We start from the raw sequence: 57,498 nt of genomic DNA, 5'->3' as shown, positions 1-57,498 counted from the left end.
GCCGAAGCCGTCCGCGCGGCCACCGGCGGCCCGGTCGCGCAGGGCAACGTCGGAGCCGGGACCGGCGCGGTCAGCGCGGAGATGAAGGGCGGGGTCGGGACCGCGAGCGCGGTGCTGCCCGACGGCACGGTCGTCGCCGCCCTGGCCGTGCTGAACTCCCACCACCCCGCGGTGGACCCCCTGACCGGGCTGCCCTACGGATACTCGCTGGGCGCGACGGCCCGCCAGGAGTTCACCCTGCCCGCCCCGGACGAAGCCGCCCGCGCCGCCGCGCGGGAGCGGCTCGCGGCGTCCACCCACGATCGCCACACGCGGACACCGCTCAACACGGTGATCGGCGTGGTCGCGACGAGCGCCTCGCTCGACCCCGGAACAGCGTACCGCCTGGCGGGCGCGGGCCAGGACGGCCTGGCGGTGGCGGTCCGCCCGGCCCACGGCGTCGCCGACGGCGACACGGTGTTCGCGGTCGCCACCGGCACGAGCCCCACGGGCGCGACCCCGGAGCTGTTCGCGGCCGCGTCGAACGCCTTCGCCCGCGCGATCGTCCACGCGGTCCTGGCGGCGGAGTCCGTGACGACGGGTTGGGGGCACATCGCTGCCTACCGCGAGCTGTACGGCCTGCTCGGGTGACGTCCGCCGTCCTGGTCGTGCTCGGCGGCCTGCCGGGCACGGGCAAATCCACGGTGGCCAGGCCACTGGCTCGCGCGCTCGGGGCGGCCTACCTGCGGATCGACACGATCGAGCAGGCTCTCGCGGACTCCGGGGAGCTCACCGCACCACCGCGGGCAGCGGGGTACATCGCCGGTTACGCCCTGGCCCGTGACCAGCTCGCCAACGGCATCGACGTGGTGGCCGAGTGCGTGAATCCGCTGAAGATCACCAGAGACGCGTGGCGCGCGGCCGGCTCCCGGGTCCTCGAAGTCGAACTCGTCTGTTCCGATCCGCGCGAGCACCGTGCTCGCGTGGAGGGGCGGGTGACCGACGTCCCGGGACTTCGGCTGCCGACGTGGCGGGACGTGGCCGAGCGGGAGTACGAGCCGTGGGACCGGGACCACCTGGTCGTCGACACCGCCGCGGTGACCGCGGCCGGGTGCGTCGAGCTGATCCTCCGGCACGTCACCCGGCCTTGACGGCGTGGACCGCTTCGGCGACCGCGAGCAGCGTCGCGAGGGGGTCGTCGCCGAGGGGGGAGACGCCGATGTGGTCGGCGCCGGCGTCGCGGTGGGCCAGCAGCCGGGTCGCGACGGTGGCCGGGTCGCCGTGGGCGACGAGTGCGTCGATGAGCCGGTCGCTGCCGGTGAGGTCGTCGTCGGTGTAGCCGAGCCGCCGGAGGTTGTTCGCGTAGTTGGCGACGCCCAGCGCGGTCCCCGGCGGTGCGGACCGGGCGACCGTGCGGGCCCGGTCGGCGTCGGGTTCGACGAGGGCGAAGTGGCCGGGCAGCAGGAGCTTGCCCGCGCCGAGGATGGCGCGTGCCCGCCGGGTGTGTTCGGGCGTGACCAGGCACGGGATGGTTCCGGCGGTGCGGTCGCGGGCCAGGCGCAGCATTTTCGGCCCGAGTGCGGCGATCACCGTGCGCCCGGCCGGAACGCCGGCCTGCGCGAGACGGTCCAAATAGGACACCAAGGTATCGTACGGCGAGGCGTACTCGGCGTGGACCTCGCGGTGCCCGATGCCGACGCCGAGCACGAACCGGCCGGGGTGGCGGGCCTCGATCCGGTGGTAGGAGGCGGCGACGGTGCCCGCGTCGGCGGTCCAGACGTTCACCACGCTGGTGCCGACGGTCAACCGGGTGGTGGCGTCGAGCAGCTGCTCCACGAGGGCGAGGTCGGCCGGTGGCGAGGCGTCCAGCCAGAGCGTGCCGTAGCCGGCTCGCTCGACTTCCGCCGCGCTGTCCGAGGTCAGTTCGTGCTCGCGCAGGTGGGCGCCGAGGAGGCCGAGTTCGATGGTCATGCCCCGACTCCAGCACGGCGGCCCGCCGCGAACCAGGACCAGGGCCGACGCGCAGCGATAACCTGACGGCATCGTCGCAGGGGAGGACCGGTGGAACTACGGGCGTTGCGGTATTTCGTCACGGTCGCCGACGAGCTGCACTTCGGCCGCGCGGCCGAGCGGCTGCACATCGCCCAGCCGGCGGTCAGCAGGCAGATCGCGCGGCTGGAACGCGAGCTCGGCGTCCGGCTGTTCGACCGATCGCCGCGCCGGGTCCGGCTCACCGCGGCGGGGCACCGGGTGCTCGACGTGGCCCGGGAAGCGCTCGCGGCCGCCGACCGGGTCCGGGTCGTGGCGCGGGCGCAGGCGGGTGTCATGCGCATCGGGACGGGCACGGGGCAGTTCACCGCCCGCCTGGAACGCGGGATCGACGCGCTGCGCGAGCGATCCCCGGCGTTCGATGTCGTGCTGGTCGACCTGCCGCTTCCCGCGCGCCTGAACGCGCTGCGGCAGGGGGAGATCGACCTCGCGTTGGCGCGGGGAGTGCGTTCGGCGCCCGGGTTGCGCGTGCTGCCGACGTGGACCGAGTCCCTGTTCGCGGTCGTGTCCGCGCGGCACCCCGCCGCCGGCCGCGCGGTGGTCGGGGTGGCCGAGCTGGCCGCCGGGCCGCTGCGGACGTCCCGGGACCACGACCTGCCGGCCGAAGTCCTGCGGGTGACCGTGCCCCAGGTCCGGGCGGGCACGGTCGCCGACACGATCGTCGAGGTCGGCTCCGATCCACGCAGCTGGACGGTGCTGCCCGCCGACCAGGTGGCCGAGATCCGGTCGGCCCGGGTGCGCGCGATCCCGCTCGAACCGCACACGACGGTCACCGGCAGCGTCGTCGTCCCGGACGACCTGCCGTCCCCCTGCGTGGCGGCCCACCGGGCGGCCTTCGGTGACTGACGCCGTGCCCCACCTGATCGCCCCGGCCGCGCGCCTGCATGCCGCCTGGCTCGACGCGCACGCGGAGTGGGGGCCGGGCCGGCACGAAGACGGCTTCGGTCTGCTGGCCTCCGACGAGGTCCGGTCGCCGGGCGGGTTCTCGGCGTGGGTCGCCCGGCTCGTGGCCGACGCGTCCTGCCGGTACCGGTGGATCGTCGAGGCCGACGTGGTGCTCGGCGGGATCGCACTGCGGCACGGATCCGGTGAGTTCGTGCGGCGAGCCGGCCACATCGGCTACGGCATCCGGCCGGCCGCGCGGGGACGCGGGCTGGGCACCTGGGCGCTGGGGGAGATGCTGGCCGAGGCCGCCCGGCTCGGCATGGACCACGTGGTGCTCGTCTGCGCGGCCACCAACACCGCTTCGGCCAAGACGATCGAACGGCAGGGCGGAATCCTCGAAGGCGTGGGCGGAACCCCACGCGGTGCGGTCCGGCGCTACCGCGTCAGCTTTGCCGTGGAAGCTTGAGCGGGCGTGGGACACAGCCCGCGCGCGTGCTCGCCGGCCGCCGTTCGAGCCGGGCCTGGCCGTGCCGGTACCGCGGCCCGGGGCCGACGTTCTGCTGGTGCCCCTTTCCCGGGAGGAACGGGAGACTTTCCGGCGGATCGTTCCGGGCTGAGCGGTCAGCCTCGGGAGAGCGGGGAGTCCCAGGTGTCGAGGTAGGTGATGTCCTCGATGTCCGGGCGGGCGGCGGCCCGGAAGTCGCGCTGGGTTGTGCAGGCGACGGCGAGCAGGCTGATCTGCATGACATCGTCGGGGATGCCGAGAAGCTTGGCCACGTCGGCTTCGTGGTCCTGGAGGTGGTAGCCGCAGATGGAACTGCCGAGGCCACGGTCGCGCAGGGCGAGCTGGAAGCTCCAGATGGCGGGGTAGGCGGAGCCGAAGTAGGCGGACTGCGAGAAGGCGTCGGCCGGTGGGCGGCCGATCATGCAAGGGATGGCCAGGACGGGCACGCGTTCGAGGTTGCGGACGAGGTGCTGGGCGGACGTCAGGGCACGTTCTTCGACCAGGTGGCCGTACTGGGCCCAGGCTGCCTCGGCGGTTTCGCGGTTGTAGGCGGCGATCTTGGCCTTCAGCTCCGCGTCGCGGACGAGCAGCCAGCGGAACTGGGCGGCCATGCTGCCCGCGGCCGGGGCCTGCTGCGCGATTCTCAGGCAATCGTCCAGCACTTCCTGCGGTACTTCGCGGTCGAAGTCGAGCTTCCGGCGGACCGATCGGGTGGTGGTGAGCACGGTCTGAGCGTCCATACTTACAGTGTATGCATACACTGTAAGTATGGCACTGACCCGCGAGAAAGTTCTCGAAGTCGCCTTGCGGCTGGCCGACGAGGAGGGGCTGGCAGCGTTGTCGATGCGCAAGGTCGCCGCCGCGGCCGGTGTCGAGGCGATGTCGCTGTACAACCACGTCGAGAACAAGGGTGACCTGTTGGACGGGCTCACCGCCCGGGTCTTCGAGGATGTGTCCCTGCCGGATCCCGCGTTGCCGTGGGACGGGCGGCTCAGAGAGCTGGCCGGAGGGTTGCACGCGAGCTTCACGCGGCACCCGGTCGTCGTGCGGGCGCTGGCGGCGCAGGATGCGAACCCGCGCTCGGCCGGGGCGTTGCGAGTGATCGACGCGCTCCTTCGCGCTCTGCTCGACGCGGGCCTGGACGAGCGGGCTGTGGCGCGTGCTTACCGGTCGTTGCTGGGGATGCTGTTCGGCTCGGTGCTCACCGGCACCGCCGCGACCGGCAGCCCGGCTGTCCGGGCCGAACCCGTGGTGGCGTATTTCCGCCGGATGGTGACCGCGGAGGAGCTGCCGAGCCTGTGTCGCGTGCTGCCCGCGTTGGAGACGGGCGACTGCGTGCAGGACTTCGAATACCAGCTCGACCTGCTGATCGGCGGGCTGCGACCAGTGTGAGGGAGTCAGACGGCGGCGAGCCGGCGGAAGCGGCTTCCGTGGAAGACCAGTGGTGGGGTCTCGGCGGTACGCAGGCGGTGGATTTCCAGGAGCGCGATCAGGTGGTCGCCGGCCGGGAGCTCGGTGTGCAATGAACACTCGAGCCAGGCGCTCGATCCGCTGATGAAGACGCTGTCGTGCGGGCCGGGCTCCCACTCGACGTCGCGGAAGCGGTCGCCTTGCCGGGCGGACAGGTTGAGGCAGGCGTCGTCCTGGCCTTCGGCGAGGACGCTGAGGCCCAGCCGGGGCCGGTCCCGCAGGAGCGGCCAGGTCGACGACGTCCGCTGGATGCAGAGCGACACCAGCGGCGGCGACAGCGAGACCGATGTGAACGAGCTGGCGGCCATCCCGCGGGGAACGCCGTCGACGAGGGCGCACACCGCGGTGACGCCGGAGGGGAAGCAACCGAAGGCTTCGCGCAGGTGGCTCTCGGACGTCACGGACTGGAGGGCGATCATCAGCGTCCTTTCCGAAGCGGGGAATGCAGGGCCCGCACGCGCGGGACCGGGCCGGGGAAGCGTTCGACGTCGACGGCCGCGTGCTGGCCGGCGCAGCCCTGCGACAGCCGGGACGACGGGATGTCGGCGGTCAGGACGTTCGGGTTGCCGTGGGCGCACAGCGGGCCGGTGGGGTGGTCCTCGACCGGGTCGAACCAGGCACCGGTCGGGAGCTGGACCACGCCGGGGCGGAGGGCGTCGTCCAGGACCGCGCCCGCCAAGCAGGCGCCGCGCGTGTTGAACACCCGGACGACGTCGCCGGTCGTGATCCCGCGGGCCGCCGCGTCGGCCGGGTTGAGGCGGATCCGCTCGCGGCCGGCCACCTTGCCCGCGCTGCTGACGTCGCCGGCGTCGAGCTGGCTGTGCAGGCGGGTGTGCGGCTGGTTGGCGATCAGCCACAGCGGGCCGGACTCGGTCGGCGGAAGCCAGACGGGGTGACCGGGGCAGTCCGGGTAGCCGAAACCCGCGATGGTCGCCGAGGTGATCTCGATGCGGCCGCTCGGGGTGCGCAAGGGATGCGCGGCCGGGTCCGCGCGGAAGTCGGCGAACAGTGTGTGGTGCTCGCGGCCGGGTGGCAGCCGCAGCTCGCCGTCGGCCCAGAACCGCTCGAACGCCGGTTCGTCGCGCCAACCGCGGTAGAGGTGTTCCAGCCACTGCCGGGCGGTCCGGCCTTCGGTGAACGCCTCGGAAACGCCCAGGCGTGCAGCCAGTGCGGCGAAGATCGCGTAGTCGTCGCGCGCCTCTCCGGCAGGAGAAGTGATCCGGTGCATGGCGATCAGGTGGGTGTCCCGGCGCCCGGAGCCGAGGTCCTCGCGTTCCAGCGCCGTCGTCGCGGGCAGGACGATGTCGGCGTGCCGGGCCGTCGCCGTCCAGTGCGGCTCGTGGACGACGACGGTGTCCGGGCGGGTGAACGCGCGGCGCAGCCGGTTGAGGTCCTGGTGGTGGTGGAACGGGTTGCCGCCCGCCCAATAGACGAGCCGGGTGTCCGGGTAGCGGCGGACCTCGCCGTTGTAGTCGTACGTCGAACCCGGGTGCAGCAACAGGTCGGCGACCCGCGCCACCGGGATGAACTCGCCCACCGGGTTCACGCCCTGCGGCAGGTACGGGATCCGCAGCTCGGGGCCGGTGTCGCCGACGTCGCCCATCGAGCCGTAGCCGTGCCCGAACCCGCCGCCGGGCAGGCCGATCTGACCCAGCATGGCGGCCAGCGCGAGGCCCGCCCACACCGGCTGTTCGCCGTGTTCGGTGCGCTGCAACGACCACGTGACCGTGATCAGCGTCCGCTTCGCGGCCATCTCCCTGGCGAGCGCGACGATGTCGGCGGCCGGGATGCCGGTGATCCCGGCCGCCCACCCGGGGTCCTTGCCGAGCAGGGAGCGCTCGAACTCCGGGTAGCCGACGCAGTAGCGGTCCAGGAACTCCCGGTCATGCAAGCCTTCGGCGACGAGCGTGTGGGCCAGCGCGAGCATGAGCGCGGTGTCGGTGGCGGGCCGGATCGGGTACCAGCGTGCGTCCACTGTGGACGGCAGGTCGTCGCGCAGCGGGCTGACGAGCGCGACGCGGGCCCGCAGCCGCGCGAGGTGCCCCGGTGTTCCGTGGACGGTGACGCCGCCCGGCGTGACGAACACGTTCTTCTCCGGCACCCCGCCGAACGCGACGATCAGCTCGGTGTGCTCGGCGATGGTCGGCCAGGTCGACGCCTGGCGCAGCACCGCGTGCGTGTCACCGACGACGTGCGGCAGCAGCACCGACGAAGTCCCGTTGCTGTAGGAGTTCCGCGACGCCGTGAAGCCGCCGATCGTGTTCAGGAACCGGTGCAGCTGGCTCTGGGCGTGGTGGAACCGCCCGGCGCTCGCCCAGCCGTACGAGCCGCCGAAGATCGCCTGGTTGCCGTGCTCGGTCCGGACCCGGTCCAGTTCGGCGGCCAGCCGGTCGAGGACCTCGTCCCAGGGCACCTCGACGAACTCGTCGCGGCCGCGGCGGTCGTCCGGGCCGGGGCCGTGCTCGAGCCAGCCGCGGCGGACCGCCGGCCGGGCCACCCGGCTCGGGTGGTCCAGCGCGGCGGCCAGGTTGCCGAGCAGCGGCGACGGCGCCGGATCGGCCGGGTGCGGCTCGACGCGCAGCCGGCCTTCGGAATCGACCTCGGCGGAGAAGGCGCCCCAGTGCGACGTGCTCGGTTTCATGCGCCGACGGTAACGGCGTCCGCGCGCTCCCGGACCAGCCTGACGAGCGTGCCGTAGTCGCGGGCGTCGGCCAGCGGCGAGAACCCGCGGATCAGCAGCGTGCCGACGCCGAGCCGGACGTAGTCCAGCAGTGAGTCCGCGACCTGCTCGTAGCTGCCGACCAGCGCGGTCGAGTTCCCGGCGGCGCCGGTCGTCTTGGCCACCGCCGTCCACAGCCGCTCGTCCACCACCTCGCCGGTCGCCGCCGCTTCCAGAAGCCGCCGTGAGCCGACGGCCTCGTTCGAATCGCGGCGGCCCTTGAACTCGCCGACGCGCTCCTGGGTCAGCCGCAGGATGTCCCGCGCGCGTTCCCACGCCTCGGCTTCGGTCGCCGCGGGGATGGGCCGCAGGCTGACGCTGAACGCGATGTCCCGGCGGGCCGCGGCCCGCACTTGGCCGATGCGCTCGGCGATCCCGGCCAGGGGTTCGCCCCAGAACGCGTAGACGTCGGCGTGCTTCGCCCCGACCCGGATCGCATCGGCCGACGCGCCGCCGAAGTACACCGGGATCCCGGCGGCCGGACGGACGTCGGAGAGTGCGCCCCGGACCCGGTAGAACTCGCCTTCGTGGTCGAACGGCTCGGCCGACTCCCACGTCCGGCGGACCACCGAGAGGAAGTCGCCGGTGCGGCGGTAGCGGGTGGGCTTGTCGGTGAAGTCGCCGTCGCGGGCCTGGTCGGCGTCGTCGCCGCCGGTGATCACGTGCAGCGCGATCCGGCCGGGGTGGAACGCGTCGAGGGTGGCGAACTTGCGGGCCAGCTGGGTGGGCGCGACGAAGCCGGGCCGGTGGGCGAGCAGCACGCCGAGCCGGTCGGTGGCGGCGAGGACCTGGCCGGCCAGCACGAACCCGTCCGGGCTGCTCGCCGACTGGGCGATCAGCACCCGGTCGAACCCGGCCTCCTCGTGCGTGCGGGCGACTTCGCGCAGGTAGCCGGGCTGGATGATCGGGCCTTCGGGGGCGACGATCTCGCTGGCCTGGCGGCCGGCGGCGTAACCGATGAACTCGAGCGTCACGGGGTCTCCTGTCCCAGGGCGCGGGCGGCGGCGAAGATGTCGCTCATCCGCCAGCTTTCGTTGGCGTGGGTGCGGCGCGCCCGGCCCCAGCCGGAGTCGCGCCGGTATTGCGCGGGCCAGTCCGAAGCCCGGACGGCGGTTTCGTCGACGGCGACGGGCGTGCGGCAGTCGGGGTCGACGAACAGGGCGTCGACCGGGCAATAGAGCTCGCAGAGGAAGCACGTCTGGCAGTCGCTCTGCCGGGCGATGACCGGCGGGGCGTCCGGGACGGCGTCGAAGACGTCGCTGGGACACACCCGGACACACTTGTCGCAAGCGATGCAGCGGTCGGCCAGGACGAGTTCGATCACGCGGCGGCCTCCTGGCTGTCCGTGCGCCAGTGCATGCCGAGGCTTTCCCGGCGCCGGAGCGCGGCCTCCTTGACCCAGCGGCCCATGGCGACCAGGGACGCGGTCTCGCGCGCGGTCACGGCGTCGCGGCCTTCCCCGGTGAGCACGGATTCGACCTCCGTCCACAATGCATCCAATGTGGACAAAGAAGCACGGAGACCCGGCTCGTCGCGGAACATGTTCTTGTCATAGGCGTTCAGCTCCTCCCGGACCACATCCACGACGGCCGCGGTGTCCACCACGGCCCGGCGGCCGCTCGGCCGGATCCCCGCCCGACCCGCCGGATGCAGGGGGGCCGGGCCGGCACCGCGTGCGTGCCGGACCGCGGCGCGCCCGGCCCAGGTGCCCGACGACACCGCCCACGCCGAGTTGGGAGAGCCGCCGCCGGAGATCGCGCCGACCACCGGGACCCGGCTCGCGACGTCGCCCGCCGCGAACAGGCCGGGCACACTGGTGGCGCAGTCCGGCCCGGTGACGAGCCCGCCGACGCCGCGGACCGTCCCTTCGCCGAGCAGCGTGACCTCGAACGGCTGGGTGTACGGGTCGATCCCGCGGCGGGTGAACGGCAGCAGGAAGTTCGGCTGCACCAGCGGCATCTTGCGGCGCACCCAGTCCGGCGCGCGATCGAGCGTGGTGAACACCGGCCCGCGCAGCATCGCCGCGCCGAGGACGCGGTTGCGGTCCGGGCCGGACGGCAGCTCGATGACGCGCCCGTCGGCGTCGGTGTAGGTGCCGAACAGGTACGTCATCGACCGCGCCATGGTCGAATACGCCGGCGCCAGGGTGTAGTAATTCGAGAACTCCATGCCGGCCAGCCGCGCCCCGGCCTCGACCGCCATCAGGTGGCCGTCGCCGGTGTTGCCGCGCGAGCCGAGCAGGTGGGAACGGAACGCCGTGCCGCCGGTGGCCAGCACGACCGCGCCCGCGCGGACCCGCCAGTTCCCGCCCGCCTGCCGCCGGACCCCGGCCGCGCCGCCCACCGAGCCGTCCGGGCGCAGCAGCAGTTCCAGGGCCGGGTGGTGGTCGAGGATCCGGACGCCGGCGCGGTGGACCAGCCCGCGCATGGCCCGCAGGTACTCCGGCCCGCGCACGTTGTTCGTCCGATCGGGTTTCCCGTCCCGCACCGGGAACGGGTAGTACCGGTCCAGCGTCGGCAGCCGCTCCCACGTCGTGCGCAGCACGCGCAGCGCCTGCTCGGTGTCCGCGAGCCCACCCGCGTGCGCGTGCCGCTCGGCCACCGCGCGCTCGTGGTCCCCGGGTTCGACGAACCAGTGCGTGACCCCGGCCGTGGCGGTGACGCCGCTGGTGCCGCAGTAGCCCTTGTCGACCAGCACGACGTCCCCGCCGGCTTGGGCCGCGGCCAGGGCGGTCCAGGTCGCGGCCAGACCGCCGCCGATGACGAGCACGTCGGCCTTCACCGGGACTCCGCCAGCTCGGCGACCCCCAGCTCGGCCAGCAGCCGGTGCCGCAGCTGTTCGAACTCCGGGTTGCGGCGGCTGCGTTCGCCGTCGAAGGCGACGCGGTGTTCGGCGGCGAGGCGGCCGGACCGCATCGCGACCACGCGGTCGGCGAGGAGGATGGCCTCGTCGACGTCGTGGGTGACCAGCAGGACCGCCGGGCGGTGCGCGTCGACGAGGTCCCGGACCAGGGCGTGCATCTTGATCCGGGTGAGCGCGTCGAGGGCGGCGAACGGCTCGTCGAGCAGCAGCAGCCGGGGTTCGCGCACCAGCGCCCGGGCGAGGGCGACGCGCTGGGCCTCGCCGCCCGACAACGTGACCGGCCAGGCGTCGAGGTGCCCGGCCAGGCCGACTTCGGTCAGCGCGCGGGCCGCGGCCTCGCGGGGCAGGCCGACGGCGACGTTCTGCCACACCCGCCGCCACGGCAGCAGCCGGTGCTCCTGGAACACGACCATCCGCTCGGCCGGCGCGGCCAGCTCGCCGTCGTCGGGTGCGTCGAGCCCGGCGAGCAGCCGCAGCAACGTCGTCTTGCCGCAGCCGCTTTCGCCGATGAGCGCGACGAACTCGCCGGGCGCGATGTCGAGGTCGAGTCCATCCAGGATGGTCCGCGGTCCGAAGCTCTTGGTCAGCGCGCGCACGCGCACGGCGGTGCTCACAGCTTCACGGCGTGGTCGGCGATGGTGATCGGACCGCTGAGCACCTTCCGCTGGGTGAGCCAGTCGGCGCCGCGCTGCAGCTGCGCGATCCCGTCGTCGTTGATCAGCGCCAGCTTGGTCTGGACGTTCTTGGCGGCCATCTTGTCCAGCACGGCCTGCGGATAGTGCGAGACGGCGTTGCCGATGTCCAGTGACTCCTTGTAGTGCTGGTTCTGCCAGTCGTAGTCGGCCTGGAACGCGGCGATCACCTTGCGGATCGTGTCGGCGTTCTGCTCGGCGTAGTCGCGGCGGACGAGGTAGCTGGTGAAGTCGATCTGGAAGTCCAGCTCGTCGCCGTCGACGAAGATGGGCTTGGCGCCGTACTGGACCTCGGCGATCTCGCGGAAGCCCTGCCAGATGGCCCAGGCGTCGATCTTCCCGGCTCCGAACGCGGCCGACGCCTCGGGCGGGTTGAGGTAGGTGACCTTCACCGACTCGCGCGGCACCTGGTACTTCTCCAGAGCGGCGACCAGCAGGAACTCACCGAGCCCTGCCTTGTTGACCGCGACGGTCTTGCCCGCCAGGTCGGTGACCTTTTCGATGCCGGTGTGCGCGCCGGCGACGATCGCCGTGGTCCGCGGCGTGGACGCCGCCCAGGCGACGTAGACGAGGTCGGCACCCGAGAGGATCGCCTGGTCGGCCGGGGTGGTGCTGCCGCCGAAGCTGAAGTCGGCGGTGCCGCCGACGACGGCCTGCAGCGTCGGTGCGTGGTTGGGGAACGGGCCGACCCACTCGACGGCGATGCCCTGGTCCTTGAGCGTCTTCTCCAGCACGCCACGGGCCTTCGGGACGGAGATGGTGCTGTAGGTCAGCCGGACTTTGCCCTGGGTGGCGCCGCCGGCCGAACCGGTGGCGCACGCGGCGAGCGGGGCGGCGAGGGCGGTGAGCCCGGCTGCGGTCAGGAACGTGCGTCGGGAGAGTGTCATGGCTGTCCTCAGGCGGTCAGGCGGGCGTAGGTGGGGTGCCAGCGCAGCAGGCGGCGTTCGAGGAGACGGGTGACGAGATCGCAGAGGATCCCGATCACGGCGTAGATGAGCACGACGAGCACGATGACGTCGGTCTGCAGGAACTCGCGGGCGTTGGTGGCCATGAACCCGAGTCCCGCGTCGGCGCCGAGGGTTTCGGCGATGACGAGCGCGAGCCAGGCCGCGGTGAGCGAGAGCCGCAGCCCGCCGAGGATCGAGGGCAGCGCGCCCGGCAGGACGACCCAGCGGATCCGGGCGGCGCGGCCGAGGCCGACGACGTCGGTCATTTCGAGGAGCTTCGGGTCGATCTGGCGGATGCCGAGCACGGTCGTCAGGTAGAGCGGAACCGCGGTGCCGAGGGAGATCAAGAAGATCTTCCCGGCCTCGCCGATCCCGAACCAGACGATGACGAGCGGCAGGATGGCCAGGAACGGGACCGCGCGGATCATCTGGATGCTGCGGTCGAGGACCGCTTCGGCCACTTTGGACAGTCCGACGAGCAGGCCGAGCCGAGGCCCAGGCTCGCCCCGATCGCGAACCCGGTCGCCGAGCGTTGCAGACTGGCCAGCAGGTTCGACGGCAGCTCGCCGTCGGCGATCAGGTCACCCGCCTTGGCCACCACGCTGCTCGGCGCCGGCAGCACCTGCCGGGGCAGGATCCCGGCCTGGGCAAGCAGTTCCCAAAGAGCGAGCACGGCCACCGGCGTCAGCCACGACACCGCGCGGTACGGGAAGCGGATGATCACGGGCCGGGCGACGGCGCGGGTCATCGCGGATCGAGCCCGGAGTCGACGTACTCGCTCAGCTTCTTGCCACCGGGGAACAGGCCCTGCTGCACCCAGGTGTCGTAGGTCTTCTGCAGCTGGGCGGCGAGGGCGGCGTCGACCGGGATGCGCTGGTAGGTCGTCTCGTCCGGGCGGACCTGCTTCGCGATTTCGATCGGCTGGTGCGCGAAGCCGGCGTACCACTTGTCGAAGGCGTCGGGGTTGTCCTTCGACCACGCGTAGCTCTTGTCCACACGGCTCGCGAAGTCCTGGATCGCGGTGCGTTTGCGCGGGTCGCCGAGGGCCTTGTCGGTCGCGGACAGGACGTTGAGGCCGGAGTTGATGCCCGCGCCGTCGGACAGGACGCGGGCGCCGAGTTCGCCGCGGGCTCGGGCGGCGTAGACGCTCCACGTGGCCCACGCGTCGATGTTGCCGGTCGAGAACGCGCCGTTCGCCTCGGAGGGAGCGAGGAAGTTGAGCGTGACGTCCTTGTCCGACAACCCGGCCTGCTTGAGCGCGCCGATGACCAGGAAGTGGGCGACGCTGCCGCGGGTGGTGGGGGAAACCCGCTTTCCCTTGAGGTCGGCGACCGTGTGCGCGGGGCTGTCCTTCGGCACCAGGAGGTAGGTGCCCTTGCCGCCGTTGCTCCAGGCCGCGGCGACCTTGATCTTGGAGCCGCCGGCGATCGCGGTCACCGTGGGGGAGTCGTTGGCGCCGCCGATGTCGATCGCGTCCGCGCGCAGGGCCTCGTGCAGGTTGACCGCCGCGGCGAACTGCGACCACTCGATCTTGTACGGCAGGTTGTCGAGCAGCCCGGCCGCCTTGAGCCGGGACTGCGTGGCGCCGGTCTGGTCGCCGACCCGCAGCACCACCGGACCTGATGCGTCCGATGTGGACGATCCGCACGCGGTCAGGGTGGTGAGACCGAGCAGGGTGGCCACGAGCAGGGCGAGCCGGGGTTTCGAGGGCATGCGGAACTCCCCAATGCGGTGTCGGCCGCGGAGATTCGGTTGCGGCGCCGAGCTAAATGGGCACCGGCGTGTGTCTATTTTCCCCCGCGGCCGGGGAGAGTCAACGCTCTCGGGCGGGTTCCCACGAACCGGGAAGAACTCCACTGTGGACCGTCGCGGCCCGCGCGGCGTCGAGGTATTCGCCCAGCGGACGCCAGCCGGGCACGACGAACCGGCCGCCGGGGCCGGTGAAGGTCAGCGTCGGCAGGGCGTAGCGGACGTGGTGTTCGAGATGCTTCGCCCGGCCGCTGTGGGGCCCGGGTGCGGCGATGTCGAGGACTTCCGGGCACGGGTTCCGCGTCTCACGCCAGTCATCGCGCACGGCCTGACGGACCTCGTCGCTCGTCATGGCCGCGCGCAATGCCGCGAGGTCGAGGCCGGGCACGTCGTCGAGTGCGGCGAGCACGCGATCGGTGTCGTCGGCCGGGGTGCCGTGCCGGAAGGTCGTCTCGCGCAGCCGCGTCAGGACCAGGTCGGCAACGGTTTCCCCCTGCGCCTCCGCGGCTTTCGCGGCCAGCGAAGCCGGCCAGCTCGTGCGGGCCACCCAGGCCAGGTGCGGTGGTTTCGGGGCGCCGGTGTGCTCGGTGACGCCGTCGATGAACTTCGCGTACCAGGCGGCTTCCGCGGCCGGGTCCGGTGCCAGGTCCTCGTCGTCGTCGAAGAGGATGCCGAACACCCGGCGCCACCGGACGTCCGGCAGCTTCGCCCGCAGCAGGCGGAACTTCGGCTCCGATCCCCACGCCCACGGACAGGCCGGGTCGGTGTACTCGACGACTTCGAGCGGCACGCCTCAGTCCTCGGGCACGTCGACCGGGGACCAGAGACTCGGCAGGTTGACCACGATGCCGTCCTGGCTGCTGCGCGCGATGATCACGACCGCCTCTTCATCGGTCGGGTTCTCTTCGCGGTGCGGCACGTACGGCGGCACGAAGATGTAGTCGCCCGGGCCGGTTTCGATCCGGACCTCCTCCTCGCCGTCGGCGAAGACGAACACCGGGTGGCCGGACTTGACGTAGATGGCCGTCTCGGCTTCACCGTGGTGGTGGTCGCCCGAGTTGGTCACCGGCGCGACGTGCGTCTCGCCCATCCAGACCTTCGACGACCCGACGGTCTTGCCGGAGATCGCCTCCAGCCGCCTCATGCCACTCGTCTGGTTCGTGTCGCCGGTGAGGTCGGCGCCGCGGATGTGTCGCAGGGGCTGGTGCCAGAGGTCGCTCACGCGAGTCCTTTCAGGTGGCGACGCGTGCGGGCGCCGCGTCGTCGAGCAGGTCGGCGATGGTCGTGGCGCGCAGCAGCGCGTCGAGCCCGGCTTCGAGGCCGGACCAGAACGGCGTGAGCCCGGCGGCTGTCCCGTGGTAGGCCAGCGCCGGGCGCGGTTCGCCGCGGACGGACAGGAACTCGCCGTCGACCGCCACGACGGCGTCCCGCACGGTCACTTCGCCGGCCGCCCGGGCCAGCCAGTAGCCGCCTTCGCAGCCGCGCTGGCTGCGGACCAGCCCGGCCTGGCGCAGGTCCCGCATGACCGCCTTGATGAACCGGGCGGGGATGTCCTGGGCGGAGGCGACGGCTTCGCAGGTGATCGGCCGCGAGGTGTCCGCCGCGAGCTCCAGCAGCACCCTGATCGCGTAGTCCGCCCTGGCCGAGATGCGCATGCCCGCCATCATCCCCGGACCAGGACCGGTCCGCGCGTCCCGGCGCGCAGCCACTCCAGGAACTGGACGATCTCGGCGGCCACGCTCCGGTGGGTGACGTCGTTGAGGACGTCGTGCCGGCCGCCCTCGACCAGCACGAAGCGGCCGGCCGGGAGCATCTCGGCGAACGCGCGCGCGGCCTTCGGGCCCGCGACCCGGTCCGCGCCGCCGTGCAGGACGAGCACGGGGGTGCGGGGGAGCACTGCCGGGAAGTCGGCGGGCTCCGAGAGCAGGGCGCCACGCCGGAGGCGGTCGTCGGTGCCGAGCAGCTCACGGTGCACCGGGCAGGCCGTCCGCACGTCGAGCTCGGCTTCCCACGAGCGGTCTTCGGTGTGCTCGGCCGAGAGCGGCAGGCCGGTCGCGACGACCGCGTGCACCGGCAGCTCGGCGGCGAGGGCGAGGGCGGCGAGACCGCCGGTGTCACTGCCGAGCAGCACCACCGGCACCGGGTTCCCGCGCAGTTCGCCCGCGACGTCGTCCGGGGAGGCGACGGCGACGACCCGGTAACCGTCGAAGGCCAGCCGGGTGCCCAGCCGGGCGTAGAGCCCTGGGTGCTCGCCCCGGCCGGGCAGGAGCACGACCGTGCCGCGCACGGTCACGCCGTCCGCCGGGGCCCAGCGGGCGGGGGCGCGGGTCATACGGCGGCCGCCGTGGCCGGCTGCCGCTCGCGCCGGGCCAGCTCGGACCGCACCAGGGGGAGCAGGTGCCTGCCGTAGTCGATCGCGTCGTCGAGCGGGTCGTAGCCGCGGATCAGCAGGGTGGTGACGCCGATGTCGACGTAGTCCAGCAAGGCCTTGGCGACTGTTTCGGGGGTGCCGACCAGCGCGGTGGAGTTGCCCGCGGCACCGGTGGCCGTGGCCAGCGGTGTCCACAGTGCACGGTCGTGGCGGTCGGCCTTCGCGGCCGCGGCCAGCAGCCGGACGCTGCCGACGTTGGTGGGCGCGCCGCCGTCGCGCCATTCGCGAGCCGCCTTGGCCGCGCCGGACGCGGTGATCTTGTCGAGGATCCGCTCGGCCCGTTCCCACGCGAGTTCTTCGGTGGGGCCCAGGATCGGCCGGAACGACACGCTGATCCGCGGCGGGGTCAGCCGTCCGGCCGCCTTCGCCGCCGCCCGGACGGACGCGATCTGTTCCGCCGTCTCCCGCAACGGCTCACCCCAGAGGGCGAACACGTCGGCGTGCTTGCCGCCGACCCGGTAGGCCGCTTCCGAGGAACCGCCGAAGTACAGCGGGATCCGCGGGTTCTGCAGCGGCCGGACCTGCGGGGTGAACTCGTCGAGCCGGTAGTGCTTGCCGTGGTGGGAGAACGCGGACCCGGACGTCCAGGCACGCTTGAGGATTTCCAGGTACTCGTCGGTGCGGTCGTAGCGCTCGTCCTTCGGCAGGTAGTCGCCGTCACGGGCCTGCTCGACGTCGCTGCCGCCGGTGATGGTGTGCACCGCGACGCGGCCACCGCTGAAGTGGTCGAGGGTGGCGAACGCGCGCGCCGCCAGCGTCGGCGCGACGAACCCGGGGCGATGGGCCACGAGCAGGCCGAGGCGCTCGGTGTGGGCGGCCGCGTAGGCGGCGACCTGCTGGCCTTCCGGCCAGCCGGCGCCATAGCCGATGAGCACGCGATCGAAGCCGCCGTCCTCGTGCGCCCGGGCGAACCTGCGGACGTAGGTGGGGTCGATCACCGGTCCTCTGGCCGGCCGGGTCTCGCTCGCGTCCTGGGTGCCGATCATGCCGACGAACTCGACGGGCATCTGCTTTCCTTTCGCCGCAAGAAGAACGCCCTGCCAGGGAACGGCACGCGAGACCGCGGTGTCAATTGGGCATCTGCAGGTGTCCATTTGGTGGACGTGGCTGGCCGCCGCCCGTCCGGGCGGCTTATCGTCGGCCCGCTCGCCGACCTCTCCTGGAGGACTTCGTGACCACGACCGTCGCCACCGTCCCGCAGCCGGACCTGTCCGCGTTGCCGTCGATCGTCGCCGGGCTGGCCGCGCGCGCCGGCGAACACGACCGGGAAGCGACGTTCCCGCACGAGGGCGTCGAGCGCGTGCACGCCGCCGGCCTGCTGACCACGACCGTGCACCCGCGTTACGGCGGTCCGGGGGCCGGTGTCCTCGACACCGCGCGGCTGCTTTCCGAGCTGGGCCGAGGCGATCCGTCGGTCGCCCTGGTCACCGCGATGACGCTGTTCGTCCACGCCGCGCAGGGCGCCGAGCCGACGTGGCCGGAGGAGAGCTACCGGGCGGTGCTGGCGGAGTCCGCCGAGCGGCCGGTGCTGATCAACGCGTTGCGCGTGGAGCCCGAGCTCGGCTCGCCGACCCGCGGTGGCTTGCCCGCGACGGTCGCCCGCCGGACCGCCGACGGCTGGCGCTTGTCCGGCCGCAAGATCTACTCGACCGGTTCGGTCGGCCTGCGGTGGATGGTCGTCTGGGCCCGCACCGACGAGCACGAGCCGCGCGTCGGCGGGTTCCTGGTCCGTGCCGACGCACCGGGCATCGAGATCGAACCGACTTGGGACCACCTCGGATTGCGGGCGAGCGCGAGCCACGACGTCGTGTTCACCGACGTCCCGGCGGTGGCTCCACCGGGATTGTCCACACCGGACACTCAGCGTCCGCCGGTGCTGACCTTCCCGCTGGCGCTGCCCGCGATCTACCTCGGTGTCGCGCGCAACGCGCTCGACTGGCTCACCGGGTTCCTCCGGGACCGCGTCCCGAGTGGCCTCGGCAAGCCACTGGCCACCCTGCCGAGGTTCCAGAGCGGAGCCGGGGAGATCGCCGCGCGGATCACCGGCGCGGAGGAGATCTTGTTCGGGCTCGCCCGCCGGGCCGACGAAGGCGACCCGGACGCGGCGGCGCACGCGGGTGTGGCGAAGGTGCTCGCGACGCGGTTGCTCATCGAGGCGGTGGAACAGGCCGTGGCGCTGACCGGAAATCCCGGCCTGACGCGGGCCAACCCCCTGCAGCGGCACTACCGCGACGTGCTGTGCAGCCGGGTGCACACTCCGCAGGACGACGCCGTGCTGGCCGGGCTGGGCCGGTCCATCCTCGCTTGAACTCGGCCCTCGGAGGAATCCGTGTCGCTTTTCGGCACTGATCCGGGCTCTCCCGCTGGGGCACGCTGGGGACGTGACCACGGGCGCACGGGATCGGGCGGCCGCGGCCGATCTGGCCACTCCTGTGGCGCTGCGCGTCGCCGCCACCTTGTCGAGGAGCCGACTCGGGCTTTCGCCGTTGGGCGCAGACGCTGGCCGAGCTCCCGGGCTGACCGGCGGGCAGCGATCCCGCGAGACCGGCCTCGAGCTGGGGGTTCCTATCTGGTGGAACGCGGTGTCACATGGTGGGCAGCCGATCTAGAGTCCGGGGCATGTCGCCGAGAACCCTGCTGCGGTCCGTCGTGGCCGTGTCCGCCGCCGTCGTGCTGGCGGGCTGCAACGCCGCCGCGAACAAGCCCGCGGCCGGGGCCGCCCCCGCGGGCCCCGCGCTGGTGCTGGTCACGCCCAACCCGGTCGGGGTCAACGACTTCCTCAAGCTCGCCGTGCAGGGCATCGAAGACGCCGCGAAGAAGCACAACGGCACGCAGAAGGTCTACCAGAGCACCGACCCCGCCTCCATCCAGCAGAACCTCTCGGCCGCCGTGCGGGAGAAGCCCGCCGTCGTCGTCGCGGTCGGGTTCAACTTCGCCGACGCCCTCGCGAGCGAAGCCGAACGGAACCCGGAGCAGAAGTTCTTGTTCGTCGACTCGTGCACGCCGAAGCCGTACCCGAACGTGACGTGCGCGGTCTTCCGCGAGCACGAGGGCACCTACCTGGCCGGTGCGGAAGCCGGGCTGCTGAGCAAGAGTGGCAAGGTCGGCGCGGTGGTCGTGCTCGACACGCCGCAGTTCCGCCGCTATTCGGTGCCGTTCGGTCAGGGCGCGGCCAAGGCCAAGCCGGGCACCACCTTCAGCCCGCTGTTCATCGGCGGCGCGAACCCCTTCAACGACCCCGCCCGCGCCAAAGCGCTCGCCGCGACGCTGGGCGGGCAAGGCGTCGACTACGTGATGGGCGCCGCGTCCGCCGCCGGGAACCTCGGGGTCTTCGAGGCCGCGAAGGCCGGTGGGTTCTTCGCCTTCGGTGTCGACGCCAACCAGTGCCCGGCCAGTCCCGGGCAGGTCGCCGACAACGTCATCAAGCGCACCAACGTCGTCATCGGCGATGGCGTCGACGCCATCCTCGGCGGCCAGGGCGGCGGCACGAAATCCTACGGTGTCAAGGAAAACGGCATCTCCCTGACCGGGCTGCAGCCGGACGCCGGGACGTCGCAGTGCACCGTGGCCGCGCACCCGGACGTGCTGGCGAAGGTCGGCGAGCTGCGCGACCAGATCGTCTCCGGCGCGCTCACCGTCGATGACCCCGCCCAGTCCTGACGCCGCCGTCTCGCTGCGGGGCATCGTCAAGCGGTTCCCCGGCGTGCTGGCCGACGACCGGGTCGACCTCGACGTCGCCCCGGGCGAGATCCACGCGCTGATGGGCGAGAACGGCGCCGGGAAGTCCACCCTGATGTCGGTGCTGTACGGGCTGCACCGGCCGGACGCGGGCACGATCCGGCTGCACGGAAGAGAGGTCTCCTTCCGCTCACCCGCGCAGGCGATCGACGCCGGGATCGGCATGGTGCAGCAGGGGTTCGCGCTCTTCGGCGAGCTCACGGTGACCGAGAACGTCGTCTACGGCAGCGAGCCGACCCGGCGTGGCCTGCTCGACCGGCGCGCCGCGACCGCCCGCGTCGCCGAGCTGGCCGAGCGGCACCGGCTGGACGTGCGCCCCGGCGCGCGCGTGCGCGACCTGCCGGTCGGCGTGCGCCAGCGCGTGGAGCTGCTCAAGCTGCTGCACCGCGGGGCGGACGTGCTGATCCTCGACGAGCCCACCGCGGTCCTGACCCCGGCCGAAACCGAGCGGCTCTTCGCGACCTTGCGCGACCTCGCCGCCGACGGCCGCACCGTGCTGTTCGTGTCCCACAAGATCCAGGAAGTGCTCTCGGTCAGCGACAACGTCACCGTGCTGCGCGACGGCCGGGTGAGCGCGCGCGGCCGTACGGCGGAGTTCGCCGCCGCCGGCCTCGCCGCCGCGATGACCGGCCGCGACGTCGACCTGGACCGCGTTCACGCGCCGGGCAGGCCCGGCGAACCCGTGCTCGACGTGGCGCTCGACGACGTCGCCTGCACCGTCCGGGCCGGGGAGATCGTCGGCATCGCCGGGGTCGCGGGCAACGGGCAGACCGAACTGGTGGAGGCCATCACCGGGGCCCGGACGGCGCAGGGCGCGATCCGGCTGCGCGGACGGGACCTGCGCGGCCTGAACGTGGGCGAACGGCGCCGCGCCGGGCTCGCCCACGTGCCGGAAGACCGCGCCGAAACCGGCTCCGCGCCCACGGCACCGGTCCGGGACAACCTGCTCACCGGGTTCCAGCGCCGGCTCAGCCACCGCGGCTTCCTGCGGCCGCGGGCGGTCGCCGGGCACGCGCGGGAGATCCTCGAACGGTTCGACGTCCGCGCGGCGCACCCGGGTGTCCCGATGGGCACGCTCTCGGGCGGCAACCAGCAGAAGGCGATCGTCGGCCGCGAGCTGACCCACGACGCGCCGCTGCTGATCGCCGAGCAGCCGACCCGGGGCGTCGACGTCGGGGCCATCGAGAACATCCACACGCGGCTCGTGGAGTACCGCGACGCCGGGCACGCGATCCTGCTGATCTCCGCCGAGCTGAGCGAGATCCTGGCGCTGTCCGACCGGGTGCTCGTCTTCTACGAAGGCCGCATCGCCGCGGAATTCGCCCGCGGTGAGGCGAACCAGGACAACGTCGGGCTCGCGATGGCAGGTGGCGCGTGAAACCGCTCCTCGCCCGGCTCGTCCCGGCCGCTGCGGCGCTGGTGCTCGGCGCCGTGCTGCTGCTGGCCACCGGCGCGAACCCGCTGACCGCCTACGCCGCCATCGTCACCGGCGCCTTCGGCCCGGACGGGATCACCGACACGCTCGCCTACGCGGTCCCGGTCGCCGGCATGGCGGTCGCGCTGGCGGTCCCGTTGCGCGCGGGCATGGTGAACCTCGGCGGCGAAGGCCAGCTCGTGCTGGGCGCGATCAGCGCGCTCGCGACCGGGCTGCACGTCCCGGGGCCCGGGCCGCTGCGCGTCGTCCTCGCGCTGGCCGCGGGAACGGTCGCCGGCGCCGCCTACGCCGCCCTGGCGGCGGTCTGTGAGAACCGCTTCCGCGTGCCGCTGCTGATCAGCACGCTCCTGCTGAGCTACCCCGCGATGTCCTTCGCCGGCTACCTGGTGCGGTTCCCGATGAAGGACGCCGGGTCCAGCCTGCCGCAGAGCGGTCAGCTGCCACCGGGCGCCCGGCTGCCCGAGTTCGGCGCGGGTGGCGTGACGTCCGGGATCCTGCTCGTCGCGGCGGTGGCCGTGGCGTACGCGGTGATCGACGCGCGCACCCCCGCCGGCTTCGAGTCGCGCGTGACGGGCTGGGGGCCGCGCTTCGCCGCCTACGCCGGGATCGACCGGCCCCGGCTGACCCTGCGGCTGCTCGCCGTGTCCGGCGGGATCGCCGGGCTGGTCGGCGCGATCGTCGTGCTCGGCTTCCCGTACCGGTTCATCGACGGCGCGCTCGTCACCCCGCAGTACACCTGGATCGGCCTGCTGGCCGCGTTGCTCGCCGGCGCGAGTCCGCTGGGCACGCTGGTCGCGGCGGTGTTCTTCGCCGCGCTCACCAGCGGCGGCTTCGCGATGGAGCGGGCCACCCAGGTGCCGCGCGAGCTGACCGCCGTCCTGCAGGCCGTGCTGATCCTGTTCCTGGCCGCGACGACCGGCGTGCTGCGGAAGCGGGGCCGGGCATGATCTTCGACGCCGGGCTCCTCTCCTCGGCCCTCACCGCGCTGACGCCGATCCTGTTCGCCGCCCTCGCCGGTGCGCTCTGCCAGCGCGCCGGGGTGTTCAACATCGCGCTGGAAGGCACGATGCTCGTCGGCTGCTTCGCCGCCGTGGCGGGCAGCTGGTACACCGGCAGTGCCTGGCTCGGCGTCCTCGCCGCCGTCGTGGCCGCGACGGCGTACTCGCTGGTCCTCGCGGTCGGGACAGTCACCTTCGGCGGCGATCCCATCGTCCTCGGCGTCGCGAGCAACCTCCTGGCCGTCGGGCTGACCAGCTTCCTGATCCGGACGGTCTTCGGGACGCAGGGTTCGTTCAGCGACCCGTCGCTGGCCGGGCTGGGCGAGTTGTTCGGCGGCCAGTCCGGACTGGTGTACCTGTCCTGGCTGGCCGTGCCCGGGCTGGCGGTGCTGCTCTACCGGCACCCGTGGGGCCTGCGGCTGCGAGGACTGGGGGAGCGCCCGGACTCGGCGCTCGCCCTCGGCGTCCCCGTCGCCCGCTACCGCTACGGCGTGATCCTGGCGGGCGGTGCGCTCTGCGGCCTCGGCGGCGCGCAGCTCTCGCTCGGCTCGGTGACGCTCTTCGCCGAGAACATGACCGCCGGCCGCGGCTGGATCGCCGTCGTCGCGGTGCTGCTCGGCCGCGCACACCCGCTGGGCGTGCTGCTGTCCGCGCTGTTGTTCGGAGTGGCCGAGGCGCTGGGCTTCCGGCTGCAGGGCCTCGGGCTGCCCCAGCAGGCCACCGATGCCGCGCCCTACGTCGTGACGTTGCTGGCGCTGTTCCTGTCCAGCGCCCGGAAGGAGAAGGTCGCGTGACGCTGCCGATCACCAAGATCCCCCGCACCGGCCTGCCCCCGCTGGCCCTGGTCGTCGGCGACCCCGACCGCGCCACGGCGGTTTCGAAGCTGCTGGAAGACGCCGTGCTCGCCGGAGAGAACCGCGAGTACCGCACGTTCACCGGCCGGTGGCGCGGCACCGGAGTGGTGGTGTCGTCGCACGGCGTCGGCGGGCCGGGCGCGCTCTGCCAGTTCGGCGAGCTGGCCGAGGCGGGCGTGCACACGTTCCTGCGGCTGGGCACCGCCGGCGCGCTGCGGGACGGCATCGCCGACGGCGACCTGGTGATCGCCGAGGCCGCCGTCCGCGACGACGGCGTCACCCAGCAGCTGATCCACCCCGAGTACCCGGCGTTCGCGACCCCGGAAGCGGTCCTCGCACTCGGCCGGGCGGCACCCGAAGCCCACCGCGGCGTCGTCTGGACGCGCGCGGCGTTCAGCCCGATGGTGCTGAAGCCGCCGATGCGCGAGTACCTCGCCGCCGGGGTGAGCGCCATCGAGATGGAACTGGCGACGCTGCTGGTGTTCGCTTCACTGCGCGGCCTGCGCGCGGGCGGCCTCCTCGTGATCGACGGTGACGCCCGTCCCGACCACCCCGATCCCACGGCGTACGCGCCACACCGGGAGATCGTGGCCGCCGGGGTCGCCCGCGGGGCTCGGGTGGCCCTTGATGCCCTGGTCGAGCTGGGAGGTGCCGGATGAGCTGGCGGGAAGCCGCCGAGAAGACCGCGACGGCATTGCGGTCCGACGCCGCCGAACGCGACCGCGCCGGGCGACCGCCGGTCGCCGAAGTCGGGCTGCTGCGGTTCTCGGGGCTGCTCGGCGTCCTCGACGCCGACGGCTGGGCGGCGGCGAACACGGCCGCGCGGATCGTCTCCGCCGCCGACGCCAACGTCGGGCACCTGCTCGGCTACCACTACCTTCAGCGCTGGCGGACCGGCCTGTTCGGGCCACGCGCGGACACCGAGCCGGGCTGGTTCTGGGCCGGCGTCAGCAATCCGCTCGACGCGGCCCTGCGGCTCACGCCGGCCGACAGCGGGTTCGTGGTCGACGGCGCCAAAACCTTCGCCACCGGTGCCGCGGTCGCCGACCGGCTCGTGGTGAGCGCGACCCGGACCGACACCGGGGAGAAGCTCACGTTCGTCGTCGACGCGCGCGCCCCGGGGATCACCCACGCCGACGACTGGGACAACATCGGCCAGCGGCTCACCGCCAGCGGTGGCGTCCGGTTCACCGCGGTCCGCGTCACCGACGTCCTGGGAGTTCAGCCGGAGCGCGAGACAGACCCGCGGGTGCCGCGGCTTTCCCTGGCGGCGCTCGGGTTCCAGCTGATGCTCGCGCAGGTCTACGTCGGACTCGCGCTCGGCGCCCTGCGGGAAGCGGCCGGCTACACCCGGGACCGGGCGCGGCCGTGGTTCCAATCCGGCGTCGGCACCGCCGCCGACGACCCCTACACGCTGACCGGCTACGGCGAGCTGGTCGCCTTCGCGGACGCCGCCGGGCACGCCGTCGACGCCGCCGTCACCGCGCTCGGCCAGGCCGACGAGCGCGGCCCGTCGCTGACCCACGCCGAACGCGCCGAAGCGGCGATCGCGGTGTCCTCGGCCAAGATCGTCGCGAGCCGAGCTGCGGTGGAGACGACATCGAAGGTCTTCGAGTTCACCGGTGCCCGGTCGACGGCGGGCCGCTACGCCTTCGACCGGTTCTGGCGCAACGCCCGGACGCTGACCCTGCACGACCCGGTCGTCTATAAGGCCCGCGAGGTCGGCGCCCACTTCCTGCGCGGCACCCCGCCCGAGCTCACGGGGTACAGCTGATGAGCACGCCGGTACTGGCGGACAGCGTGCGCATCAAACCGGACGGGGTGCACATCCTCGACCGGCGGGTATTCCCGTTCCGCCGTGAATGGGTGCGCTGCGAGACCTCCGAAGACGTCGCCGTGGCCATCGAAACCATGGTGACGCAGTCGTCCGGGCCGTACTTCGCGGCGCTCGGCGGGATGGTGCTCGCCGCGCGGGAAGCGGCCGCCCTGCCGCGCGCAGAAGCGCGCGCGTACCTGGAGCGCACCGGCGAACGGCTGATCATGACCCGGCCGACCAACAATCACCTCCGCAAGGCAGTCCGGTTTGTACTGTCCGAAGTGGACGCGGGCGGTGATCTCGTCGAGGCGGCCGAAGCCGGAGCGCGAATCGGGGACGAGCGGTACCGGGCGCGCAGCCGGGCGCTCGGGACGTACGCCGCCGAGCTGCTGCCGTCGACCGGAACGGTGCTCACGCACTGCTGGGCCGACCTCTACCTGGTGGAGCTGGTGCGCGCGGCGGGGCGGCTCGGCAAGGAACCCGCCTTCGTCTGCACCGAGACCCGCCCGTACCTGCAGGGCGCGCGGCTGACCGCGGCGACGCTCGCCGAGATGGGCGTCGACACCACGCTGATCACCGACGGCGCGGGTGCCGCCGAGCTGGCGTCCGGGCGGATCGGCGCGCTGGTCACCGCGGCCGACCGGGTGACCATGGACGGCCACGTCGTCAACAAGATCGGCACGCTCGGCCTCGCGATCGCCGCGCACGCGTTCGGCGTGCCGTTCCACGCCCTGGTGCAGGCGCCGGACCAGCTCGCACCGACCGGCGCCGACGTCCCGATCGAACACCGGCCGGGGGATGAGGTGCTCAGCGTGCTCGGGCGGCGGACCACCGTCGAGGGCGTCCGCGGGCGGTACCCGGCCTTCGACGTCACACCGCCGCGGTTCGTCACCACGGTGGTGACCGATCGCGGCCCGTTCGCTCCGGACGAGCTGGGCGGCTACTACGAGGAAGGGGAGGAGAACCAGTGACCACGAAGATCGTCGCGCGCTGGGTGGTGCTCGACATCGAGGGCACGCTCACCGCCACCAGCCAGGTGCACGTGGTGCTCTACGACTACGCCCGGCCGCGGCTGGGCCCGTGGATCGACGCGCATCCGGACGAGCCCGCGATCGCGGCCGCGAAGGAGCTGGGCGGGCTGCCGGCGGACGCGTCCACCGCGGACGTCGTCGCGGTGCTGCACCGCTGGATGGACGAGGACCGCAAGGCCGCGCCGCTCAAGACGCTGCAGGGCCTGATCTGGCAGCGCGGCTACGCCGACGGTGACCTCACGACCGAGTTCTTCCCCGATGTCGCGCCGGCGCTGCGGGCGTGGCACGAGTCGGGGCTGCGGCTCGCGGTGTTCTCGTCGGGCTCGGTCGCGGGCCAGGTGGCATCGTTCTCGCGGACGACCGACGGCGACGTCACCGCGTTGTTCGAGCGGCACTTCGACACGGTCAACGCCGGGCCGAAGCGGGAGGCGCCGTCGTACCGGTCGATCGCGACGGCGCTGGGCGCCGAGCCGGGGGACATCGTGTTCTTCTCCGACGTCCCGGCGGAGCTGGACGCCGCGGCGGAAGACGGCTGGCAGACCGGCGGCCTCGCGCGCGCCGGCGAGCCGTTCGAGCACGCCGGCTTCGGTGCCCACCCGCGGCTGCGGTCGTTCGCCGACGTCGAGGTGGTGGCGAAGTGACGACACTGGCGGAGGCCGGCCGGGCCTTGGCGCTGGAGTCCGCCCGGTACGCGGCACTGGGGTGGATGCGCGGGACGGCGGGCAACCTGTCGGTGGTGCTGGAGCACGACCCGCTGCGGCTCGCGGTCACGGTCAGCGGCCGCGACAAGGGCGAGCTGACCGACGACGACGTCGTGGTGGTCGACGCGACCGGGGCCACCACCGACCCGGTGAAGGTGCCGTCGGCGGAAGCGGGGCTGCACGGCCGGATCGCCTCGGTCTCCGGCGCCGGGGCGGTGGTCCACGTGCACGCGTTTGCGCCCGTGGTCGCGGCCGAGTACTGGCCGGGCGGCGTCGAACTGCGGGACCTGGAGATGCTCAAGGGCTTCGGCCGGGCCGCGCACGACGACCTCGTCACCATCCCGGTGATCCCGAACGGGCAGGACATGCGCGTGCTCGGTGACGCCTTCGAAGCGGGCTACCGCTCGGACACGCCGGCGTTGCTCGTGGCGCGGCACGGGATCTACGTTTGGGGAGAGGACCTGCGGCAGGCGCGGCACCGGCTCGAGTGCCTGGAGTGGTTGCTGCGGTTCGCGGTCGAGACGAAAAGGGGTGTGGCATGACGCTGCTGACGGTGTGGCCGGACGACCGGCCCGACGAGGTGACGCTGCGCAGCGAGGACGCCGCGGAGATCGCGGACGTGCTGAAGCCGCTCGATGTGCGGTTCGAACGCTGGGACGTCGCCGCGGACTTGCCGGAAGCGGCGACGCAGGAGGAGATCCTGGCCGCCTACCGCCCGCAGATCGACCGGATCGCCGCGAGCGAGGGCTACCAGGTGGTCGACGCGGTCCGGATGACGCCGTCGGACGACCCGGAGTGGGTGGCGGAAGCGGCGGCGGCCCGGCAGAAGTTCCTGGCCGAGCACACCCACGACGACGACGAGGACCGCTTCTTCGCCCGTGGCGCGGGGGTGTTCTACCTGCACGTGGGCGCAAGCGTGTACGCGGTGCTGTGCGAGGCGGGCGACCTGCTGAGCGTCCCGGCGAACACGACGCACTGGTTCGACATGGGCACCCGCCCCGACTACGTCTCGATCCGCTTCTTCCACGACGACGGCGGCTGGGTCGGCAACTTCACCGGCGCGACGCTGTCATCGGACTTCCCGGACTTCGACACCCTGGCCGCCGGCCGCTGATCACCGATCCAGGTTGAGCAGTTCGAGGTAGGAGTCGACCCGCAGGCTCCGGCCCTTGATCCGCGACGTCCGTTCCGCGCCCAGCACACCGACCGCGGGGTTGTCGGAGGCGCCTCCCCCCGCGTGCCCAGGAGCAGCGCGATGCCGGGCGCGGGGGTGCAGGTCGCCGCCACCCTCGATCAGGGCCCGGATGTTCGCGGCTTGCTGCCCGGCTGCCTTCGCCGGCTTGGCTTCCGGGACGGCCGTGACGTCACCGATGGCGAAGACGTCACCGGGGTCACGCCGTGGCAGCGGACCCAGATGTCGGCAGTGATCTTCCGTCCGGACCGCGTGGTCACGGTGGACTCGCCGGGGCTACCTCCGGTGCAGGCAAAAAGCGTCCTCCGGGTAGCGGCGGGTGGGCAGCTTGTCCGGGTTGAGGGCCTGGCACGGGCGGTGACACCGCCGTCCCGGTGAAGATCGGGCAGATCCCGAGGGACAGCCGGGCAGTCGTATCGCGGTGCCCGGCCCGGCCTGCCCGGCATGACGGATATCATCGTGGATTCATCGGGATCACGCGGAGGGGGAGCGTCATCAGCAATCCGTTGGTCGCGCCGACACAGGACTCGACGAAGGCGTATTCGGGTGTTTCGCTGCTGGAGTCGGCGAACGATCTGAAGTCGGCGATCGAGAGCGGGGACTGGGCGTCGGTGGCGCTCGGGGCTGTCGGGACGGCGTTGGATGCGTTGTCGATGGCGATGGATCCGTTCGGGGCGATTCTCGCGGCCGGGGTGGGGTGGCTGATCGAGCACGTCGGGCCGTTGAAGGAGGCTCTGAACGGTCTCACCGGTAATGCCGATGAGATCGCGGCGCAGTCGGAGACGTGGAAGAACATCGCCACCGAGCTGGGCAGCGTCGGTGAGGATTTGACCGGGATGGTCAAGGCGGACACGGTGTCGTGGACCGGCGCTGCCGCGGACACCTACCGGCAGCGGGCGCAGGACACGGTGACGTTGCTGGAGACGGCGCAGAAGGGCTGCGAAGGCGCCTCCAGTGGGGTGAAGACCGCTGGTGAGGTCGTCGCGGCGGTGCGCGCCCTGGTGCGGGACATCATCGCGGAGCTGGTCGGGCATCTGATCAGCTGGGCGTTGCAGGTGCTGTTCACTTTGGGTATCGGGATGACCTGGGTGGTGCCGCAGGTGATCACTGCGGTGGCGAAGACGGCGTCGAAGATCGCGGATCTGGTGAAGCGGTTGGTGACGGCGTTGAAGGCGCTGGTTCCGCTGCTCAAGCGGGCGGGTGATCTGTTTTCGGATGCGGCGAAGGCGTTGCGGAAGATCAAGCCGGGTAAGTCGGCGCCGCCGCCGAAGCACAATGACATCAAGAGCGGTCCGAAGGACATCGGCGGCCCGAACGGCAAGGGCGGCCCGGACGGACCGCCGCCCAAGACCGATCCGCCCCCGAAAGGCGACTCCACGACACCTTCGGGCGCGAAGGGCGACGACACCACGCCCTCCGGCGCGAAAGGTCCCGACAATCCGCCTAAATCCGACCCGCCGCCGGCATCGAAGGGCCCGGACGACTCCCCGAAGAGCCCGGACACCACCCCGGACGGCGGTTCGACCACGCCGTCGGGCGCGCCGAAGAGTCCGCCCAAAGACGGCGGCGGCACCCCCAGGGGCGGTCCGGACCCGGCCAAGAACAAGGGACCCGACGAAAAGGTCTGCGAGTTCGACCCGATCGACGTCGCGACCGGCGACGTCCTGCTCACCGAGGTCGACCTCGTCGTCCCCGGTGAGCTCGGCGAGCTGATCACCCGCAACCACGTCTCCTCCTACCGCGACGGCCGGTGGTTCGGCCGCTCGTGGGCGTCGCTGCTGGACGAGCGGCTGATCCTGACCGGCGGTGAACTCCGGTACCACTCGGCCGACGCGATGGTGCTGACCTTCGCCGTCCCGCTGCCGGGCACGGCGGTGACGGCGCAGCACGGGCCGCCGCGCCGGCTGCACACGGACGGGGACGACTACGTGGTCACCGACCCCGGCCGCGGGCTCGCCCGGCGATTCGTTCCCGCTCCCGGCGTCCGCGACGAGTGGCTGCTGCGTGAGGTCCGCGCAGACGACGGCGAGTTCGTCCAAGTCCAGCACGACCTCACGGGCGCGCCCTCGGGGCTCACGCACTCCGCCGGCGCCCGCATCGCGTTCGAGACCGCCGCGGGCCGGGTGCGGGCCGTCCGCGCGGTCGCGCCCGCGGGCGACGTCCTGGTCGCCCGCTACGACTACGACACCGAGGGCCACCTCGCGCGCCGCGCGAACTCCACGCCGCGCCCGGCGCTGTACGACCACGACGCCGACGGCCGGATCACCGCCTGGACCGATCACAACGGCGCCTGGTACCGCTACGTCTACGACGACGCGGGCCGCTGCGTGCGCACCGTCGGCGACCAGGGTTACCTCGACGGTTCGCTGAGCTACGCCGACGGCCGCACGACAACCACCGATTCCCTCGGGCACCAGAAGGTCTTCGAGTTCGATGCGGCCGGCAACGTCTTCGCCGAGACGGACAAGCTGGGCGGTGTCACCCACAGCGAATGGGGCCCGCACAACCTCCTGCTGGCCCGCACCGACCCGCTGGGCCGGCGCACCGAGTTCGAACACGACACCGAGGGGATCCTCCGCGCGGTGACCCGCCCGGACGGCACGCGAGCCGTGCTGACCGAGCGCACCGAATCCACGCTCGAGATCGAGGTGACCGACGGCGGCCGCACGTTCCGGCGCCGGTACGCCGCGCCCGCCCTGCCGGACCCCTACACCGATCCGCTCGGAGTCGCCGACGACGAAGACGCGCCCGCCGAAGACACCCCGGACGCGTCGGCGGCGGATCCGGACCTGTTCGGCCGGCCGCGGACGATCCGGAAGCCGGGCAGCCGGACCACCGTCAGCTGGACGGTCGAAGGCGACCTGCAGGCAGCCGTCGCCGCCGACGGTGCCCGGCAGCGGTGGACCTACGACGGCGAGGGCGGGGAGACGTCGCACACCGACGCGATCAACCGCGTCACCGGGACCGAGCGGGGGCCGTTCGGGATCGTCACTGCCGTGACCGATCCCGCGGGCGCCCGCACCACCCGCCGCTCGAACCCCGAACTGCGGCCGGTCGCCGTCACCAACCCGGCCGGGCAGACGTGGACCTTCGGCTACGACGCCGAGGGCAGGTTACTGACGCAGACCGACTTCGCCGGCCGGGTCACTCAGTGCGGGTATGACGCGGCCGGGCAGCTGATCCGCCTGGTGAACGCGGCGGGGGAGACGGTCGAGTACCACCACGACCTGCTCGGCAACGTGATCGAGCGCGTCAGCGCGGCGGGGACCGACCGGTACCGCTACGACCCGGTGGGCCGCTTGATCGCCGCCACCGGGCCGGACACGGCGATCGAACTCGAGCGTGACGCCGACGGCCGGGTCGTCCGGCAGACCACCGCCGGGCGCACCACGACCTTCGCCTACCCGGACGGGTCGTCCGCCGGCCGGCGCACCCCGTCCGGGCTGGACGTGCGCTGGAGCCGCACCGAGGATCGGGCGGACATCCTCGCCGCCGCCGGGGCCACGCTGATCCTGCACCGTGACGACGCGGGCCGCCCGGTCGCGATCGACGCCGGGTCCAACCGGCTGCTGAGGCAGGAGTTCGACAGTGTCGGGCGCCTCGCCGTGCAACACATCCCCGGTGGCGTGCGGCGCTACCACCGGCGTCCGGACGGCAGCGTGGCGGCTCGCGAAGACCCGGTCGGCGGCGTGCGCTACGACTACGACGCGGTCGGCAGGGTCACCGCTGCGGTCACGCCGACGCTGGCCGAACGGTACGCCTACGACGTTCTCGGCAATCTCGTCGATTCCTCCCCCGGAACCGGCCTCGAAGCCGGGCCGCGGCGCTACGCCGACACCGGCCTGGCCGCGGCCGGTCGGGTCCGCTACGTCCACGACGCGCAGGGCCGGCTGGTCCGGCGGACCGTCGCCGAACCCGGCAGCCCCGAGCTGACCTGGACGTTCACCTGGAACGCGCACGACCACCTGACCGGCGTGCGCACGCCGGACGGGACGTCGTGGCGCTACCGTTACGACGCACTCGACCGCCGCGTCGCCAAGCAGCGCCTGGACGCGGCCGGTGGCGTCGCCGAGCAGGTCGAGTTCGTCTGGGATGGGAACACGCTGATCGAGGCCCTGCACACCGTCGGCGGTGTTGCGGTCGAGACGCTGACCTGGATCCACCACCCCGACGGCGGTCGCCCGGTCGCGCAGGCCGTCACCAGCCCGGACGGCACGACGCGGCTGTCGGCCTTCGTCACCGACGACGTCGGCACGCCGCTCGAGCTGGTCGGTGTCGACGACGGTGTGGTGCAGCCGGTCCGCCTCAGCCTGTGGGGCCTGACGCCGCCCGGCGGAACGGCGACGCCGCTGCGGTTCCCCGGCCAATACCACGACCGGGAAACCGGCCTGTACTACAACGTCTTCCGCTACTACGACCCGGCGAACGCGCGCTACATCTCGCCGGATCCGCTCGGCTTGGAACCCGCGCCGAACCCCATGACCTACGTGGGCGACCCGCTGCTGCAGGCCGACCCGCTCGGCCTCACCGCCGGTGGCGGGTTCGGGGACGACCCCGGCGACCAGCGCCGGTTCTCCGGCCGCAAGCTCGCCGGCAAGTGCAAGGCGGCCCTGCAGTCGGCCGTCAAGCCGTTTTCGCCGTACCCGAAGACGAAACCCAAGAAGGGCACGGCTTCCGGGAACACGTCGTCGAGTACGCCGAGTTCGTCGGCGCCGCCCCGCGGTCCGAAGGACCCGGCCAGCGGGCGGACCACATCACAGGGCGGCGGCACGACCTCGGGCCCGCAGACCCTGGACGGCAGCCCGCGGCCGGGTGGTTCGAAGCCGCAGCCGGGTGAGCTCACCGACGTCAAGAACCTCGAGGACACTCCGCACGCCAATTACAGCAACGAGCTCAAGAACGAGCTCGCCAACGTCAAGGGCTACGACCCCAACGGCAGCAACCGGTGGATCCGCGGGCACCTGCAGAACGACAACCTCGGTGGCCCGGGCGTTTCGGAGAACATGACGCCGCTGACGTCGACGGCGAACAAGAACATGTCGGGCACCTTCGAAGGACCGTTGAAGAACGCCAACGTGCGTCTCGAGCAGCTCAAGGCCAACATGCCGAACGACGCGGCGCTCAACCGCGCCGGTTTCGACCCGAGCCAGTACAACAAGGTGCGGCAGGACATCCAGAACCTGCACGTCGAGTACTCGGTGGACGCGAGCCCGAACGTCAAGTTCCCCAACTCGCCCAACCCGTTCGAACGGTCCATCCGCGACCATGTCGTGCTCAACGCCGAGTACAAGGGGCTGACCCCGGAACTGCAGCAGTACATCGGCTTCGCGAAGGAGAAGAACTTCCTGCCGAGGTTCCCGCCGGTGGGCACGAAGATGGACACGCTGACGGGGGCCATGAGCTGAGCCGGTGTCAGTAGTCGTGCGTGACGGTGCTCCGGCGGGGCCAACCGGGTTGGTCCCGCCGGGCGGTCAGGGCGTGGCGGCGTCGCGGACGAGTGCGGTGTCGGTGAACTGTTCGAACCGGACGATCAGCCCGCCGCGCACCGTGAAGTGGTGGGCCACCCGGACGTCCAGCGTCTTGCCGGTCACTTTGTGGGTCGCGGTGTAGCGGGCGAGGACGACCACGTTTTCGCCATCGGCGACGTAGGTGTCGTCGTGGGCGGTCCAGTTTTCCCAGTCCTGCCCCAGCTTCTCCATGACTCCGCTCGTCACGCCGTCGGGCGTGCGGTACGTGCCGGCGAGTGGGAATCCGGCCATTTCGGTCCACTCGACGTCCGGGGCGAGCGTCTCGCGCAGGGCGGCGAGATCGCCCGCCGCCGAGGCGAGGTATTGCCGCCGGACGACGGCGGCGGGCGTGTCTTCGGTCAGCCCCACGTCAGTTCTCCCTTCGCGACCTTGGTGCCGAGCGAGGCGGCGATCTTCAGCCCGGCGTCCGGGTAGGCAGCGAGCAGCCGCTCCTCGGCCGCGGCGGCATCGGCGGACTCGGTGATGGTCTTTTCGAAGAACCGCAGGTATTCGGCGGTGTGCCGGATCGCCGTCGAGTCGGTCGGCGCGCCGGCGACGCGGTGGCCGGCGACGACGAACGCCGGTTCGAGTGCTTCGAGGTCGTCGAGGACGCGAAGCCATTCGGTGCGCTGTTCAGTGGTGGCGCTGTCGGCGGTCCAGACGTGCAGGCCCTCGAACAGCAGCACCCCGCCGAGCAGGGCGCGTCCGGCCGGTTCGAAGACGTACCAGGCGCGGTCGCCCAGCGCGGTGCTGCCGCGGCGGACTTCGAGCGCGACACCGTCCACAGTGACCGAAGCGGCGGTCAGCGGCGTGATGTCCACCAGCCGGGTGGGCAGGTTGGCGCCCAGGTGCGCCCACGCGGTCAGCTTCTTCTCGTAGGTCTCGTGGATGTGCTCGATGACGTCGGCCGGCGCCAGGAAGACAGCCTCGGGGAAGGCGTCGGCGAGGACCTCGGCGCCGAAGTAGAAGTCGGGGTCGCCGGCGGTGATCAGCACCGTGGTGAGCCGCTTGCCGGCGTCGAGGACCTCGGCGGCGATCCGGTGCCCGTCGGCCCGGGTGAAGGCCGCGTCGACGACGACGGCTTCCGTCGTGCCGGTCACCAGCACGCTGGTCTTGTTCAGCGAGGAGTCGGCGGCGTCGATGATCTTGTACTCGAGGGTGCTCATGGGGTTTTCCTCTCGGGATCAGGCGGAAACGGAAGCGAGGTGGTGGTCGAGGGCGTCGGTCAGCTGGGCGGCGGTCGAGGTGGGGCCGCCGAGGCGCACCACGCCGGTGCCGGTGTGCAGCAGCAGCGTGGGGTAGGAGGTGACGCCCAGCCGGGCGGCGCGGGTGAAGTCCTGCGTCGCCGCGGTGGCGGCGGCCAGTCCGGTCAGGACGGTGTCGGCGTCCAGGCCGAGCTGTCCGGCGAGGTGCCGGTAGGTGTCGGCTTCGGACAGGCTGAGCCCGTCGACGTAGAACGCGCGTTGCATCGCTTCGGCGGCTTCGAGGGCCCGCTCGGGAGCGAGGGTCCGCAGGGCGGCGAAGCCGGTAGCTGCGGCTGTGGAGTCCATCCGGAACCGGCCGTCGGCGACCAGGGCGAGGTAGCCGGGGCCGAACTCGGCGCCGGTCAGCTCGGCGATGCGGGCGTTGGCGCCGGCGACGTACGGCATGGTGCCGATCGGGGCGACCCGGGCCCCGGTGAACAGGCCGCCGCTGACGACGTCCAGCTCGATCCGGCCGGCGTTGGCGGCGGTGAACCCGGTGACGGCCGGGCCGAAGCCGTGGCACCAGCCGCAGTAAGCGTCGAACACATAGGTCAATTTCGCTTTCATGACCATAGGCTATGAAGCCGAGCTGGGCTTTTCACGGTGCTCAGAGGACGTATCATGGTGAAAATGGGACAGAGCATCCGGCCCGTCCGGTATGAGCCGCCGCCCGGGGTGGCCGGCGAGATCGAGCTCACGTCGCTGGCGCGCATGCGTGACCGAGGTGGGCCGCAGGAGTTCGTCGAGCCTCAGCGCCTCGGCTTCGACCTGCTGATCGAGATCGAGTCCGGCCGTGCGGTGCACACGGTGGACTTCACCGGCTATTCGCTCGGCCCGGGCGACCTGCTCTGGGTGCGGGCGGGCCAGGTGCAGCAGTGGGGTGCCATCGGGGACATCGAGGGCCCGGTGTTCCTCTTCACTCCCTCGGCGATCGACGCCGGCACCTGGGAGCTGATCCGGTCCGCGGGGGTGGCCATGCCCAACCACTGGGCTGCCGCGACGGTCGCGGGCACACCGGCCGAGGCGGCACTGGCCGCAGCGCGCGTCACGGCCGCGGCACCGGACTTGGCCCTCCGGGACGCCGCGCTGGCCCGGACTCTGGCCGCGGCGCTGCTCCTGCTGGTGATGGCCGTCCCGGAAGGCAGCGGCCGCCGCCCGCCCACACGCGAGGCGTTCGTGTGGTTCCGCGAGGAAGTGGAGAAGAGCTTCCGCACGCGACACAAGGTCGCCGACTACGCCACCCGGCTGGGCTACTCGGCCCGCACGCTCAACCGGCTCGCCCGCGAGAACACCGGCCTGTCCGCGAAACAGCTCGTCGACGAGCGCATCGTGCTCGAAGCCAGGCGTCTGCTGGCCCACGGGCGCGACCCGGTGGCCCGTATCGCCGCGGACCTCGGCTTCGACGACCCGTCCAACTTCTCCAAGTACTTCCAGCAGCGCACCGGTACGACCCCGGCCGCCTTCCGAGACCGCGTGCGGCCGCACGCCGGGCAGCGCTGACCGGAACAGCCCGGCCAAATCACTGATCGAGCCGGGCGCGGGCCCGTCGCCGAGTTCGTCGAGACGATTCCCCAGGGCGGCGACCCCGGCTGCCTGACCTACCGGTACTCCACCTGAGCGGTCACGAGTAGGTCCAGTGGCCGAGCCAGGACTCGCGCCACGCCACCGTCAGCTCGCCCACACCGTCCAGCTCGGACTGGTCGACGTGCGCCTTCCACGCCTCTTCCAGTGACGAGCACAACTTCGCCGCGGGCTGTTCGATGCCGCCCGAGGAGAACTGCTGCAGGACCGCCTTGGGCACGGCCAGCTTTGCTTTGCCCCGGACCACCGACTGCTCGGTGGCGCGGCAGATGAGGTATTCGACCGTGGCCAGGTCGGCCGCCGACGCCGTGGTGTCCGCCACGGGCACCTCGGGCGCGATCTGCGCCAGGGCCCGGTACAGGCAGTCCAGCGGCGCCGCGAGACCCCGGTGCTGGCGGGCGACCTCCCACGACACCCACACGGCCATGCAGTCGGGCATCTGGAAGGGGCGGTACGGGAACGCGGGGCCGGCGAACGTCTGGTAGTCGCTGGTCGGGTCCGGCGCGGCCGAGCTCGGCCCGTCGGGGTCGGGCGGCAGGCCGAGCCGCTTGAACAGCTCGCGCAGCAGCTTGTGCGGCCGGGCCGGCGTCGAGGACTCGCCGAGCAGCTTGCCCAGGATGCGGTTCAGCCGGTCCGCGGCCACGCCGTGGACCGACAGCTGCAGGTGGACGAACGCGACGTCCGACAGCGTCGTGCCCGCGCAGCCGACCACCCCCACCTGGGTGTAGCGCTGCAGGAAGGAGGCGATCGCGTGGGTGGAGCCGATGCGCGCCGGGCCGACGAAGGTCAGCGGCAGGATCGTGCCGATACGCTGGCGGGATCGGAGCTCTCCCCGGTACAGCGGCGAAAACTGGCCGTCGGCGTGGGAGACCTCGAACCAGTTCCCCTGGCGGTGGCCGGGCCGCGTGTCGGCGAGCCACAGGCTGTAGCCGTGCTTCTCGCACAGCTCGCGGAACCGGTCGGCCAGTTCGAACCGGGCGGCGGCGGACACGTCCCGCAGCGCGATCGCGAACCGGACCGCCAGCGACGCGCACGGTGGCGCGACCTCCTTGCGGGTGCGCAGGTCGTGGTTGCGGGTCTTGACGACCGTCGGCAGCTGCGCCGGGCACTGCAGCGACAACAGGGGCGCGTCGATGAGCGACGACGCGGCGTCGGAGATCTCCTTGACCAGGTCGCGGACGGCCAGGCCGTGCCACTCGAAGACTTCGCGTGCGCCCGGGTCGACCGCGATCAGGCCCTCGAAGGTCTGCGCCGACTCGTAGATGAACGTCGGGTTGGGCGAGGTCGTCTGCTGGAAGACCCAGCTGCCCACGTTCTTCTGGGGGCGCTCCGCCGGCTGCTGGCCGTCGACGCGCTCGACCACCTCGGTGCCGTCGAGGGGCTTGCGGGTGCGGGTGCCGATCACGACTCCGGCGCCGTTCGTGGCCGAACACAGCGTTTCCAGGAAGACCGCGCTGTCGGTGCCCGCGGACACGAGCTCGCGCAGGTAGCCGGGGCGGGCCGCCGCGTGGTGCACCTCGAAGTCCACTTTGGTCACCGGCTGCCGCGCGATTTCGAAGCCGGCCCGGGCCAGGTCGGCGACGTTTCGCACGGAGATCCGCTGGCTGCCCATCATCACCACCCGCCGGAAGAGTCGAACCGCACGTCGGCGTCCAGCGGCTCGCGGCGGTCCCAGGCGCCGGCGCCCGCCCAGCGCGGCGCCCCGATGCGCGACAGCGGGATCGCCGATTCGCGCCACGACGCCTGGCTCACCAGCACGAGCGCGGCCAGCACCGGCAGTGCCACCGCGATGGTGAGCGTGACCTGCACGATCTCGCCCCGGCTCTGCGTCGCGACAGCCGCGGCGAACCCGGCGACGCCCGCGATGCTCAGCAGGACCAGCGCCTGCGGAAGCGTGCCGAGGTAGCCGAGCACGGTCCGGCGTGGCGGCAGCGACAGACGGCTGTAGAGGAAGCCGGGCAACAGCAGCAGCATGGTGATCACGGACTGGCCGTCGCCGATGTGGCCGAGGGCTTCGGTGGCTTCCCGGCCGTACGGCCACGGACGGCCCACCAGCAGCCACCCGAGCACGAACGAGACCGTCGCGACGGCCAGCGCGTAGAACGTCACGTTGAGCGGGCCGGCCTTCGTGGAGTCCTTGAGCACGAGCGTCGCGCGCACCCGGATGTGGTCGCCGCGCGGGTCGGGACCGCCGGACCGGCGCCAGTACGCCCGCGCCTCGTCTTCGGCGATGCCGTTGACCAGGACGAGGTCCTGCCCGAACTCCCGGTCGGTCAGCTCGCGGGCGGCCTCGCGCAGGTTCGCGGCCGTGAACTGCGGGTGCCGCCGCAGGGAGTTGTCCAGCTCGCCCGAGTCCGTCCGCACGGCCTCGCCCGTCGTGGCCGCGGCGGTGAGCAGGTGGCAGGCCGGCAGGCTCCGCGGGGACAGCTCCACCCCGGACTGGCCGGCCTCCCAATTGCGTCGGCGCACCAGGTCCGCCAGCCGGCGCAGCACGGTCTGCGCCTGCAGTTCGAGGATCTTGTGCCGGGCGCCGTCGGCCTCCTGCACCGGGGCGGCGTCCTGCCGTTCGGCCAGCGACAGCAGGTCTTCGGCCAGGCCGTCCACCTGGTGCTGGTCGGCGTCGGTGGACAGGTACATCCGGGAGATCTCGGCCTCCGGCGCGGTCCGCGCCACCAGGTGGTAGGACTTCAGCGTGGCCGGGATCATGGTCTCGTAGGTCACGACATAGCCGCGGCGGCTGGCGGCCAGCCGCCGCCACTGCTCCTTCGCGACGGACCGGCGCGCGTCGACGTGCAGCGGGGTTTCGTAGCTGAGCCGGTGTTCCTCGACCGAGTCGTCCAGCGCCACCACGAGCATGTAGTCGCGGACGGCGACATTCAGCAGGTACGCGTATTCGACGAGCAGGTCGGAACAGCCGGAGAGCACGTCCAGAGCCAGCTCCCGGCACTGCCGGCCGTAGCCGGGCACCGTGCCGTCGGCCGGCGCCAGCCTGAACCTCTCTTCCGGGTGGTTCCGCTCGGTGAGCAGCGTCAGCAGCGCCTGCTGGATCAGCCAGCGCGGCTCGTGCACCTGGAAGAGGAAGGTGTTCAGCTCGTGCTTGGCGGTCTGCGCGTTCTCGTCGCCGGCGAGGATCCCCCGCAGCAGCCGGTAGAGCCCCGCGGCGACCAGCCGGGACGCCTCGTGCTGGGTGAGCCGCGGCAGTTTCTGGCCTGAGCTGTCGAAGACGTCGACGGGGGAGACGTCGCGGCGCGGCAGCCGGGCCAGCGGCACCCAGAGGGACCGGTGCCGCGCCGGCCGCGACGCGGCCCGCTCACCGTGTTCCCGCCCGATGAGGTCCTGCAGCTGCGCGGTGGCCTGACGCTGTCCCTCGTCGAGCAGCTTGAGACTGACGTCGACCTCGGTGCTGCGGCGCGCGGTCCCGTGCTCGACCACGGTCAGCCGCTCGGTCAGCCGGCGCACGTGGTTGAGCCGCAGCGAGGTGTCCAGCAGTGCCAGCCCGACCGCCGCGCCCTGCCGCGACAGCCGGGGCGGGGCGCCGGGAATGGGGATCGTCTCGATGGCGTGCCGGAGACTCTCGATGCCGTCCACCCGACCGAGCGTAGGAGGTCACGCGCCCGGAGTCAGGAAAACGCCGACATGCGCGGGAAAAACGGCGGCTGCGGGCCGGAATTGGGCCGAACGAGTGTACCGATCGGCCGGCGCCTGCTGTTCCGGCCAGGGGCAGCCGGTGCGACGTGCCTACCCGCTGCCGGCGGGGCGAGGGGCGACGAGGCGCGGTTCGTGCCATCCCGACGCGCCCCGTTCCCACCAACCATCCTCGTGTTCGACGTCGCACCGGTCGTCCGGGACATCGAACTGGCCGGCGGCGAGATCATCGAGGGGGCCGTCGGCCGGGCCCAACGGGGAACGGCTGGTGGCCAGGCATCCGGACGGTTCCGTCTTCGAATACATCGCCGTCCCGAACGCCTGAGGGCTTGGGGGTGGGGGAGAAACGCCCGAGGGCGGCACTTTCACGAGAAAGTGCCGCCCTCGGGGCCGATCAGATGGTGAGCGTCCAGGAGGTCAGGTAGCCGATGTCGATGGCGGCCACGTCCTTGATCTGGAGTTTCCACGCGCCGTTGGGGGCCTCGGCCGAGGCGTCGACGGTGTAGGTGGTGTCGATGTCGTCGGCCGAGTCGCTGTTGTTGCTCTTCAGCCGGTAGGAGGTGCCGTCCGGGGCGATCAGGTCGAGGACCAGGTCGCCGCGGTAGGTGTGGACGATGTGCACCTCGACCTTGGTCGCGGCCGAAGCGTTGCGCGCGCAGCCGTCGATGGTGTTGGTGCTGCTCACCGCGGCACCCGGGTAGTCCGGGATGTCGAGCCGCGTCGAATTGGTCACCGGCGGGCAGGCGGAGCTGTCGACGGTCAGCGCGTACTGCGCCGTGTGGTCGGTGGCGGTCCCGTCGGCGGTGATGGTGATCGGGCCGGTGCCTTCCGGGGTCGACGACGACGTCGCGATCGTCAGCGTCGAGCTGCCGCCCGCCTGGACGGTCGCCGGGCTGAACGTCGCGGTGGCGCCGTCGGGCAGGCCGGACGCGGACAGGGTGATCGCCTGGACCGTGCCCGAGGTGAGCTCGGTGTTCACCGTGACGGTGGTCGAGCCGCCCGGCCGGACGGTCCCGGCCGGCTGGCTCAGCGTGACCGCGTAGTCCGGGTCGCCGCCGCAGACCGGCTCGCCGGTGGCGGCGGTGACGGAGATGGCGTTCCACGCGGCCTTGGTCGCGTTGTACTCGACGCAGCTGCCCGGGAAGAGCGCGACCGCGGCTTCGAGAGTCGCCTTGCGGGCGGCCTTGTGATTCCACGACGAGGTCTTCTTCAGCAGGCCGTTGTAGAAGATCTGGCCGGCCTTCTGGACGCCGACACCGGTGACGGTCGAGCTGTTGCAGGTCGGGCTGGCCGGCTTGCCGCCGCCCGGGTTCGAGCCCTCGGCCAGCAGGTAGAACCAGTGGTTCTGCGGGCCGGCCGCCGCGTGCACCTCGGTGCTCGGGATCGACGAGGAGTAGCAGTTCGGGTCACCCGCCTTCGACGGGTCGTACATGTAGCGGATCGGGCCGTCGCCGACCAGGTTGACGCCCTCGCCGACCTCGTAGTCCGGCGTGTCCTTGGCGTTGTTCGCATACGCCTCGGTCAGCGCGCCGAAGATGTCACCGGTCGACTCGTTCATGCCGCCGTTCTCGTTGCCGGAACCGGCACCGCCCGGGGTGAACTGGAAGATGCCGTGCCCGAACTCGTGCCCGACGACATCCATCGAGGTGGCCTGGCGCTGGTTGTCCTGCGAATGCCCGAAGTGCGTCGACGAGCCGTTCCAGTACGCGTTGACGTCGGACAGGCCCACCGAAGCCGGGTAGCCGGTCCCGCTGCCGTTGATGCCGTTGCGGCCGAGCCACTCGGCGAGCATCTTCCACTCGGTCTGGACGCCGTACAGCGTGTCGACGCAGGCGGTTTCGAGGTCGGTACCGGAGCCGTTGCCCCAGGCATTGTCCGGTCCACTGTAGACGGAACCGCCCTCGCGGCCGCAGCTGATGCCCGTGCGGCCCGGGTCACGCAGGCTGTAGGTGGTGCCGGACTGCGTCGTGTCGATGGAGACGTTCCCGACGTAATAGCTGTTGCCGGCGCCGGCGAGGTTCGCCGTGGCGGGCTGCGCCTGGCCCTTCGCCCCGGAGGCGAAGACCTTGACGTCGTCCCGCTTGTCGAGGATCGCGCCGGTCGCCGCGTCGACGAACACGTGCAGGTTGCTCGGTGCCGTGGCGGTGCGCCCGGCGACGACGACCTCGTAGGCCAGCTTCGGGTTCGCCCCGGCCAGCACCACCTTTTCCGGCGTGCTCACACTGTCCACAGTGGGCAGTTGAGCGCGCGCGGTGGCCGCGGCCTTGGCCGCGTCGAGGGACGCCTGGGTCCCGACGGTGATGGCTGCGGTCTCGGCGGAGCTGGTGCCGCGCACGCGCCCGGCGCCGTCGGCGACGACGACCGCGTCCCCGCCCACGACTCGCAGGCCTTGGTAGGTGCGTTGGTAGGCGCCGTAGAAGAGGCCGGCGCCGCCGGCGGTCAGGCCGATGCGCTGGAACGATTCGGCCGGGCCGCGGCGCAGGGCGTCGAGACCGCTGGCGGCCGCCTGGTCGGCGGCGCGGGCGGCCACCGCTTCCGGGGCGGCGGGCTGTGCTGGGGACGCTGCGCTCGCCGGGGTCACCGGTAACGCGAGCGTCATGGCGAACCCGGCGGCGGCCGCCAAGCCCGTGCTGAACCCACGATGGGTCATCGAGGTCTTCCTTCCATGAAGGCAGAATCGAGGTCCGGTAAGAGGAAGAGGGAGACGTGTCCGGGGGTCGACGGGAGGTATGCGTCCGGACGCATCCGAGTAAAGGATCAGTGGATCAAGGCGTCAAGGCGCCGAACGGACCAACGGTACGTTAAGGATTATCGAATCAATTCGTGCATACCCCTTCACAGCAGGGGCTTTCCGCCGTACCCCCGGCCGGACCGACTTTCGTAGGTATTGTCGGCGACACCATCCGAACGCCGGACGATCTCGGCTTCCTCGCCCTGGCCGACGTGCTGATCAGACCTGCTGCCGGCACTCAGTCCGACAGCGGTCGCGAACAAGGACGTGTTCATCGTGATCTACGGCTGCACCACCGCGTCCGCGGCGGCGCCGGTTCTGAGCCACGAGCCAGCCGGGTCGCCGAGTTCGCCGAGCACGAAGTGCCTGGGCTGCGGATGCCCGGGCCCTCTTGGCGCGGCGGGCGGCGGAAGGGTGTAGCTCCGCGTGCCGTCTGACAACCTGATTGTCTGCCTTTTGCTTGCCGCACAACCCTGAATCGGCCGTATTTTTAGGCGGCGGGCGCCGGAGGGGCGGTCCAGTGGTGGTCGGGATTGTCGGGGTCGCGTACGCCGACCCGCAGGGGCGGTTTGCTGGTGAAGGTCATCCGGGTGTGCCTTGCGTTCGGTGTGACTTCGGCCTGCTGGCCGCGGTGTTCACGCGTGACTCGGAAGGTGCGCTGCGCGTGAGCCGGGCCCTCGGCGGGTGAGCTCGGCGTCGTAGCCGTAGATCCAGCTGTTGCGCACCCACGGCGCCGCAACACCTTCTCGTGTCGAACGTCCACTCGGGACGGTGAGACCGCGTTCGCTGCCGGCGGGACCATTTCCCGGTGGGCGCGGGCTTCCCGGGGGTGGGATCGACGGTCAGCGGAAGAGGCGGAAGAACCCGCGCACCTGTTCGACCAGCGAGTCCGGCTGCTCCAGCGCGGCGAAGTGGCCCCCTCGTGGCAGTTCCTCGAACCAGCGCAGGTCGGTGAACCGCAGCTCGGCCTCCCGGCGCGACGGGCGGGTGATGTCGCGCGGGTAGACCGACAGTCCGGACGGCGCGGTGACCTTGTCCCGGAAGTGGGCGAAACTCTCCCAGTACAGGCGCGCCGACGACGTGGCCGAGGCGGTGAACCAGTAGACCGAGATCTCGTCGAGGATCTTCTGCCGCGACACCGCGTCCTCAGGGTGGCCGTTGTGGTCCGTCCAGGCCCAGAACTTCTCGGCGATCCAGGCGGCCTGGGCCGCCGGGGAGTCGGTGAGGCCGTAGCCGAGCGTCTGCGGCCGGGTCGCCTGCTGCGCCGAGTACCCCCGGCCGGTGCGCTGGAACTCCTTTTCGGCTTCGAGGTTCGCCAGCTCCGCGAGTGTCGGGTCGTCGAACGTGCCCGCCGCCACGGACCCCAGGTTCAGGTGCACGGCGGCGACCCGCTCGGGCGCCACCTCGCCCAGCGCGCCGGACACCGCCGAACCCCAGTCACCACCCTGCGCGCCGTACCGGGGGTAACCCAGCGAAACCAGCAGCGTGTCCCAGGCGCGCGCGATGCGGGTGACGCCCCACCCGGTCGTGGACGGCTTGTCACTCCAGCCGTAGCCGGGCAGCGACGGCGCGACCACGTGGAACGCGTCCGCCGGGTCCCCGCCGTGCGCGCGCGGGTCGGTCAGCGGGCCGAGGACGTCCAGGAACTCGAGCACCGAACCCGGCCACCCGTGCGTGAGCACCAGCGGGAAAGCGGCCGGTTCCGGCGAGCGGACGTGCAGGAAGTGGATGCCGAGCCCGTCGACGGTGTCGCGGTACTGCGGGAACACGTTCAGCCGTTCGGCGAACCCGAAGTCGTAGTCCTCGGCCCAGCTGCGGCAGAGCTCCTGCGTGTAAGCGAGCGGGATTCCCTGTGACCAGTCGTCCACCGGCTCGGGCTCGGGCCACCGCGTCCGGCGCAACCGGTCACGCAGATCCGCGATCTCGGCTTCGGTGACGCTGACCTCGAACGGCTCGGCGGCCATGGCTTCCTTTCTCGGTGACGTTTTTGCCGGATCAGGTGCCGGGGCGCCGGGCAGGCTGACGATGAGCGCGCCCAGGGGGAGTGCTGCGAGCACGGCGAGGGCCACCGGCACCGGCACGATGCCGGACAGGCCCGCGGCCGGGCCGATCCGCCACCCAGGGCGTTCATGAAGTTGAGCAGGCTCTGTGCGGTGTCGCAGCGTCGGGGCGAATCCCGCCAGGGCGGAGCCCGCGGCCCTGCCGCGGACGAACGTCGGATCTGTCCGTCAGGTCGCGTTTCACGCTTGATCAGCACCTCCGGGTGATGTTCTTCCACGGTGGGCAGGCTGCGCCGCGATGCACCTCCGGGACTGCGTAGCCCTCGAGCAGTAGTTGAATCGTTTCATGGGGACGTAGTGACCAGACGATATGCGCTACGGGTGCGAGCGTCCAGGGCTCGAGCCGAATATCTGCCCCGCTCCTTCGCGGGAAAGAACGCCCTCCTGACGTGACTTCGGGCATCGCTCCTACCGCTTTGCTCCCCGGCGCCGCCTGGTCGACTTGCCCGGCAAGCCCAGGACGACCTCGCGGATCTCGATCGCGCCATCGGGCGCGTGCGTGCCGACGTTAACGAAACTGCAAATGCTGCGGGCCGATCGCGGAAGATCGGCCCGTCGCCCTTCCAGCGACGCGGATCTGCATCGGCTGTGTGAACGAGGTCATGCGCTGAGCTGATCGAGTGTCCTGTCCGGAGCCGGCTGGACAGGATCGACGCCGTTCCTTGTTTCCTCGCGACGGAGGTTGTACAAAGTCCCTCGGCTGATTGAAACGTTTTATGAAGTCAGGAGACGTTCATGCGCCGGTCGGGAACCTCGATGAAGAGGCGAACCGTTGTTGTCGCGCTCGCGCTCGCCGCGGCGTTCACGCCTTCAACCGCGACAGCGGAGCCCGCGCACGGCGGTCCGCTGCCGCCAACGGCGCTGCGAGCGGACGGCCAGGTGTCGAACGTCCTGGCCGCCAGTCCACGGCCGGCGTTCGCGTGGACGGTCAACGACACCGGGCGCGCGGAAACCCAGACGGCGTACGAGATCCGCGTCGACGGACCGCGGTCCCACTGGGACTCCGGGCGCGTGCCGTCGGGGAACTCGGTCGACGTCACCTACACCGGACCGGCATTGGACAGCGACCGCACCTACCAGTGGTCGGTGCGGACCTGGAACAGCCTGGGCCGGCCGTCGCCGTGGTCGGCGCCCGCGAAGTTCGACACCGGCCTGCTGCAGCCGGCCGACTGGTCTGCCTGGTGGCTGCAGGCCGACGACGGCGCGCTGGTCCGTGGCAGCTTCGACGTCACCAAGCCGGTCGCCCGCGCCCGGCTGTACCTCGGCGCGCAAGGCGTCGCCGAGCCGCACCTCAACGGCGCCCGCGTCCAGCCCGACCGGGTGCTCGACTCCGCGGTGACCGATTACGCCGCCCGGGTGCTCTACCGCGACCTCGACGTCACGAACCTGGTCAAGCCCGGCCGCAACGCGCTCGCGTTCATGGCCGGAAAGGGCCAGTACACCGGCCGCCCGGCGCTCGTCGCCCAGCTGAACGTCACCTACACCGACGGCTCGACCGCGCGCTTCGGCACCGGCCCCGACTGGAAGACCCACGCCGGCCCGGTCACCGGCGACGACTTCTACTACGGCGAGACCTACGACGCCCGCAGGGAGATCGCGGGCTGGGACACGGCCGGGTTCGACGCCGGCGCCTGGCCCGCCGCGCTCGCCGTGGCCCCGGCGTCGCACCGCCAGAGCCTGGCGCAGGGCAAGCCGGTCACCGCACTCGACACGACGACCTGCTGTGGCTGGTCCCCGGCGGCCGCGACCGACGGGATCGACGGCTCGAGTGACGCGTCGGAGGGCTACCACTCCGTCATCGAATCCCAATCCGACACTGTGAAGTGGGCGCAGGTCGACCTCGGCTCGGCGCAGCACCTCGGCTCGGTGACGCTGTTCCCGGCGCGGCCGACCAACGACCCCGCGGGTGACTTCGCCGGCGCCGGCTTCCCGGTGCGCTACCGGGTCCAGGTCAGCGACGATCCGGCGTTCGCCACCGCGACGACCGTCGCCGACCGCACGGACGCCGACCAGCCCAACCCGGGCACCGCGGCCGTCACCCTGCCCGCGAACGTCACCGGCCGCTACGTCCGGGTGACCGCGACGAAGCTCGCCTGCGTCGGCACCAGCTGCACCTTCCGGCTGGCCGAGATCGGCGTCTACGGCCCGAACCCGGCCGTGGTCGACAGCGGCATCACGCAGCTGCAGCCCGACATCACACCGCCGTCCCGGATCGTCGCGAACCACGACGCGGTCAAGGAAACCCGGCCCGCGCCGGGCGTGCGCGTCTACGACTTCGGCCAGAACCGCACCGGCCAGGCGACCCTGCGGGCCGCGCAGCCCGCCGGGACGACGGCGTCGCTGAAGAAGGGCGAGATCCTCGACTCCAGCGGCCGCGTCTCGACCGCGAACATCAGCTTCAACGGCTCCGAACCACCGCGACAGACCGACCACTACACCTTCAGCGGCACCGGCACCGAGACCTACCTGCCGCACTTCAACTATGCGGGCTTCCGCTACGCCGAGCTGACCGGCCTGCCCGACGACGCCGCCGTCACCGTGACCGTGCAGGAGATCCACACCGACGTCGCTTCGACGGGCGGGTTCGACACCTCGGACCCGGGGCTCGACAAGATCCAGGCCGCCGTCACGCAGACGCAGCTGAACAACCTCGAGTCGATCCAGATGGACTGCCCGACCCGGGAACGCCACGGCTGGCTCGGGGACGCCGCCGACTCCGACCAGGAGGCGATGGCCAACTTCGACATGCAGGCGTTCTACACGAAGTGGCTCGGCGACATGGTGACCAGCCGCAACGCCGACGGCAGCCTGCCCTCGGTCGCGCCGGTCAACGGCCGCACCGACTGGGCCACCGACCCCGCCTGGGGGACCGCCTACCCGCAGATCATCTGGGACTCCTACACCCAATACGGCACCACGCAGCTGCTCGCCACGCACTACGACCACGTCAAGGCGTGGGTCGACTACCTCGGCACGATCAGCGACGCCGACCACGTCGTCGTCAACCCGCCGACGTCCTGGGGCGACGACTGGCTCTCGACGGTCAGCACCCCGCACAGCTACTTCCAGACCGGCTTCGCCTACCTCGACGCGCACCTGCTCGCGAAGATGGCCGGAGTACTGGGCAAGCAGACCGACGCCACCAAGTACAACGCACTGGCGGCCCAGATCTCGGCCGGCTTCCTGAAGCGCTTCTACTCCGCCGACACCGGCGTCTTCGGTACCGGGACGCAACTGTCCTACGCCCTGCCGCTCGTGTTCGGGCTCGTCCCGGCCGGGCGCGAGCAGTCCACGGTGGACCGTCTCGTGGCTGACATCGCGGCGCACCAGAACCACGTCACGACCGGGTTCGTCGGCACCACCCTGGTGTTCCAGGCGCTCGGCAAGTACCAGCGCAACGACGTCGCCCTCGCCGTCGCGCAACGCACCGACTACCCGAGCTTCGGCTACATGGTGAACCAGGGGCCGGGAACGATCTGGGAGAAGTGGGACAACTCCTCGGCGCCGGACGGCACGTCGTCGAAGGACCACATCGGCCTCGGCGGCGCGATCGGGCAGTGGTTCCAGCAGCAGCTCGCCGGGATCCAGCCCGGCACCCCCGGCTGGCGCGAGTTCACGCTCGCCCCCGCCGTCGCCGGCAACCTCACCCACGTGACGGCGCAGCAGCAGACCGTGCGGGGGACCGTGGTGAGCTCTTGGCGGCGCGACGGCAGCACCCTCACCTACCACGCGACGATTCCGGTCGGCGCGAAGGCGACCATCCGGCTGCCGCTGCTGGGCGGCAAGCAGTCGTCGGTGCGCGAGAACGGCCGGACGATCTTCGCCGACGGCCACGCCGCCCAGCCCGACCCCGGCCTGACGGTCGGTCGCGCCGACGACGAGACGCTCACCCTGACCGCGGGTTCCGGCGACTACACGTTCACCGTGACGCCGTCGCGCACGCCGTTCACCCGGCTCGTGCTCACCACCGGCACGCCCGCCGCGATCACCGCGGGCGGCAGCGGTGACATCCCGGTGGTCGTCGAAGGCCGGTCCACAGTGGCCGGACAGGCGGCGCTCGGTGCGCAGGTTCCGTCGGGCTGGACGGCGACGGCGACCCAGATTCCTCTCACTCCGGCCATGTCCGAGACGCCGGCGAGTGTGCGGATCACCGTCCCGGCGGGAGTCAAGAGTGGCGTGTATCCGGTGACGCTGACGGTGCGGGCGCCTCGCGGGGGAGAGGCGAAGACGACCGTGAACGTGCCGGTGTTCGGCAGCTGGGCGAGCGGCACCACGGCCACGGCGTCGAGCGAGCACGCACCGAACGTCGTCAATGGCGCCACCCGCACGTACCTGGCGTCGAACGCGATCGACCACGACCTGGCGACGTTCTGGAACGACGACACCGACGGCCGGTACCCGGACACCCTGACCGTCACGGCACCGGCCGCGACCGCGCTGACCGGCGTCGGTTTCGCGTCCCATCCGGACGGTGTGCCGACCGACTTCACCGTGCAGACCTGGGACGGCGCGCACTGGGCCGACCAGGTTCACATCACGGGGAACACCGCCGTCTACCGGTGGATCCCGTTCCCGGCCCCGGTAACCACGACCCAGGTGCGGATCGCCGTCGCCGCCGCGCAGAACGGCTTCTCGAGGATCGCGGAGCTGACGCCCTGACGCGGGCGGGTCAGCCTTGGGCCGCGTCGATCAGGCGTGTTGTGCTCGGGTGCCGGCGATCAGCTCGAGCAGGTGCGCGTCCTGGGCCAGGTAGTGCCGGTCGGCGGGGTGTGCGGTAGCCGCGGACCAGGCTGCGAAGTAGGCGTCGGAGGCGGTGTCCGGTGCGTAGGTGCCGCCGGCCGCAGCGACAGCGGCGGCATGGGCGACAGCGCCGGATGCCGCGGCTGCGCGCGCGGCGGTGGCGGCCTGCTCCGCGATGTTCGCGGCGGCGAAGCCTTTCGCGACATTGTGGATTCCGGCGTACGCGGTCGTGAGGGCGGCCGCCGCGTCGATGGCGTCCGCGGCGACGTTGGCCGCGTGTGCGGCCCCCGCCGCGGCGGCCGTCCACGACGCCGCATCCCCGTGGGCTGCCTGGGATGCCGCCATTGCCGCGGCCGTGAGGCGTCCGGTGTCGGGACCGATGGCCGCATCGGCGACGACCGCGCCGGCGGCTTGGCGGCCTTCCAGGAGGTCGTCAGTCCCGAGCACGCCGTCGAGAAAGCCTTCCGTGGCTTGGATGCACTGGAGGATCCGAGCGTCCACCGGGTGTCGTTGCTCGAGGTAGGCGAAACTCCGCCTTGCGCAGCCGACGGCGAAGTGTCGCAGCACGTCGGGCGGGATCTCTTCGACGAGCCTCATCTCGCTCGCGGCGAACTTGGTTCCCTGATGGGAGGTTTCGCCTCTGGCTTCCGCTGCGAACCAGCGCTGTCCGTAGACGTTCCGGACGGAGTCCCGCGGGGTCGGCGATGCGTGCAGTCCGCGGGCGCAGCAGAGGATGGTCCCGCTCACCTCGTTCCATTCCCCGATGCGCCAGGACAGGCTGCCGTTCGCCGAGGTCAAATCGTCCCTGACGAACCGGTAGCACTCGATGATCGACACTGTTTCCTCCGGTGGGCCGCGCTCTCACCGTACAGCGTATCGCGAGTTCGTACACTGTATCGCCAGACCGCCGTGGCTTCGCTAGACTCACCCCGTGCCCGCACCGCGCCGCCCAGCCCAGCCTCGAAGCGAGCCACTCTGGGTTCGCGAGTCCAAGCCCGAGCCGAAGCCTCGGCCGCTGACCCGCGAGCGGATCGTCCGAGCGGCGATGGCCGTCGCCGATGACGAAGGCCTCGACGCCGTCTCCATCCGCCGGATCGCCGGCGAACTGCAGGCCCGCCCGATGAGCCTCTACTCCCACATCGGCAGCAAGGACGACCTGCTCGAGCTCATGCACGACGCCGCGGTCGAAGAAACGCTCATGGGCGATGTCCCCGCCGACTGGCGTGAGGCCTTGCGAATGCGCGCGCGGTACAACCGGGCCGCCGCCCTGCGCCACCCCTGGCTGCTGGCCACCCGGGACGCCGGATGCCCGATCGGCCCGGCCTCGCTCAAGCGCCTGGACGAATCCGCGGCCGCGGTCCGCGGGCTCGACGCCGGCAGTGCCGTGCGCCGGGCGCTCGTCCTCGCGGTCGACACCTTCACGTTCGGCCACGTGCAGGCCCAGCTGTCCGGGGGGATCCGCCGCCGGGCCGCGGACGCGGTGAACGCCGCACGCCGCAAGGTCACCACGGAGTACGTCCAGACCCGGATCGAGGCCGGCGAGCTTCCCCATCTCGCGGGCACCGGCGTCTCCGAGCTGCTGCACGACGACGATCCCGAGGCGAGCTTCGAACTCGGTCTCGGCTGGCTGCTGGCCGGGGCGGCCGCGTCGCTGTCCTGACCAGCCCAGAACGCTACGAGTCGCGCGACAAATATTCGGTCCAGCCGCGCGTGGCCCGCAGCAACTCTTCGTGGGAGGCGTCGTCGAAGGCGCGCAACTTCAGGAAGTGCTGCGTGATCGTCAGGCCGAGGATGCCGCTCACGGTGACCAGGGCGCGCAGGTGGGCGTCGTCACCCTCCAAAGACCGGGCGAGGTTGTCTACGCGTTCGTCGAGGTAGGACCGCATCGTGTCAGCGGCTTCGGGCACCGTGAGCATGGACCTGACGAGTGCGCTCGTCTCCGGGGGCAGTTCGCGCAGCCGCTTGGCGAGGACCTCCAGCAGGTGCTCGGCGGCGCTCGCGGAATCGTCGCTGGGCAGCTGGACGGCGGCGCTGAACAGGGCCGCCTTCGAGCCGTAGTGCTGCATCACCAGCGAGGCGTCCACGCCCGCCGCGCCGGCGATGCCCCGGATCGTCGCGCCCTCGAAGCCGCGGGTCGCGAACTCCTGCCGCGCGGCGTCGAGGATCCGCTGTGCGGTACGGGCGCGTTTGGCGTCGCGGGAGGTCTCGGTCATCGCTTCACTCTACAGTCGTTGAGCGATTCGTGTACCGTCTCGCTCAACGGCGGTTGAGTGAGCTGCCCGCAGCGGATCGGGGACCTCGGCGACGCCCGGATCGCCGCGATGGACGCCCAGGGACGCTGCCGACGGCGGACCCGGAGGCCGCCACCGCGGAGCTCGAACGCGCGGCCGAGACGCCGTTGAACGACTCGCGTTACGACGCATCACGGAAGGAACAGCAATGACTCTTCAAGGAAATGGCTCACCCACCCGCGCGGTCGTTCTCGGCGGCGGCGGCACCGTTGGCGTCGCTTGGCAGACGGGTCTGCTCGCCGGACTGCGTGAAGCCGGCGTCGACTTGGCGGAAGCACCGGCGATCGTGGGAACGTCGGCGGGATCCCTGGTCGGTGCGATGCTGGCCTGCGGCCGTGACGTCACCGACGCGCTCGCCATCTTGGCGGAGGTGGGGAAGAAGCTCGGCTTCGACAGCTTGGGCGCGGGCTCGCAAAGCTTCCTGGACGCATCGCGCCAAGCCGTCTTCGCCGCCGACCCGCGGCAAGCGCTGCGAGCGATCGGCTCTGCGGCACAGGAAGCGACGACCACGCTCACCGAAGACGACTACCTCGGCCTGCTCGGAACACTCGACGGTGTCGCCTGGCCCACCGGGTTCCGCTGCACGGCGATCGACACCGGCACCGGCGAGCTTGTCGTGTGGGGCGAAGAATCCGGTGTGCCGCTGCTGCACGCGGTTGCGGCCAGTTGTGTCGTACCGATGCTGTTCCCCGCTGTCACCATCAACGGACACCGCTACATGGACGGCGGAATCGTGAACCACCTGAACGCCGCGGCGGCGCCACCGAGCGACGTTCTCGTGGTCGTGTCCTGCCTGCCGATCGAGGCTCCGAGTGGCGCACCCGGCAGCGATCGATCCCCCTCGACGATCAAGGCGGACGCCGAAGTGGCCCAGTTGCGCGGAAAAACCCGGCTGGTGGCCGTCGACCCCGACTTCGGCGACCTCGAAGCGCCGGTGAAGATGATGGACCCGGAGACCGCCGGCCGGGCGTTCCACATCGGCAGGCGCCAGGCCGAACGCGAGGCGGCAGCAATCCGGGCCGTCTGGGACTTCTGATGGTCAGCGGGATCCATGACTCCGCCCGGCCGGCCGGCCTCCAGCCACGGTCACGGTTCGCGGGTGAGGGTGAAGTGTCCGACGCCCCTGGCTGCGGAGTGCACCTGCCAGCTGTCCGGCCCGGTCGCCGGCCCCGAGCCGTAGTGCAGCCGGTAAGCCGGTTTGCGCGGGGTGATCGAGCGGTCCAGCCAGTGGTAGTTCACCCGCAGCGCAAGGCTCATCAGCGGGCTCGCCGTCGCGATCCGCTGCTCGACCAGCTCCTTCGCGTGGCCGCGGTCGGAGAACTCGTCGATGATGGCGCACTCGCAGTAGTACGCGAGGGTGCCGATCTCCCCGGGACTGGCCACGCTCGCGCCGTCCAGCCGCGCGCCCAGTTCCGTGCCGACCCGCGCGTAGTCCTGCGCGCTGGCCCAGTTCCCGAAGATGACCGGCGAATTCCACGGGATGCCCTGGGCGGCGTCGACAGCCGCCGCGCTCAGCGCCAGCAGCCCGGTCAGCCCGAGCGCGAGCACCGGGGGAACGGTGCGCAGCGCCGTCCGCTCACGTGCCTGCCCGAACCACGCACCGAAGGCCGCGACGGCGAAACTGGCCAGCGTCGTCGTCGGAGCCACGTAGTACCAATGGAACGGGCCGACGCCGATGAACGAATAGGCGACGAAGTAGAGGACTCCGCCGGCACCCAGCGCCGCCACCGCGCCGAGCGCGGGGAACTCCGGCCGGCGCCGAGAGAACCGCGCCGCGGCCCACACGGCGAGCGCGACCACGCCGATCAGTGCCGGGATGAACGCCACCAGCACGGTCACCGGGTAAACGTTGTAGTACATCACCGGCCCGGTGCGGTAGGTCCACGGCGCGAACAGCCCCGCCTGTGTCTGCTTGATCGCCAGCGTGTCGGGCACGAACGAGCCGAAGGCGACCCAGCTGAAGACGAACCACGGCGCGGCCGTCAGCACCGCGAAACCGGCGGCCGGCAGCAGCCGCCGCCGGATCGCGGGCGCGCTGAGCGCGATCACCACCACGAACACGATGAGGTCGAGCCGGGTGAGGACGGCGAGCCCGGCGGTCACGCCGAACAGGATCGGTCGTCCTTCGAGCGCGAAGACCGTGAGGACCAGCAGGACAGCGGGGATCAAGAGGACTTCGAGGCCGATCGCGGACAGCACGAACGGGTTGAGCAGCACCAGCGCGACGCCGAGCGCCCCGGCCGCGGGCGGCAGCACCAGCTTCCGCCCGATGCGCTGCCAGGCCCAGCCGAGCGCACCGCCGCACAGGACCGTCAGGATCCCGAGCGCCACGACCGGGTGTGGGCTGCCCGCCGCTCGCGTCACCAGGGTCAGCGCGGCGAGGAGCAGGACGTTCAGCGGTGACGTCGCGGAGTTCGCGGGCGAGCCGGGGATGACGCCCCATTCGCCGTGCACGGCGAGGTTCTTCGCGTAGGCGAGCGTGATGTAGCCGTCGTCGGTGAGACTGCCGCGCACCACCAGGAAAAGCGCGGCGGCCAGCACCGCCCCGAAAACGAGCAGCCATCGTCCTCGCGCGTCGACCTGCTCCGCCTTCACTTCCAGAAGCACCTGTTCACCCCGCGGAAGCGCCACCGACGCCGGATCCTTCATCTGCCCGATCGACATGTCCCGGGGACCGTAATGACGATGGGTTACAGCAATGCTACGTCACGGTTATGTCTGCCTGCTCTGTGGAACATCACTTCGATGGTCGCATGGCCGGAGCGGGCTCGCAGTCCGGCGGATTCGACCCATCGGCGTTCATGACATACCTCGTTCTCGATGCTGGTGGTCTCGCCCGACAGGATCGTCTCATCGGAGTCGTCCACGAGTATCGAAATGCGACTTGACCTGCATGGACGTCGGTTCCCGGCACGCAGAACTTTCCGTGCCCGAGTCTGTCGCTTTGTTGCTGCTGCGGAAGCCGAGACGCTCGAACTACCCGAAGGAACGCCCGTGATCCGGCAGTTGCGCACGATCTACAGCGACCGGCAGCGGCCCGTCGAAGCCTCAGTAGGCGCCGGCCGAACTCCCCGACGGCTTCGAGCGCGACTTCCGCATCGTCGAAGGCATCGATTGACCGAGGTCCAGTCCTCGCGAAACGGGTTGGCGATGAGCTCGGACACGGTCGCTCCTTCTCCCGGGGCAGCCGGGCGGACGCTCGACGGATCGGCTGCACTCGTGGGATGAGCCGGTGTCACCGTCTACGTCGTGACACGGGTGAACACCTCGGCGGTGTTGGAGAGGCCGCCGACGAGGTAGCCGTTGACCGGCTGGACCCGGTATTGGTAGCGCGCGCCGGGCACGAGGCCGGCGCTGACCCAGGTGGGTCCGCCGACGGGCCACGGAAGCCTGGTGAAGGTGGTTTCCCCGGCGCTGACGTTGCGGACGTGGATGTAGTAGCCGGTCGCGTTCGCCGAGGGCGTCCAGGACAGGGTCGCTTCGCCGGCGCCGGACGCTTTGGCGGTCAGGTCGGTGACCGCCGTCGGCACCGGCGCGGTCACGGCGGCGGTGGCTACATTGGACAGTCCGCTTCGGAGGCGGCCGTTGGCCGCTTGGACCTGGAACTGGTACGTGGCGCCCGGGGTCAGCCCTTCGGCCGGCCAGGTCGGGCCGGACACCGGCCAGGGCAGCTGGGTGAACGTGGTTTCGCCGGCGGTGAGGTTCTTGCGGTAGACGTAGTAGCCGGTCGCACCGGGCGACAGCGTCCACGACAGTGTCGCGTTCCCGGCACCCGGGCTCGCCGAAAGGTTTGTGACAGCGTTCGGGGTCACCCCGGTGACCGCGACCGTGGCGACGTTGGACAGTCCGCCCCGGATGTCGCCGTCGGTCGCCTGCAGCTGGAACTGGTACGTCTCGCCCGGGGTCAGCAGCTCGGCGACCCAGGTCGGGCCGAGCACCGGCCAGGGCAGCTGGGTGAACGTGGTTTCGCCGGCGGTGAGGTTCTTGCGGTACACGTAGTAGCCGGTCGCGTTGGCCACCGGGGTCCACGACAGCGTGGCCTTCCCGTCACCCGGGCCGGCCGACAGGTCGGTCACCGCGTTCGGGGCCGGTCCGGCCGGGGTCACCGTGGCGGTGGTCGAAAACACGCCTTCGGCGGTTCCCTTGGTGGTCTGCAGCCGGAATTCGTAGGTGTGGCCGTTGGTCAGCAGCCCGGCGGTCCACATCGGACCCAGTACGGGAAAAGGCAGCCTGGTGAACGTGGTTTCCCCGGCGGTGACGTCCTTGGTGTGCACGTAGTAGCCGGTGGCGCCGGGCGAGAGCGGCCACGACAGATCGGCCTGCCCGTTGCCCGGTGTGGCGGTCAGCCGCGGTTCCACCTGCGGTCCGAGCGGGACGGGCGGATAGGGCCGCGGATACGGCGTTCCGACGGACAGGGTGCTCGCGAGGGAGTCGGCGAACGCCGCGGCGATCTTGACTTCGCCTTGCGCGTTCGGGTGCGCGCCGTCCCACAGATCGGCCTGCGGGACGATGTCCTGGCCGGTCTCCGCGACGGACACCTGGGAGTCCGCTGTGGACAGTTCGCCGGCCGTGCGCCGGAGCCGCGCGTTGAAGTCGGCCACGGTGGCGGCGAACCCGGCGTCGCTCTGCGTGCGCTGGCTGGGCAGCAGGGTGCCGAACACGAACTGCACGCCGGAATCGGCCTGACGGGCGCGGGCGACGAAGGTGCGCAGGCTCGCCTCGGTGCCCGCGGGATCGCTCAGGCCGAAGCCGAGGTCGTTGCCGCCGAGCAGGACCAGCAGGTAGTCCGGGTGGTAGGCGGCGACGTCGGCTCCGACGTGGGCGGCGGCACCCCCCATCGACTCGCCCCAGACGGCGTCGTGGCGCTGCGTGAACGCGGGATCGGCGTAGGTGTGGTTGTCGTTCGAGGTGTTCGCCACGTTGTCGAACAGGTCGTCACGCGGGCCGACGAGGGACAGTTGGGCGCCGGCGGCGGTTTCGTGCTTGTCGAACCGGTAGCGCCAGGTGAAGTCGCCCGCGCTGCCCTGGCTGGTCGAGTCCCCGACCACCATCACCTCGGACGGCACCGACACCCGCACCGGCGCCGAACCGGCGCTCGCACCCCGGCGGTTGACCGACCTGACGACAACGGTCGAAGGGAGTTCCCGGTCCCGCAGAGTCAGCGACGCGGGCCCGCCGTGGTCGATCACCGCGAGCAGCCGGCCGTCCGGGGTGACGACTTCGTAGCCTTCGGCGGGCGGTGGGCCGGCCGCGGGCGGCTGCCAGGTCACCGTGGCCGACTCCCGGTCCGCCGCGGCGGACCACGTGACGGAAGCCGGCGGATCGGGGACCCCGGTGTACACACCTGGGCTGCCCACGTGCACCGACGTCGTCGTGACCGCGGATTGTCCCGCGTCGTTGGTGACCTTGAGCCCGACGACGTGGTCGCCGGCGGTGGCGAACGAGGTCTCCAGGACGTTGCCGTCGGTGGTGGTCGCGTACCGGCCGGAACCGTCGAGGTCCCACGCGTGGCTCAGCGGCCGGCCGGCGGGGTCGGACGATTCCGCGGCGGAGACGAGGAACGGAACTCCGGGAACGGCACCGCCGACCGGGGTGATCGCGGCCTCGGGCCCGGAGGACGGCGGTGCCGTACGGACCCGGGCGGCG

Annotated in this window: 50 protein-coding genes (2 of these 50 cut by a window edge); 22 read left to right on the top strand and 28 right to left on the bottom strand. The window is 71.9% G+C overall.

What is annotated here, in order from left to right:
- A protein-coding gene (locus tag ACLJQF_RS34360) for a P1 family peptidase (RefSeq protein ID WP_410614504.1) crosses the window boundary here: on the top strand, window positions 1-630 show its 3' portion. The gene continues 384 nt to the left of window position 1, outside the view; 630 of the gene's 1,014 nt are visible here — the last part of the coding sequence; the start codon falls outside the window, past its left edge; its stop codon occupies window positions 628-630.
- Window positions 627-1,130 (top strand): AAA family ATPase, encoded by a 504-nt coding sequence (locus ACLJQF_RS34355; protein ID WP_410614503.1) that lies wholly within the window; start codon window positions 627-629, stop codon window positions 1,128-1,130. The genes ACLJQF_RS34360 and ACLJQF_RS34355 overlap by 4 nt, the downstream gene beginning before the upstream one ends.
- Here the strand turns inward: ACLJQF_RS34355 and ACLJQF_RS34350 are convergent.
- Complete coding sequence (locus ACLJQF_RS34350; RefSeq protein ID WP_410614502.1) at window positions 1,117-1,950, bottom strand: TIGR03620 family F420-dependent LLM class oxidoreductase; 834 nt, start codon at window positions 1,948-1,950, stop codon at window positions 1,117-1,119. The genes ACLJQF_RS34355 and ACLJQF_RS34350 overlap by 14 nt on opposite strands.
- 90 nt (window positions 1,951-2,040) lie before the next feature.
- Here ACLJQF_RS34350 and ACLJQF_RS34345 point away from each other — a divergent pair, with 90 nt between their 5' ends.
- Window positions 2,041-2,874 (top strand): LysR family transcriptional regulator, encoded by an 834-nt coding sequence (locus ACLJQF_RS34345; protein WP_410614501.1) that lies wholly within the window; start codon window positions 2,041-2,043, stop codon window positions 2,872-2,874.
- Window positions 2,867-3,379 (top strand): GNAT family N-acetyltransferase, encoded by a 513-nt coding sequence (locus tag ACLJQF_RS34340; protein ID WP_410614500.1) that lies wholly within the window; start codon window positions 2,867-2,869, stop codon window positions 3,377-3,379. The genes ACLJQF_RS34345 and ACLJQF_RS34340 overlap by 8 nt, the downstream gene beginning before the upstream one ends.
- A gap of 155 nt (window positions 3,380-3,534) precedes the next feature.
- Here the strand turns inward: ACLJQF_RS34340 and ACLJQF_RS34335 are convergent, their stop codons facing one another.
- A complete protein-coding gene (locus tag ACLJQF_RS34335; RefSeq protein ID WP_410614499.1) occupies window positions 3,535-4,158 on the bottom strand; it encodes a nitroreductase family protein in 624 nt (207 codons plus the stop codon).
- A 28-nt stretch (window positions 4,159-4,186) separates the two neighbouring features.
- On the opposite strand from ACLJQF_RS34335, the gene ACLJQF_RS34330 reads away from it, so the two are divergent.
- On the top strand, window positions 4,187-4,810 hold the full coding sequence (locus ACLJQF_RS34330) for a TetR/AcrR family transcriptional regulator C-terminal domain-containing protein (RefSeq protein ID WP_410614498.1): 624 nt from the start codon (window positions 4,187-4,189) through the stop codon (window positions 4,808-4,810).
- A gap of 5 nt (window positions 4,811-4,815) precedes the next feature.
- Here ACLJQF_RS34330 and ACLJQF_RS34325 read toward each other — a convergent pair whose 3' ends face one another.
- The 15 genes from ACLJQF_RS34325 to ACLJQF_RS34255 form a co-directional block, all read right to left on the bottom strand.
- A complete protein-coding gene (locus ACLJQF_RS34325) occupies window positions 4,816-5,307 on the bottom strand; it encodes a flavin reductase family protein (RefSeq protein WP_410614497.1) in 492 nt (163 codons plus the stop codon).
- Window positions 5,307-7,529 carry a molybdopterin-dependent oxidoreductase gene (locus tag ACLJQF_RS34320; RefSeq protein ID WP_410614496.1) on the bottom strand — a complete coding sequence of 741 codons (2,223 nt, stop codon included), beginning with the start codon at window positions 7,527-7,529 and terminating at the stop codon, window positions 5,307-5,309. The genes ACLJQF_RS34325 and ACLJQF_RS34320 overlap by 1 nt, the downstream gene beginning before the upstream one ends.
- A complete protein-coding gene (locus ACLJQF_RS34315) occupies window positions 7,526-8,581 on the bottom strand; it encodes an LLM class flavin-dependent oxidoreductase (RefSeq protein ID WP_410614495.1) in 1,056 nt (351 codons plus the stop codon). Before ACLJQF_RS34315 ends, ACLJQF_RS34320 begins: the two co-directional genes overlap by 4 nt.
- A complete protein-coding gene (locus tag ACLJQF_RS34310) occupies window positions 8,578-8,931 on the bottom strand; it encodes a 4Fe-4S binding protein (RefSeq protein ID WP_410614494.1) in 354 nt (117 codons plus the stop codon). The genes ACLJQF_RS34315 and ACLJQF_RS34310 overlap by 4 nt, the downstream gene beginning before the upstream one ends.
- Entirely contained in the window at window positions 8,928-10,388 is a 1,461-nt protein-coding gene (locus ACLJQF_RS34305) for an FAD-binding protein (RefSeq protein WP_410614493.1), read from the bottom strand. The genes ACLJQF_RS34310 and ACLJQF_RS34305 overlap by 4 nt, the downstream gene beginning before the upstream one ends.
- A complete protein-coding gene (locus ACLJQF_RS34300) occupies window positions 10,385-11,083 on the bottom strand; it encodes an ABC transporter ATP-binding protein (protein ID WP_410614492.1) in 699 nt (232 codons plus the stop codon). The genes ACLJQF_RS34305 and ACLJQF_RS34300 overlap by 4 nt, the downstream gene beginning before the upstream one ends.
- Window positions 11,080-12,048: an ABC transporter substrate-binding protein gene (locus ACLJQF_RS34295; RefSeq protein WP_410614491.1), complete on the bottom strand. Its 969-nt coding sequence runs from the start codon at window positions 12,046-12,048 to the stop codon at window positions 11,080-11,082. Before ACLJQF_RS34295 ends, ACLJQF_RS34300 begins: the two co-directional genes overlap by 4 nt.
- 8 nt (window positions 12,049-12,056) lie before the next feature.
- Window positions 12,057-12,569, bottom strand: a complete 513-nt coding sequence (locus ACLJQF_RS34290; protein ID WP_410614490.1) for an ABC transporter permease subunit — start codon at window positions 12,567-12,569, stop codon at window positions 12,057-12,059.
- Complete coding sequence (locus tag ACLJQF_RS34285) at window positions 12,533-12,856, bottom strand: ABC transporter permease (protein WP_410614489.1); 324 nt, start codon at window positions 12,854-12,856, stop codon at window positions 12,533-12,535. The genes ACLJQF_RS34290 and ACLJQF_RS34285 overlap by 37 nt, the downstream gene beginning before the upstream one ends.
- Window positions 12,853-13,821 carry an ABC transporter substrate-binding protein gene (locus ACLJQF_RS34280; protein WP_410614488.1) on the bottom strand — a complete coding sequence of 323 codons (969 nt, stop codon included), beginning with the start codon at window positions 13,819-13,821 and terminating at the stop codon, window positions 12,853-12,855. Before ACLJQF_RS34280 ends, ACLJQF_RS34285 begins: the two co-directional genes overlap by 4 nt.
- A 100-nt stretch (window positions 13,822-13,921) precedes the next feature.
- Complete coding sequence (locus tag ACLJQF_RS34275) at window positions 13,922-14,647, bottom strand: DsbA family protein (RefSeq protein WP_410614487.1); 726 nt, start codon at window positions 14,645-14,647, stop codon at window positions 13,922-13,924.
- 3 nt (window positions 14,648-14,650) lie between these two features.
- Window positions 14,651-15,079, bottom strand: coding sequence for a cupin domain-containing protein (locus tag ACLJQF_RS34270; RefSeq protein ID WP_410614486.1), 429 nt, complete (start codon window positions 15,077-15,079; stop codon window positions 14,651-14,653).
- Window positions 15,080-15,089: 10 nt separating this feature from the next.
- Complete coding sequence (locus tag ACLJQF_RS34265; protein WP_410614485.1) at window positions 15,090-15,512, bottom strand: RrF2 family transcriptional regulator; 423 nt, start codon at window positions 15,510-15,512, stop codon at window positions 15,090-15,092.
- A gap of 8 nt (window positions 15,513-15,520) precedes the next feature.
- On the bottom strand, window positions 15,521-16,189 hold the full coding sequence (locus ACLJQF_RS34260; protein ID WP_410614484.1) for an alpha/beta hydrolase: 669 nt from the start codon (window positions 16,187-16,189) through the stop codon (window positions 15,521-15,523).
- Complete coding sequence (locus tag ACLJQF_RS34255) at window positions 16,186-17,295, bottom strand: LLM class flavin-dependent oxidoreductase (RefSeq protein ID WP_410614483.1); 1,110 nt, start codon at window positions 17,293-17,295, stop codon at window positions 16,186-16,188. The genes ACLJQF_RS34260 and ACLJQF_RS34255 overlap by 4 nt, the downstream gene beginning before the upstream one ends.
- Window positions 17,296-17,459: 164 nt before the next feature.
- On the opposite strand from ACLJQF_RS34255, the gene ACLJQF_RS34250 reads away from it, so the two are divergent.
- From ACLJQF_RS34250 to ACLJQF_RS34190, 13 genes are all read left to right on the top strand, one after another.
- Window positions 17,460-18,596 carry an acyl-CoA dehydrogenase family protein gene (locus ACLJQF_RS34250; RefSeq protein ID WP_410614482.1) on the top strand — a complete coding sequence of 379 codons (1,137 nt, stop codon included), beginning with the start codon at window positions 17,460-17,462 and terminating at the stop codon, window positions 18,594-18,596.
- A gap of 311 nt (window positions 18,597-18,907) precedes the next feature.
- Window positions 18,908-19,948 (top strand): BMP family ABC transporter substrate-binding protein, encoded by a 1,041-nt coding sequence (locus tag ACLJQF_RS34245; RefSeq protein WP_410614481.1) that lies wholly within the window; start codon window positions 18,908-18,910, stop codon window positions 19,946-19,948.
- The gene (locus ACLJQF_RS34240; protein ID WP_410614480.1) at window positions 19,929-21,404 is read left to right on the top strand and encodes an ABC transporter ATP-binding protein; all 1,476 of its coding nucleotides are present in this window, start codon (window positions 19,929-19,931) and stop codon (window positions 21,402-21,404) included. The genes ACLJQF_RS34245 and ACLJQF_RS34240 overlap by 20 nt, the downstream gene beginning before the upstream one ends.
- Window positions 21,401-22,408, top strand: a complete 1,008-nt coding sequence (locus tag ACLJQF_RS34235) for an ABC transporter permease (RefSeq protein WP_410614479.1) — start codon at window positions 21,401-21,403, stop codon at window positions 22,406-22,408. The genes ACLJQF_RS34240 and ACLJQF_RS34235 overlap by 4 nt, the downstream gene beginning before the upstream one ends.
- Window positions 22,405-23,253: an ABC transporter permease gene (locus ACLJQF_RS34230; RefSeq protein ID WP_410614478.1), complete on the top strand. Its 849-nt coding sequence runs from the start codon at window positions 22,405-22,407 to the stop codon at window positions 23,251-23,253. Before ACLJQF_RS34235 ends, ACLJQF_RS34230 begins: the two co-directional genes overlap by 4 nt.
- Complete coding sequence (locus ACLJQF_RS34225) at window positions 23,250-23,972, top strand: nucleoside phosphorylase (RefSeq protein WP_410614477.1); 723 nt, start codon at window positions 23,250-23,252, stop codon at window positions 23,970-23,972. The genes ACLJQF_RS34230 and ACLJQF_RS34225 overlap by 4 nt, the downstream gene beginning before the upstream one ends.
- Window positions 23,969-25,087 (top strand): acyl-CoA dehydrogenase family protein, encoded by a 1,119-nt coding sequence (locus ACLJQF_RS34220; protein ID WP_410614476.1) that lies wholly within the window; start codon window positions 23,969-23,971, stop codon window positions 25,085-25,087. The genes ACLJQF_RS34225 and ACLJQF_RS34220 overlap by 4 nt, the downstream gene beginning before the upstream one ends.
- The gene (locus tag ACLJQF_RS34215; protein WP_410614475.1) at window positions 25,087-26,100 is read left to right on the top strand and encodes a s-methyl-5-thioribose-1-phosphate isomerase; all 1,014 of its coding nucleotides are present in this window, start codon (window positions 25,087-25,089) and stop codon (window positions 26,098-26,100) included. The genes ACLJQF_RS34220 and ACLJQF_RS34215 overlap by 1 nt, the downstream gene beginning before the upstream one ends.
- Entirely contained in the window at window positions 26,097-26,801 is a 705-nt protein-coding gene (gene mtnC / locus ACLJQF_RS34210; protein ID WP_410614474.1) for an acireductone synthase, read from the top strand. The genes ACLJQF_RS34215 and mtnC overlap by 4 nt, the downstream gene beginning before the upstream one ends.
- Window positions 26,798-27,403 carry a methylthioribulose 1-phosphate dehydratase gene (mtnB, locus tag ACLJQF_RS34205; RefSeq protein WP_410614473.1) on the top strand — a complete coding sequence of 202 codons (606 nt, stop codon included), beginning with the start codon at window positions 26,798-26,800 and terminating at the stop codon, window positions 27,401-27,403. Before mtnC ends, mtnB begins: the two co-directional genes overlap by 4 nt.
- Entirely contained in the window at window positions 27,400-27,975 is a 576-nt protein-coding gene (locus ACLJQF_RS34200) for a 1,2-dihydroxy-3-keto-5-methylthiopentene dioxygenase (RefSeq protein ID WP_410614472.1), read from the top strand. Before mtnB ends, ACLJQF_RS34200 begins: the two co-directional genes overlap by 4 nt.
- Before the next feature lie 141 nt (window positions 27,976-28,116).
- Window positions 28,117-28,431 (top strand): hypothetical protein, encoded by a 315-nt coding sequence (locus ACLJQF_RS34195; protein ID WP_410614471.1) that lies wholly within the window; start codon window positions 28,117-28,119, stop codon window positions 28,429-28,431.
- A gap of 116 nt (window positions 28,432-28,547) precedes the next feature.
- Entirely contained in the window at window positions 28,548-33,458 is a 4,911-nt protein-coding gene (locus ACLJQF_RS34190; protein WP_410614535.1) for an RHS repeat-associated core domain-containing protein, read from the top strand.
- 66 nt (window positions 33,459-33,524) lie between these two features.
- Here ACLJQF_RS34190 and ACLJQF_RS34185 read toward each other — a convergent pair whose 3' ends face one another.
- The 3 genes from ACLJQF_RS34185 to ACLJQF_RS34175 are packed head-to-tail and all read right to left on the bottom strand — an operon-like array spanning window position 33,525 to window position 35,371.
- A complete protein-coding gene (locus ACLJQF_RS34185; protein ID WP_410614470.1) occupies window positions 33,525-33,929 on the bottom strand; it encodes a nuclear transport factor 2 family protein in 405 nt (134 codons plus the stop codon).
- Window positions 33,920-34,726, bottom strand: a complete 807-nt coding sequence (locus tag ACLJQF_RS34180) for an MBL fold metallo-hydrolase (protein WP_410614469.1) — start codon at window positions 34,724-34,726, stop codon at window positions 33,920-33,922. The genes ACLJQF_RS34185 and ACLJQF_RS34180 overlap by 10 nt, the downstream gene beginning before the upstream one ends.
- Before the next feature lie 18 nt (window positions 34,727-34,744).
- Complete coding sequence (locus ACLJQF_RS34175; RefSeq protein WP_410614468.1) at window positions 34,745-35,371, bottom strand: DsbA family protein; 627 nt, start codon at window positions 35,369-35,371, stop codon at window positions 34,745-34,747.
- A 63-nt stretch (window positions 35,372-35,434) separates the two neighbouring features.
- Here ACLJQF_RS34175 and ACLJQF_RS34170 point away from each other — a divergent pair, with 63 nt between their 5' ends.
- Window positions 35,435-36,304, top strand: coding sequence for a helix-turn-helix domain-containing protein (locus ACLJQF_RS34170; RefSeq protein ID WP_410614467.1), 870 nt, complete (start codon window positions 35,435-35,437; stop codon window positions 36,302-36,304).
- A gap of 121 nt (window positions 36,305-36,425) precedes the next feature.
- Here ACLJQF_RS34170 and ACLJQF_RS34165 read toward each other — a convergent pair whose 3' ends face one another.
- The 4 genes from ACLJQF_RS34165 to ACLJQF_RS34150 all read right to left on the bottom strand — a co-directional run bounded on the left by ACLJQF_RS34165 (window position 36,426) and on the right by ACLJQF_RS34150 (window position 44,725).
- Entirely contained in the window at window positions 36,426-37,997 is a 1,572-nt protein-coding gene (locus ACLJQF_RS34165) for a hypothetical protein (RefSeq protein WP_410614466.1), read from the bottom strand.
- A gap of 2 nt (window positions 37,998-37,999) precedes the next feature.
- A complete protein-coding gene (locus ACLJQF_RS34160; RefSeq protein ID WP_410614465.1) occupies window positions 38,000-39,973 on the bottom strand; it encodes a hypothetical protein in 1,974 nt (657 codons plus the stop codon).
- A 451-nt stretch (window positions 39,974-40,424) separates the two neighbouring features.
- Window positions 40,425-42,680, bottom strand: a complete 2,256-nt coding sequence (locus tag ACLJQF_RS34155; RefSeq protein ID WP_410614464.1) for a M4 family metallopeptidase — start codon at window positions 42,678-42,680, stop codon at window positions 40,425-40,427.
- 923 nt (window positions 42,681-43,603) lie between these two features.
- Window positions 43,604-44,725: an epoxide hydrolase family protein gene (locus tag ACLJQF_RS34150; protein WP_410614534.1), complete on the bottom strand. Its 1,122-nt coding sequence runs from the start codon at window positions 44,723-44,725 to the stop codon at window positions 43,604-43,606.
- 852 nt (window positions 44,726-45,577) lie between these two features.
- Here ACLJQF_RS34150 and ACLJQF_RS34145 point away from each other — a divergent pair.
- On the top strand, window positions 45,578-49,480 hold the full coding sequence (locus ACLJQF_RS34145) for a family 78 glycoside hydrolase catalytic domain (RefSeq protein ID WP_410614463.1): 3,903 nt from the start codon (window positions 45,578-45,580) through the stop codon (window positions 49,478-49,480).
- 30 nt (window positions 49,481-49,510) lie between these two features.
- Here ACLJQF_RS34145 and ACLJQF_RS34140 read toward each other — a convergent pair whose 3' ends face one another.
- Window positions 49,511-50,398 carry a hypothetical protein gene (locus ACLJQF_RS34140; RefSeq protein WP_410614462.1) on the bottom strand — a complete coding sequence of 296 codons (888 nt, stop codon included), beginning with the start codon at window positions 50,396-50,398 and terminating at the stop codon, window positions 49,511-49,513.
- A 94-nt stretch (window positions 50,399-50,492) separates the two neighbouring features.
- Here ACLJQF_RS34140 and ACLJQF_RS34135 point away from each other — a divergent pair, with 94 nt between their 5' ends.
- Entirely contained in the window at window positions 50,493-51,221 is a 729-nt protein-coding gene (locus ACLJQF_RS34135) for a TetR/AcrR family transcriptional regulator (RefSeq protein WP_410614461.1), read from the top strand.
- A gap of 13 nt (window positions 51,222-51,234) precedes the next feature.
- Here ACLJQF_RS34135 and ACLJQF_RS34130 read toward each other — a convergent pair whose 3' ends face one another.
- Window positions 51,235-51,774, bottom strand: a complete 540-nt coding sequence (locus ACLJQF_RS34130; protein WP_410614460.1) for a TetR/AcrR family transcriptional regulator — start codon at window positions 51,772-51,774, stop codon at window positions 51,235-51,237.
- Window positions 51,775-52,000: 226 nt separating this feature from the next.
- On the opposite strand from ACLJQF_RS34130, the gene ACLJQF_RS34125 reads away from it, so the two are divergent.
- A complete protein-coding gene (locus ACLJQF_RS34125; protein WP_410614459.1) occupies window positions 52,001-52,888 on the top strand; it encodes a patatin-like phospholipase family protein in 888 nt (295 codons plus the stop codon).
- Window positions 52,889-52,938: 50 nt separating this feature from the next.
- On the opposite strand, the gene ACLJQF_RS34120 is transcribed toward ACLJQF_RS34125, so the two are convergent.
- Both ACLJQF_RS34120 and ACLJQF_RS34115 read right to left on the bottom strand, forming a co-directional pair.
- A complete protein-coding gene (locus tag ACLJQF_RS34120; protein WP_410614458.1) occupies window positions 52,939-54,459 on the bottom strand; it encodes a hypothetical protein in 1,521 nt (506 codons plus the stop codon).
- Window positions 54,460-55,094: 635 nt separating this feature from the next.
- Window positions 55,095-57,498 carry the 3' portion of a fibronectin type III domain-containing protein gene (locus ACLJQF_RS34115; RefSeq protein ID WP_410614457.1) on the bottom strand. The gene runs 845 nt beyond the window's last position, so only the last 2,404 of its 3,249 coding nucleotides appear in the window; its start codon lies off the right edge, out of view — the gene reads right to left on this strand; the stop codon is at window positions 55,095-55,097.

Source organism: Amycolatopsis sp. lyj-109 (assembly GCF_046548995.1).
GTDB lineage: Bacteria > Actinomycetota > Actinomycetes > Mycobacteriales > Pseudonocardiaceae > Amycolatopsis.
This window is presented reverse-complemented; position numbering and strand designations above follow the sequence as displayed.

Excerpts from the sequence above, each read along its gene's own strand:
- ACLJQF_RS34350 (WP_410614502.1), bottom strand. The coding sequence starts at position 1,950 with ATGACCATCGAACTCGGCCTCCTCGGCGCCCACCTGCGCGAGCACGAA.
- ACLJQF_RS34335 (WP_410614499.1), bottom strand. The coding sequence starts at position 4,158 with ATGGACGCTCAGACCGTGCTCACCACCACCCGATCGGTCCGCCGGAAG.
- ACLJQF_RS34330 (WP_410614498.1), top strand. The coding sequence starts at position 4,187 with ATGGCACTGACCCGCGAGAAAGTTCTCGAAGTCGCCTTGCGGCTGGCC.
- ACLJQF_RS34325 (WP_410614497.1), bottom strand. The coding sequence starts at position 5,307 with ATGATCGCCCTCCAGTCCGTGACGTCCGAGAGCCACCTGCGCGAAGCC.
- ACLJQF_RS34320 (WP_410614496.1), bottom strand. The coding sequence starts at position 7,529 with ATGAAACCGAGCACGTCGCACTGGGGCGCCTTCTCCGCCGAGGTCGAT.
- ACLJQF_RS34295 (WP_410614491.1), bottom strand. The coding sequence starts at position 12,048 with ATGACACTCTCCCGACGCACGTTCCTGACCGCAGCCGGGCTCACCGCC.
- ACLJQF_RS34285 (WP_410614489.1), bottom strand. The coding sequence starts at position 12,856 with ATGACCCGCGCCGTCGCCCGGCCCGTGATCATCCGCTTCCCGTACCGC.
- ACLJQF_RS34280 (WP_410614488.1), bottom strand. The coding sequence starts at position 13,821 with ATGCCCTCGAAACCCCGGCTCGCCCTGCTCGTGGCCACCCTGCTCGGT.
- ACLJQF_RS34265 (WP_410614485.1), bottom strand. The coding sequence starts at position 15,512 with ATGCGCATCTCGGCCAGGGCGGACTACGCGATCAGGGTGCTGCTGGAG.
- ACLJQF_RS34260 (WP_410614484.1), bottom strand. The coding sequence starts at position 16,189 with ATGACCCGCGCCCCCGCCCGCTGGGCCCCGGCGGACGGCGTGACCGTG.
- ACLJQF_RS34255 (WP_410614483.1), bottom strand. The coding sequence starts at position 17,295 with ATGCCCGTCGAGTTCGTCGGCATGATCGGCACCCAGGACGCGAGCGAG.
- ACLJQF_RS34245 (WP_410614481.1), top strand. The coding sequence starts at position 18,908 with ATGTCGCCGAGAACCCTGCTGCGGTCCGTCGTGGCCGTGTCCGCCGCC.
- ACLJQF_RS34240 (WP_410614480.1), top strand. The coding sequence starts at position 19,929 with ATGACCCCGCCCAGTCCTGACGCCGCCGTCTCGCTGCGGGGCATCGTC.
- ACLJQF_RS34230 (WP_410614478.1), top strand. The coding sequence starts at position 22,405 with ATGATCTTCGACGCCGGGCTCCTCTCCTCGGCCCTCACCGCGCTGACG.
- ACLJQF_RS34220 (WP_410614476.1), top strand. The coding sequence starts at position 23,969 with ATGAGCTGGCGGGAAGCCGCCGAGAAGACCGCGACGGCATTGCGGTCC.
- ACLJQF_RS34215 (WP_410614475.1), top strand. The coding sequence starts at position 25,087 with ATGAGCACGCCGGTACTGGCGGACAGCGTGCGCATCAAACCGGACGGG.
- ACLJQF_RS34200 (WP_410614472.1), top strand. The coding sequence starts at position 27,400 with ATGACGCTGCTGACGGTGTGGCCGGACGACCGGCCCGACGAGGTGACG.
- ACLJQF_RS34195 (WP_410614471.1), top strand. The coding sequence starts at position 28,117 with ATGCCGGGCGCGGGGGTGCAGGTCGCCGCCACCCTCGATCAGGGCCCG.
- ACLJQF_RS34180 (WP_410614469.1), bottom strand. The coding sequence starts at position 34,726 with ATGAGCACCCTCGAGTACAAGATCATCGACGCCGCCGACTCCTCGCTG.
- ACLJQF_RS34175 (WP_410614468.1), bottom strand. The coding sequence starts at position 35,371 with ATGAAAGCGAAATTGACCTATGTGTTCGACGCTTACTGCGGCTGGTGC.
- ACLJQF_RS34170 (WP_410614467.1), top strand. The coding sequence starts at position 35,435 with ATGGGACAGAGCATCCGGCCCGTCCGGTATGAGCCGCCGCCCGGGGTG.
- ACLJQF_RS34165 (WP_410614466.1), bottom strand. The coding sequence starts at position 37,997 with ATGGGCAGCCAGCGGATCTCCGTGCGAAACGTCGCCGACCTGGCCCGG.
- ACLJQF_RS34155 (WP_410614464.1), bottom strand. The coding sequence starts at position 42,680 with ATGACCCATCGTGGGTTCAGCACGGGCTTGGCGGCCGCCGCCGGGTTC.
- ACLJQF_RS34150 (WP_410614534.1), bottom strand. The coding sequence starts at position 44,725 with ATGGCCGCCGAGCCGTTCGAGGTCAGCGTCACCGAAGCCGAGATCGCG.
- ACLJQF_RS34145 (WP_410614463.1), top strand. The coding sequence starts at position 45,578 with ATGAAGAGGCGAACCGTTGTTGTCGCGCTCGCGCTCGCCGCGGCGTTC.
- ACLJQF_RS34130 (WP_410614460.1), bottom strand. The coding sequence starts at position 51,774 with ATGACCGAGACCTCCCGCGACGCCAAACGCGCCCGTACCGCACAGCGG.
- ACLJQF_RS34125 (WP_410614459.1), top strand. The coding sequence starts at position 52,001 with ATGACTCTTCAAGGAAATGGCTCACCCACCCGCGCGGTCGTTCTCGGC.